Origin of the sequence: Bradyrhizobium sp. G127 (assembly GCF_021502575.1) — a bacterium.
Taxonomy (GTDB): domain Bacteria; phylum Pseudomonadota; class Alphaproteobacteria; order Rhizobiales; family Xanthobacteraceae; genus Afipia.
This window is the reverse complement of the sequence record NZ_JAKFGN010000003.1, coordinates 604,579-650,360: the sequence shown is the minus strand read 5'-3', so window position 1 is coordinate 650,360 and position 45,782 is coordinate 604,579. Positions and strand designations below refer to the sequence as shown.

At 63.3% G+C, this 45,782-nt stretch carries 40 protein-coding genes (1 of these 40 running past the window's edge); 17 read left to right on the top strand and 23 right to left on the bottom strand.

Features of this window, described 5'->3' with window-relative positions:
• Positions 1–221 precede the first annotated feature (221 nt).
• Entirely contained in the window at positions 222–1,556 is a 1,335-nt protein-coding gene (locus tag LVY71_RS22635) for a dihydroorotase (protein WP_235102174.1), read from the bottom strand.
• A 161-nt stretch (positions 1,557–1,717) separates the two neighbouring features.
• Between LVY71_RS22635 and ygfZ the strand changes: the two genes are divergently transcribed.
• From ygfZ to LVY71_RS22605, 6 genes are all read left to right on the top strand, one after another.
• Positions 1,718–2,614 (top strand): CAF17-like 4Fe-4S cluster assembly/insertion protein YgfZ, encoded by an 897-nt coding sequence (ygfZ, locus tag LVY71_RS22630; RefSeq protein ID WP_235102173.1) that lies wholly within the window; start codon positions 1,718–1,720, stop codon positions 2,612–2,614.
• Complete coding sequence (locus LVY71_RS22625; RefSeq protein ID WP_235102172.1) at positions 2,611–3,234, top strand: DNA-3-methyladenine glycosylase I; 624 nt, start codon at positions 2,611–2,613, stop codon at positions 3,232–3,234. The genes ygfZ and LVY71_RS22625 overlap by 4 nt, the downstream gene beginning before the upstream one ends.
• Positions 3,231–3,845, top strand: coding sequence for a YfbR-like 5'-deoxynucleotidase (locus LVY71_RS22620; RefSeq protein ID WP_235102171.1), 615 nt, complete (start codon positions 3,231–3,233; stop codon positions 3,843–3,845). Before LVY71_RS22625 ends, LVY71_RS22620 begins: the two co-directional genes overlap by 4 nt.
• 59 nt (positions 3,846–3,904) lie before the next feature.
• Positions 3,905–4,411 (top strand): tyrosine phosphatase family protein, encoded by a 507-nt coding sequence (locus tag LVY71_RS22615; protein ID WP_235102170.1) that lies wholly within the window; start codon positions 3,905–3,907, stop codon positions 4,409–4,411.
• Positions 4,412–4,430: 19 nt separating this feature from the next.
• Positions 4,431–5,420 (top strand): NUDIX hydrolase, encoded by a 990-nt coding sequence (locus LVY71_RS22610; RefSeq protein ID WP_235102169.1) that lies wholly within the window; start codon positions 4,431–4,433, stop codon positions 5,418–5,420.
• Between the two features lie 94 nt (positions 5,421–5,514).
• A complete protein-coding gene (locus tag LVY71_RS22605; RefSeq protein ID WP_235102168.1) occupies positions 5,515–8,187 on the top strand; it encodes a DUF2339 domain-containing protein in 2,673 nt (890 codons plus the stop codon).
• Positions 8,188–8,205: 18 nt separating this feature from the next.
• On the opposite strand, the gene LVY71_RS22600 is transcribed toward LVY71_RS22605, so the two are convergent.
• Entirely contained in the window at positions 8,206–8,748 is a 543-nt protein-coding gene (locus tag LVY71_RS22600) for a hypothetical protein (protein ID WP_235102167.1), read from the bottom strand.
• A 140-nt stretch (positions 8,749–8,888) separates the two neighbouring features.
• Positions 8,889–9,875 (bottom strand): acrylyl-CoA reductase (NADPH), encoded by a 987-nt coding sequence (gene acuI / locus LVY71_RS22595; RefSeq protein ID WP_235102166.1) that lies wholly within the window; start codon positions 9,873–9,875, stop codon positions 8,889–8,891.
• Between the two features lie 443 nt (positions 9,876–10,318).
• On the opposite strand from acuI, the gene nadA reads away from it, so the two are divergent.
• From nadA to nadC, 3 genes are all read left to right on the top strand, one after another.
• Positions 10,319–11,425, top strand: a complete 1,107-nt coding sequence (gene nadA / locus LVY71_RS22590) for a quinolinate synthase NadA (RefSeq protein WP_235102165.1) — start codon at positions 10,319–10,321, stop codon at positions 11,423–11,425.
• Between the two features lie 135 nt (positions 11,426–11,560).
• On the top strand, positions 11,561–13,168 hold the full coding sequence (locus tag LVY71_RS22585) for an L-aspartate oxidase (RefSeq protein WP_235102164.1): 1,608 nt from the start codon (positions 11,561–11,563) through the stop codon (positions 13,166–13,168).
• A 2-nt stretch (positions 13,169–13,170) separates the two neighbouring features.
• A complete protein-coding gene (nadC, locus tag LVY71_RS22580; RefSeq protein ID WP_235102163.1) occupies positions 13,171–14,064 on the top strand; it encodes a carboxylating nicotinate-nucleotide diphosphorylase in 894 nt (297 codons plus the stop codon).
• 175 nt (positions 14,065–14,239) lie between these two features.
• On the opposite strand, the gene LVY71_RS22575 is transcribed toward nadC, so the two are convergent.
• The 3 genes from LVY71_RS22575 to LVY71_RS22565 form a co-directional block, all read right to left on the bottom strand.
• On the bottom strand, positions 14,240–15,694 hold the full coding sequence (locus LVY71_RS22575; protein WP_235102162.1) for a cell wall hydrolase: 1,455 nt from the start codon (positions 15,692–15,694) through the stop codon (positions 14,240–14,242).
• A gap of 395 nt (positions 15,695–16,089) precedes the next feature.
• Positions 16,090–18,942, bottom strand: coding sequence for a pyruvate, phosphate dikinase (gene ppdK, locus LVY71_RS22570; protein ID WP_235102161.1), 2,853 nt, complete (start codon positions 18,940–18,942; stop codon positions 16,090–16,092).
• A 179-nt stretch (positions 18,943–19,121) separates the two neighbouring features.
• Complete coding sequence (locus LVY71_RS22565; protein WP_235102160.1) at positions 19,122–19,262, bottom strand: DUF3096 domain-containing protein; 141 nt, start codon at positions 19,260–19,262, stop codon at positions 19,122–19,124.
• Positions 19,263–19,576: 314 nt separating this feature from the next.
• On the opposite strand from LVY71_RS22565, the gene LVY71_RS22560 reads away from it, so the two are divergent.
• Entirely contained in the window at positions 19,577–19,939 is a 363-nt protein-coding gene (locus tag LVY71_RS22560; RefSeq protein WP_235102159.1) for a DUF1236 domain-containing protein, read from the top strand.
• Between the two features lie 108 nt (positions 19,940–20,047).
• Here the strand turns inward: LVY71_RS22560 and LVY71_RS22555 are convergent, their stop codons facing one another.
• The 8 genes from LVY71_RS22555 to LVY71_RS22520 form a co-directional block, all read right to left on the bottom strand.
• Entirely contained in the window at positions 20,048–21,151 is a 1,104-nt protein-coding gene (locus tag LVY71_RS22555; RefSeq protein WP_235102158.1) for a hypothetical protein, read from the bottom strand.
• Positions 21,152–21,487: 336 nt separating this feature from the next.
• Complete coding sequence (glyS, locus tag LVY71_RS22550) at positions 21,488–23,824, bottom strand: glycine--tRNA ligase subunit beta (RefSeq protein ID WP_235102157.1); 2,337 nt, start codon at positions 23,822–23,824, stop codon at positions 21,488–21,490.
• Positions 23,824–24,237 (bottom strand): endonuclease domain-containing protein, encoded by a 414-nt coding sequence (locus LVY71_RS22545; protein ID WP_235102156.1) that lies wholly within the window; start codon positions 24,235–24,237, stop codon positions 23,824–23,826. Before LVY71_RS22545 ends, glyS begins: the two co-directional genes overlap by 1 nt.
• A 92-nt stretch (positions 24,238–24,329) precedes the next feature.
• Positions 24,330–25,277: a glycine--tRNA ligase subunit alpha gene (locus tag LVY71_RS22540; protein ID WP_235102155.1), complete on the bottom strand. Its 948-nt coding sequence runs from the start codon at positions 25,275–25,277 to the stop codon at positions 24,330–24,332.
• Positions 25,278–25,655: 378 nt separating this feature from the next.
• On the bottom strand, positions 25,656–25,838 hold the full coding sequence (locus tag LVY71_RS22535) for a hypothetical protein (protein ID WP_235102154.1): 183 nt from the start codon (positions 25,836–25,838) through the stop codon (positions 25,656–25,658).
• A gap of 14 nt (positions 25,839–25,852) precedes the next feature.
• Positions 25,853–26,740, bottom strand: coding sequence for a S49 family peptidase (locus LVY71_RS22530; protein ID WP_235102153.1), 888 nt, complete (start codon positions 26,738–26,740; stop codon positions 25,853–25,855).
• Positions 26,741–27,110: 370 nt separating this feature from the next.
• Positions 27,111–27,878 carry a tRNA1(Val) (adenine(37)-N6)-methyltransferase gene (locus tag LVY71_RS22525; RefSeq protein ID WP_235102152.1) on the bottom strand — a complete coding sequence of 256 codons (768 nt, stop codon included), beginning with the start codon at positions 27,876–27,878 and terminating at the stop codon, positions 27,111–27,113.
• 7 nt (positions 27,879–27,885) lie between these two features.
• Positions 27,886–28,113, bottom strand: a complete 228-nt coding sequence (locus LVY71_RS22520) for a putative signal transducing protein (protein WP_235102151.1) — start codon at positions 28,111–28,113, stop codon at positions 27,886–27,888.
• Positions 28,114–28,222: 109 nt separating this feature from the next.
• Here LVY71_RS22520 and LVY71_RS22515 point away from each other — a divergent pair, with 109 nt between their 5' ends.
• Together LVY71_RS22515 and LVY71_RS22510 are read left to right on the top strand one after the other, a co-directional pair.
• Positions 28,223–29,233, top strand: a complete 1,011-nt coding sequence (locus LVY71_RS22515; RefSeq protein WP_235102150.1) for a polyprenyl synthetase family protein — start codon at positions 28,223–28,225, stop codon at positions 29,231–29,233.
• A 16-nt stretch (positions 29,234–29,249) separates the two neighbouring features.
• The gene (locus tag LVY71_RS22510) at positions 29,250–29,774 is read left to right on the top strand and encodes a DUF6790 family protein (protein ID WP_349629921.1); all 525 of its coding nucleotides are present in this window, start codon (positions 29,250–29,252) and stop codon (positions 29,772–29,774) included.
• A 17-nt stretch (positions 29,775–29,791) separates the two neighbouring features.
• On the opposite strand, the gene LVY71_RS22505 is transcribed toward LVY71_RS22510, so the two are convergent.
• The 3 genes from LVY71_RS22505 to LVY71_RS22495 all read right to left on the bottom strand — a co-directional run bounded on the left by LVY71_RS22505 (position 29,792) and on the right by LVY71_RS22495 (position 34,448).
• Entirely contained in the window at positions 29,792–30,676 is an 885-nt protein-coding gene (locus LVY71_RS22505; protein ID WP_235102149.1) for a 4-(cytidine 5'-diphospho)-2-C-methyl-D-erythritol kinase, read from the bottom strand.
• Positions 30,677–30,827: 151 nt separating this feature from the next.
• Positions 30,828–32,615: a tetratricopeptide repeat protein gene (locus LVY71_RS22500; RefSeq protein ID WP_235102148.1), complete on the bottom strand. Its 1,788-nt coding sequence runs from the start codon at positions 32,613–32,615 to the stop codon at positions 30,828–30,830.
• A 171-nt stretch (positions 32,616–32,786) separates the two neighbouring features.
• Positions 32,787–34,448 (bottom strand): electron transfer flavoprotein-ubiquinone oxidoreductase, encoded by a 1,662-nt coding sequence (locus tag LVY71_RS22495; protein WP_235102147.1) that lies wholly within the window; start codon positions 34,446–34,448, stop codon positions 32,787–32,789.
• 131 nt (positions 34,449–34,579) lie between these two features.
• On the opposite strand from LVY71_RS22495, the gene LVY71_RS22490 reads away from it, so the two are divergent.
• Positions 34,580–35,377, top strand: coding sequence for a uracil-DNA glycosylase (locus LVY71_RS22490; protein WP_235102209.1), 798 nt, complete (start codon positions 34,580–34,582; stop codon positions 35,375–35,377).
• On the opposite strand, the gene LVY71_RS22485 is transcribed toward LVY71_RS22490, so the two are convergent.
• The 4 genes from LVY71_RS22485 to LVY71_RS22470 all read right to left on the bottom strand — a co-directional run bounded on the left by LVY71_RS22485 (position 35,374) and on the right by LVY71_RS22470 (position 40,396).
• Positions 35,374–36,702, bottom strand: a complete 1,329-nt coding sequence (locus tag LVY71_RS22485) for an NCS2 family permease (protein ID WP_235102146.1) — start codon at positions 36,700–36,702, stop codon at positions 35,374–35,376. The genes LVY71_RS22490 and LVY71_RS22485 overlap by 4 nt on opposite strands.
• A gap of 12 nt (positions 36,703–36,714) precedes the next feature.
• On the bottom strand, positions 36,715–38,241 hold the full coding sequence (locus LVY71_RS22480; protein WP_235102145.1) for a glycosyltransferase family 39 protein: 1,527 nt from the start codon (positions 38,239–38,241) through the stop codon (positions 36,715–36,717).
• Positions 38,242–38,312: 71 nt separating this feature from the next.
• A complete protein-coding gene (gene rnhB, locus LVY71_RS22475) occupies positions 38,313–39,068 on the bottom strand; it encodes a ribonuclease HII (RefSeq protein WP_235102144.1) in 756 nt (251 codons plus the stop codon).
• Between the two features lie 167 nt (positions 39,069–39,235).
• The gene (locus tag LVY71_RS22470; RefSeq protein WP_235102143.1) at positions 39,236–40,396 is read right to left on the bottom strand and encodes a PA0069 family radical SAM protein; all 1,161 of its coding nucleotides are present in this window, start codon (positions 40,394–40,396) and stop codon (positions 39,236–39,238) included.
• A 188-nt stretch (positions 40,397–40,584) separates the two neighbouring features.
• On the opposite strand from LVY71_RS22470, the gene LVY71_RS22465 reads away from it, so the two are divergent.
• Both LVY71_RS22465 and LVY71_RS22460 read left to right on the top strand, forming a co-directional pair.
• Positions 40,585–41,157, top strand: coding sequence for a glycosyltransferase family protein (locus LVY71_RS22465; protein ID WP_235102142.1), 573 nt, complete (start codon positions 40,585–40,587; stop codon positions 41,155–41,157).
• A gap of 66 nt (positions 41,158–41,223) precedes the next feature.
• Positions 41,224–42,159, top strand: a complete 936-nt coding sequence (locus LVY71_RS22460; RefSeq protein ID WP_235102141.1) for a bifunctional helix-turn-helix transcriptional regulator/GNAT family N-acetyltransferase — start codon at positions 41,224–41,226, stop codon at positions 42,157–42,159.
• A 189-nt stretch (positions 42,160–42,348) separates the two neighbouring features.
• Here LVY71_RS22460 and moaB read toward each other — a convergent pair whose 3' ends face one another.
• Both moaB and ypfJ read right to left on the bottom strand, forming a co-directional pair.
• Positions 42,349–42,903: a molybdenum cofactor biosynthesis protein B gene (gene moaB, locus LVY71_RS22455; protein ID WP_235102140.1), complete on the bottom strand. Its 555-nt coding sequence runs from the start codon at positions 42,901–42,903 to the stop codon at positions 42,349–42,351.
• A 136-nt stretch (positions 42,904–43,039) separates the two neighbouring features.
• The gene (ypfJ, locus tag LVY71_RS22450; RefSeq protein WP_235102139.1) at positions 43,040–43,981 is read right to left on the bottom strand and encodes a KPN_02809 family neutral zinc metallopeptidase; all 942 of its coding nucleotides are present in this window, start codon (positions 43,979–43,981) and stop codon (positions 43,040–43,042) included.
• A gap of 400 nt (positions 43,982–44,381) precedes the next feature.
• Between ypfJ and LVY71_RS22445 the strand changes: the two genes are divergently transcribed.
• Together LVY71_RS22445 and LVY71_RS22440 are read left to right on the top strand one after the other, a co-directional pair.
• Positions 44,382–45,515 (top strand): site-specific DNA-methyltransferase, encoded by a 1,134-nt coding sequence (locus LVY71_RS22445; RefSeq protein ID WP_235102138.1) that lies wholly within the window; start codon positions 44,382–44,384, stop codon positions 45,513–45,515.
• 80 nt (positions 45,516–45,595) lie between these two features.
• Positions 45,596–45,782, top strand: partial view of a flavin-dependent oxidoreductase gene (locus LVY71_RS22440; RefSeq protein WP_235102137.1) — the beginning only. The gene runs 1,100 nt beyond the window's last position; 187 of the gene's 1,287 nt are visible here — the first part of the coding sequence; its start codon is at positions 45,596–45,598; its stop codon lies off the right edge, out of view.

The window sequence follows — 45,782 nt, the reverse complement described above, 5'->3', positions numbered from 1 at the left end:
CGCGGGGATTTGTATCCCCATCACAAAATGTTTCGGTGCTCGCTCGATATTATTGCCGTCATTCCGGGGCGCGCGTCTTCGCGCGAACCCGGAATCCATAACGACGGGAAGAGTGGATTCCGGGCCCGCGCCCAAGAGGGCGCGTCCCGGAATGACGCGTATCGCGGGTGTCCCGGCTCTGCGGAGCGGCGAGAAAACACCGCACCGCGTCCGGGACACACTTACGCCTTCAGCGTCTCCAGAAACCGCACCGCCTCGCCGGTCGATGGCGTGGCGAGTTCGCCCTGCCACATCACCCGCCGCCCGCGCACGAAGGTGCCGACCGGCCAGCCCTTCACCTTCATGCCGTCATAGGGCGTCCAGCCCGCGCGCGAGGCCACCCACTTGTTGGTGATGGTTTCCTCGCGCTTCATGTCAACGATAGTGAAGTCGGCATCGTAGCCCGCGGCGATGCGGCCCTTGCAGGCGATGTTGAACAGCCGCGCCGGGCCTGCGCTGGTGAGATCGACAAACCGCGCCAGCGACAGTTTCCCCGCATTCACATGATCCAGCATCACCGGCACCAGCGTCTGCACGCCGGTCATGCCCGAGGGCGATGCCGGATAGGTCTTGTCCTTTTCTTCCAGCGTATGCGGCGCGTGGTCGGAGCCGAGCACGTCGATGATGCCCTGCTCGATGCCGCGCCAGATGCCTGCGCGGTGACGGGCGTCGCGCACCGGCGGATTCATCTGCGCCAGCGTGCCGAGGCGCTCGTAAGCTTCTGGTGCGGCGAGCGTCAGGTGATGCGGCGTCGCCTCGCAGGAGGCGACGTCCTTGTGGTCGCGCAGGTACTCGATCTCTTCCTTGGTCGAGATGTGCAGCACATGGATGCGCTTGCCGGTCTCGCGCGCGATGTTCACCAGCCGCTGCGTCGCCATCAGCGCCGCGACCTCGTCGCGCCACACCGGATGCGAACGCGGATCGCCCTCGATGCGCAGGTGCTTGCGGTCGTTGAGGCGATATTCGTCCTCGGCGTGAAACGCCGCGCGGCGGCGGATCACCTTGAAGATGCGGCGCAGGCTTTCGTCGTCCTCCACCAGCAGCGTGCCGGTGGATGAGCCGATGAACACTTTCACGCCTGCGCAGCCCGGCGCGCGTTCGAGATCGGGCAGATGGTTGACGTTCTCGCGCGTGCCGCCGATGAAGAAGGCGTAGTCGCAATGCATCCGGTGATGCCCGGCCGTCACTTTGGCGGTGAAGGCTTCTTCCGTGACCGTCAGCGGATTGGTGTTCGGCATTTCGAACACGGCGGTGACGCCGCCCATCACGGCGCTGCGCGATCCGGTTTCCAGATCTTCCTTGTGGGTGAGACCCGGCTCGCGGAAATGCACCTGCGTATCCATCACACCGGGGAGGATGTGCAGGCCCTTGCAGTCGATGACTTCACCCGCGCCGGCCCCGTTCAGCGAGCCGATCTCGGCAATGCGGCCATCGGTGATACCAATGTCCCTCACGCCTTCGCCGTCCTGATTGACGACGGTGCCGGATTTTAGAATCACGTCAAATGTCTGGGCCAAGTCTCGAAACTCGTCTGCTAGGAAGTGATTTCTGCATGGCCAATGCGACGACCGGATGGCCGCGCGGCCTTGTTGTCCGCACCTTAGCGCCTTACGTTGCCATGTAATATCTGACAGGCGAATTTCCCCAAAGAACTTCGAGAAAGTCCCGAGAAAACACCATGAAAGCAGCGTTTTTGCCGGATCGCGGCGTGGTCAAGGTCAGCGGCGAGGATGCCCGTAAATTCCTGGACGGCCTCGTCACCACGAATATCGGGCTGGTCGGGCCCGGGCTGGGCCGGTTCGGCGCATTGCTGACGCCGCAGGGCAAGATCATCGCGGATTTTCTGGTCACCGAAGCGCCCGACGCCCACGGCGGCGGCTTCGTATTTGATGTGCCGCTGGCGCTTGCGCAGGCCTTCGCCGACCGTCTCGGCATCTACAAACTGCGGGCGAAGATCACCATCGAAAACCTGTCCGCGCAGCTTGGCGTGCTGGCGGTGTGGAACGGTGTTCCGGCGATCAAACCCGACCTCGCGTTCGAAGACCCGCGCGATCCGCAACTCGGCTGGCGGCTGTTCGTGCCCGACGATCTCGCAGGCGAAACGGCGGCGGCAATCGGCGCGGACCTTGGCGACAGCGCCGACTACGAGGCCCATCGCATCGCTTGCGGCGCGCCCCGCGGCGGCGTCGATTTCATTTACGGCGACGCTTTCCCGCACGAAACCAACATGGACCGCCTGCACGGCGTCGATTTCGACAAGGGCTGTTACGTCGGGCAGGAAGTTGTGTCGCGGATGCAGCATCGCGGCACCGCGCGGACGCGGACCGTGCGCGTGCGTCTGGACGCGTCGGTTCCCGAAGTCGGCCTGCCTGTCAACGCGGGCGACAAGCCGGTCGGCACCATGGGCTCGTCCGCCAACGGTCTTGGCCTCGCGTTGCTGCGGATCGATCGGGTGGCCGATGCGCTCGACGCCGGCTTGCCCTTGACGGCAGGCGGGCTGCCGCTCAGCCTTGTTGCACCCGACGACGTCAAGGCGGCGCCTGGGAAAGCATCGATTTCGGAAGCGTCGGCATGAGAAGCGCGCGCCTGCATGCCGACGGCCTGCATCGCTGTCCGTGGCCGGGAGAGGATCCGCTCTACATCGCCTACCACGACACCGAATGGGGCGTTCCGGAATACGACGACCGCGCGCTGTTCGAGAAGCTGATCCTCGACGGCTTTCAGGCCGGGCTGTCGTGGATCACGATCCTGCGCAAGCGCGACAACTTCCGCAAGGCCTTCGACGATTTCGAGCCTGCGAAGATCGCGCGCTACAGCGACAAGAAGGTCGCGGCGCTGATGAACGACGCCGGCATCGTGCGCAACCGCGCCAAGATCGAAGGCACGATCAACAGCGCGAAGTCCTACCTGAAGATCATGGAGGAGGGTCCGGGATTCTCCACGTTCCTGTGGGACTTCCTCGACGGCAAGCCGAAGGTGAACAATTTCAAGACCACGGCGTCGGTCCCTGCGTCGACGCCGGTCTCGATCAAGATGTCGAAGGCGTTGCTCGGCCACGGCTTCAAGTTCGTCGGCCCGACCATCGTCTACGCCTTCATGCAGGCCACCGGCATGGTCAACGACCACCTCGTAACGTGCCACTGCCACGACACCTGCGGCAAGATAAAAAAGCCGCCGCGCAAAATATCGAAATGACCGCGAAGAAATTCTCCCCGTCCAAAGCAGGACGCGCATGGCAGCGCATGCTGTCGGGCCGCCGTCTCGACCTGCTCGATCCCTCGCCGCTCGACATCGAGATCGAGGACATCGCCCATGGTCTCGCGCGCGTCGCGCGCTGGAACGGCCAGACCCACGGCGCGCATATTTTCTCCGTCGCGCAGCACACGCTGCTGGTGGAAGCCGTGCTGCGCAAGCAGGTGCCGCGGGTCGATCACCGCGTGCGGCTGGCGGCGATGCTGCATGACGCGCCGGAATACGTCATCGGCGACATGATCTCGCCGTTCAAGGCGGTGATCGGAGGTTCGTATAAAGCTGTCGAAAAGCGGCTGCTCTCCGCGATCCATATTCGTTTTGGTTTGCCGGCGGTGTTGCCCGCCGAGATCGAAGGGCAGATCAAGGCCGCCGACATGGGCGCGGCCTATCTCGAGGCGACGCATCTGGCCGGCTTCGGCGAGGCGGAGGCGAAACGCCTGTTCGGCCGCGACCCCAAGCTGCCCGCCGTCACCGAGAAGGACTACGTGACGCCGTGGTCCGCCGGGCGGGCCGAGAAGCAGTTTCTCGCCCGATTCAAGGCCCTTCTGGGTTAGTCCGCACGTTGGCGATCCGCCGGAGGCCAGCCTATACTGGCTGGCAAAAAGGGAACGCCATGATTCACGTCTGCTCGCTTGCCGCCCTGCCCGCGACCGTCGAGGCGACCGGCGCCCGCCATATCCTGACCGTGATGGCCAATGTCGCTCAGGTGGTGCGTCCGCCCTCGGTGCTGGAGACCAATCACCTGCGCATCCAGATGGACGACATCAACGAGCCGGCCGACGGATTCGTCGCGCCGTCCCCCGCCCATGTCGAACAGGCGCTGGCCTTCATCCGCAAATGGGATCGCGCCGCGCCGATGGTGATCCATTGCTACGCCGGGATCAGCCGCTCCACCGCGAGCGCCTTCATGGCGGCCTGCGCGCTCAATCCGCACCGCGACGAATTCTCCATCGCGCGGCAGATCCGCGCCGCCTCGCCGACCGCCTATCCCAACCGGCTGATCGTCACGCTGGCGGACAAGGTGCTGGGCCGCAACGGGCGGATGGTCCGCGCGCTCGACGACATGGGCCCTGGCAACATGACCATCGAGGGCCGGCCGTTCCGCGTGGAGATCGAATGAGAAAGCGCCCTCTGCGCCCATGAGTGAAAAGCTCCTCACGCCGATCGAGATCGGGCTGACGGCGGCCATCGTGTCCATCGAGGACAACGAGCCCCTGATCCTGACCGCATCCGGCAGCGACGGCGACGAACTGGCGGGGCTGCCGTTCGGTCCGTTCGATGCCGTCGCGCATCGCACGCTGGAAATCGGGCTGCGCTCGTGGGTCGAAGAACAGACCGGCCTGCGGCTCGGCTATGTCGAACAGCTCTACACGTTCGGCGATCGCGGCCGCCACGCCCGGCGCGGCGACACTGACGCCCATGTTGCCTCGGTCGGCTATCTCGCGCTGACGCGCGCCGCCGACAACACCTCGAAGCCGCAGGTCGCGGGCGCCACCTTCGAGCCCTGGTATCGCTATTTCCCGTGGGAAGACTGGCGCGACGGGCCGCCCGCGATCATCGACAGGACCATCCTCCCGGCCCTGACGGACTGGGCCGCGCAATCCGAAAAGCCGGACACCGCCCGCGCGCTGGCGCGCGGCGACCGGGTGCGGCTCTACTTCGGGACTCAGGGTGCGCAGTGGGACGAGGAGCGCGTGCTCGACCGCTACGAGCTGCTCTACGAAGCGGGCCTGATCGAGGAATCCCGCCGCGACGGCAGACCCGCTGCGCTGGCGCGCAAATCGCTGCCCGCGCTCGGCACGCCGATGCGCTTCGACCACCGCAGAATTCTCGCCACCGCCATCGCCCGGCTGCGCGCCAAACTGAAATATCGCCCGGTGGTGTTTGAACTTCTGCCGCCCGAGTTCACACTAACAGACTTGCAGCGGACCGTTGAGGCGATCTCGGGGCGTCATTTGCACAAGCAGAATTTCCGCCGTCTGGTTGAGAACGGCGCGCTGGTCGAACCGACCGGCGAAATGTCCACACAAACCGGCGGACGGCCCGCCGCGCTGTTTCGTTTCCGCCGCGAAGTGTTGCAGGAGCGGCCCGCGCCGGGATTGCGCGTGCGCGGCCGCCGCCAGAATTGAACAAGGCCGCCCCAACGGCGCGGCGGCCTGAAATGATTTCCGCGTGATCTGATCGCTTGCGTTCATGCGCCAGCGGATCGCGCAAGGAGGAACGATGGAATTTATTGCGGTCGTCATTGCCATTGTCGCGTTTATTTTTGCACGTAAAGCCATCAATCGCTCGCAGGAACTCAACGCGCGGCTGGCATTGCTTGAAGCCTCGCTTGCAACGGGCGCGCGCCCCTCGCTCCCGCCATCGGATGCGTCCGTCGCGCCGCCGATTGTGCCCGAGACGACTGCCGACTCTGAGCGGCCCGCGCCGGTGCCACCGCCGCTGCCGGTAAGCGGACGCTATGAAGAGAAAGCGGCGGACGCCGCGCCGGAAACTCCTGTCGCACAACCGCCGCAGACCGCCCCCGGCCTCGAAGAACGCCTCGGCACCCGCTGGGTGGTGTGGATCGGCGGACTGACGCTCGCGCTCGGCGGCGTGTTTCTCGTTAAATACTCCATCGAAGCCGGCCTGCTCGGCCCCGGCGTGCGCGTGCTGCTCGGTGCACTGTTTGCGCTCGCCCTGCTCGTCACCGGCGAAGTTGCGCGGCGCAAGGAAAGCCTGTCCGCCATCGCGCCGCTGCCGATCGCCAACATCCCGGCGATCCTCACCGCTGCCGGAACCGCTGTTGCCTTCGCGACGGTGTATGCCGCCTACGCGCTTTACGGATTCCTGTCGCCGCCGGTCGCGTTCGTCCTGCTCGGCGCTGTTGCGCTGGGCACGCTTGCCGCGGCGCTGCTGCACGGTCCGGCGCTTGCGGGCCTCGGCGTGGTCGGCGCATTCGTGACCCCCGTGCTGGTGTCCTCGGACAAGCCCGACTACTGGGCGCTCTATATCTATATCGCCATCGTCACCGCAGCCGCTTTCGGCCTCGCACGCATCCGGCTGTGGCGCTGGCTCGCCGTCACCACCATCGTGTTCGGCGCGTTCTGGATGCTGTTCGATATTGCCCGCCCCCATACGCTCGGCCCTCAGGCATTCGATATCATTGCGAGCTTCGCGCTGTCGGCGTTGCTGGTGGTCGCCGGATTCATGTTCGGTCCGCCGGCTGAACAGGGCCGAGTCGAACCGGTGTCTTCGATTTCGCTGGGCGTGTTCCTGTTCGGCGCAGCCGTGCTCGTTCTCATCAACAACCATGCCGACCCCGCCATGATCGTGTTCACACTGCTGGTGGCGGCCACTTTCGCCATCGCCTGGCGCGCGGACAGCGCGACCGGCACCGTCGGCGCCGCAGCCGTGCTGGTGTTCGCGGTCTTCGCGGAATGGGCCATTCGCGCCAATCCGGACCTTGCGGTGGCGCCCGGCGGTCCAATGCCCGGCATCGGTCCGCGCGCCGACGACGGCTCGATCAGCATGCATCTCACAACCGCGGCAGGTTTCGCCGCGGCGTTCGGCGCGGCCGGCTTCCTCGCGCAGGGACGCTCCGTCAGCGCAATCATTCCGGTGATCTGGGCGGCGGCCGGCGTGTTCACGCCACTCGCATTGCTGGTCGCGCTCTATGCGCGCATCGCGCATCTCGACCGCTCGATCCCGTTTGCCATCATTGCGATTGCACTGGCCGGAGCGTTCGCGGCAGCCACCGAGATTCTGACCAAACGCGAGGCGCGGCCCGGCCAGATGATCGCCACCGCGCTGTTTGCCACCGGCACGCTGGCGGCGCTGGCGCTGGCCTTCACTTTCGCACTGGAAAAGGGCTGGCTCACCATCGCGCTGGCGCTGATGTCGCTCGGCACCGCGTGGATTTCCATGAAGCGGCCGATCCCGTTCCTGCGCGCGCTGGCCGCGGTCCTCGCCGGCATCGTGGTGCTGCGCGTCGGCTATGAGCCGCGCATCGCCGGCAATGACGTCGGCACCACGCCGATCTTCAACTGGCTGCTGCTCGGCTACGGCATTCCGGCGGCGTCGTTCTGGCTCGGCAGCATCTTCCTGCGCCGTCGCGGGGACGATGCCCCGCTGCGCAGCGTGGAGGCCGCGGCGATCCTGTTCACGGTGCTGCTCGCCTTCACCGAGATCCGCCACTACATCAACAGCGGCGATATCTACAGCAGATCATCGAGCCTGATCGAGATCGGTCTGCAGGTCTGCGTCGCGCTGGCGATGGCGATCGGACTGGAACGGCTGCGGGTGCGGACGGGCAGCGTCATCCACAACATCGGCGCGCTGCTGCTAACGTGGTTCGCCGGGCTGGCAATTGTCCTTGGATTGTTCGGGATTGCCAATCCGCTGATGCGGAGCATCGAGATCGCGGGACCATTCTTCAACCCGCTGATCCTCGGCTACGCGATCCCGGCCATTCTCGCGCTGCTCCTGTCATATGCCGTGGCCGGCCGTCGCGTTGCGGCCTATGCCAACACCATCGCGGCCGCGGCTCTCGTGCTGGCGCTGGCCTGGATCACGCTGGAAATCCGCCGCCTCTACCACGGGCCGTTCCTGAACAGCTTCCGCACCTTCGACGCCGAGCAGTACACCTACTCGGTGGCATGGCTGGTGTTCGGCGTGGTTCTGCTCGGCATCGGCCTGCTGCTGCCGTCGCAGCGCGCGCGCCTTGCGTCGGCGGTGATGATCGCGGTCACCATTCTCAAGGTGTTCCTGATCGACATGTCGAACCTGACCGGAGCCTACCGGGCGTTCTCGTTCATCGGTCTGGGACTGGTGCTGGTCGCCATCGGATGGCTGTATCAGCGCATCCTGTTCCGGCAAACGAAAACGCCGCCGGCTATCAACAGCCCGGCGGCGTGATCGGAGTACGAGGAAAGACTACTCGCTGGCGGAACGGCGCAGCTCAAGCGACGCCGGTTCGCTGTGGGACGCGGGGCGTACCTCAGCACGCGCGGACGCATCGGCCGACTGGGTCACGCCGGGCGCGCGAAGCGACCGCGGACGCGAGATCGCGCGCGCCAGGAACACGCGCGCGTTGCCGTGACGGCGGAAGTCGCAATAGGCGAAGCCGAGGCCGGATACCGACCCACGGAAGCTGGCATTGTCGGTCTTGTTCAGGTTGAAGCAAGGTTCGAACGGAATGCCCTTGATCGAGGCGCAAATCTGCTGGCCGCGGACCTGAAGCGTGTTGGACGGCAGCCGCATGTTGCGAGCCTGGGGTGCGCCGCTGAACTGCACCGCACCGGCCGCCGCGCCGTCATCGGTGATCTTGCCGACGCCCTTGGTGCCGTCGAAGCAATTGAAGGCGAACATCTTGTTGGCGACGAACTTGCGCGCCTCATCGGCGTTCATGGTTTCGGCCAACACAGGAGCCGCAACCGAGCTTGCAAGGATGGCTCCAAAAACGAGACGCATGAGCATGCGAGCTACTCCAACTGACTAGACTTGCGGGTCCGGACAACCGGCCAAGCCAAAGCCCGGCGGTTTATCCCTTAACCCGGTGATTACCATACCAACCATGGCAACATTGGAGCACCATGGTTTGCAAAGTCTGAACGTCCTCAGGAAATTCTCACCACCGTCCGGCCGCGGAGCTGTCCGGCAAGAATTTTCGGAGCAACATCGAGCACGTCGGCGAGGCCGATTTCTGTAGTCATTTCAGCAAGTTTCGCGTGGTCGAGATCCTTCGCCAGCCGTTGCCAGGCGGCCTTTCGCGGCCCGATCGGGCACATCACGGAATCGATGCCCAAAAGGCACACTCCGCGCAAAATGAAAGGCGCGACCGACGACGGCAGGTCCATGCCGGCGGCAAGACCGCAGGCGGCGATGGCGCCGCCGTACTTCGTCATCGACAGCAGATTCGCCAACGTGGTTGACCCGACGCTGTCGATACCGCCCGCCCAGCGCTCCTTGCCCAGCATTTTGGCCGGACCGGACAATTCGTTGCGGTCGATGATTTCGGCCACACCAAGGCCGCGCAGATAATCGTGTTCGGCAGCGCGGCCGGTCGAAGCGATCACGTGGAAACCAAGTTTCGAAAGCAGCGCCACGGCCACCGAGCCGACGCCGCCGGCCGCGCCGGTGACGACCACCGGGCCGTCTTTCGGTGTCAGGCCATGCTTCTCCAGCGCTAGCACCGACAGCATCGCGGTGAAGCCCGCCGTGCCGATCGCCATCGCCTCACGCGCGGTCATGCCGTCGGGCAGGCCCACCAGCCAGTCGCCCTTGACCCGCGCCTTCTCGGCATAGGCGCCGAGATGGGTTTCGCCGAGACCCCAGCCGGTGGAGATCACCTTGTCACCGGCTTTCCAGCCGGAATGCGACGACTCCAGAACGGTGCCCGCGAAATCCACGCCGGCGATCATCGGAAAGCGGCGCACCACCGGCGACTTGCCGGTGATTGCGAGGCCGTCCTTGTAGTTCACGGTGGACCATTCGACTGCGACCGTGACGTCGCCGTCCATCAGTTCGGCTTCGTCGAACTGCGTCAGCGCCGCCGTGGTGCCCTTCTCGGCCTTGTCGATCCTGATTGCCTTGAACGTTGCCAAACCCGATCTCCGTCTTGCTGTGCGGTTGAATCCGGACCTCTGATTGGCGGCTCCGGCCTCGTTTGCCAAGGGGAGATTGCCTGCGGCCGTCGCTGCATTGGCCGATGCATTTCCACCATGCGGAAATGTTCGGCGGATCCTCTGGCGGAGACGAGAACGACCTGCTATATTTGTTTTGCTCGTTATGAGAATAAGTAGGTGAGGACGCAGCCAACAACAGGCAGCCATCCTTGCAGGAAACCGAGTTTGGAACGCCGGCCACGGAGCGAATTCCGCAAAAGTGGGCACCGGTTTTGCGCAGAATTCGCTCCCGATTTTTAATCGGAGCCTTTTCTTCACGCGAACCGGAAGGCCCACTTCGCTTGAAAATGCTCATGGGCCGGATTTCTCAGAACCTATATATGCTCAAATTGAGTATATATAATCAGCCAAGGGAGGCTGCGATGCCGATCCTCGATATTTACGGTCCCGACGATTTCGGACGCCCAATCCACCACCCGACCGGCAGCCCCGCGCGCGCAGCCCGTGCCGAGCGCAGCCGCGCCTTGCCGATGCCGTCGCTGGAATGGACGCCGGAGGTCGAGCGCGCCACCGCGCATCTCTACGCCAGGGTGCAGAACGTCATTCCCGAAATCGAGTGGCCGTTCATGGCGCCCTACGTGAAGGCGATCAACGATCTCAAGGCACAGCGCGATGCGGTGATCCTGGCGCACAACTATCAGACGCCGGAGATTTTCCATTGCGTCGCCGACATTGGTGGCGACTCGCTGCAGCTTGCGCGCGAAGCCACCAAGGTGAAGCAACAGGTCATCATCCAGTGTGGCGTGCACTTCATGGCCGAGACTTCGAAGATCCTGAATCCCGACAAGACCGTACTGATCCCGGATTCGCGCGCAGGCTGTTCGCTGGCCTCCTCGATCACCGGCGCGGACGTGCGCCTGCTGCGCGAAAAGTTTCCGGGTGTGCCCGTGGTCGCCTATGTCAACACGTCGGCCGACGTGAAGTCCGAGGTCGACATCTGCTGCACCTCGTCGAACGCTGTGCAGGTGGTGGAGAGTCTCAACGCCGACACCGTGATCTTCCTGCCTGATCAATATCTGGCAAAATATGTCGCTTCGAAAACCAGCGTGAAGATCATCGCATGGAAAGGCGCGTGCGAGGTGCACGAGCGATTCACCGGCGACGAGTTGCGCACCTATCGCGAAGCCGACCCGTCAGTGCAGATCATCGCGCATCCGGAATGTCCGCCTGACGTGCTCGCGGAAGCCGACTTCACCGGCTCGACCGCGCATATGATCGACTGGGTGCGCAAGCACCAGCCGAAGCGCATCGTCATGGTCACCGAATGCTCGATGGCCGACAACGTGCAGGCCGAACTGCCGAACGTCGAGTTCGTCAAGCCGTGCAATCTGTGTCCGCACATGAAGCGCATCACGCTGCCGAAGATTCTCGACAGCCTCGTTTACATGCGCGAGGAGGTCACAATCGATCCCGCGATCATCGGCAATGCGCGGCGTTCGGTGGAGCGGATGATCAATCTGAAGAATTAAAAGGGCCGTCGCCCTTCGAGGCTCGCTACGCTCGCACCTCAGGGTGACGGTAAAAGAATATCAGGCGTCATCCTGATGTGCGAGGCACCTTCGCCGAGCCTCAAAGCATGACAGACACACACCAAGGCGCCGACCATGAGTACATTCAACCTTGCCTCTCCGCCAATTGACGCCACAACCGACGTCGTCATCGTCGGCGGCGGACTGGCGGGTTTGTTCTGCGCGCTGAAACTTAGCCCCCGCCCCGTCACCGTGATTTCCGCAGCGCCCCTCGGCGAAGGCGCATCCAGCGCATGGGCGCAGGGAGGCATCGCAGCCGCGGTCGCCGAGGGCGACAGCGCCGAGGCCCACGCAGCCGATACGATCGCGGTCGGCGGCGGGATTGTCGATAAAGACATCGCGCTCGGGCTTGCCCGTGAAGCCCCCGCGCGCATTCACGACCTGCTTCAATATGGCGTGCCGTTCGACCGCGACCTCGAAGGCAAACTGGCCGTCGGCCGCGAGGCCGCGCATTCGGCACGGCGCATCGTCCATGTGCAGGGCGACATGGCCGGCAAGGCCATTATCGCTGCCCTGATCGCGGCGGTACGCAACACGCCATCGATCCGCGTCATCGAAGGCTATACTGCCGAGGCGTTGCTGACCGATGGCGATACCGTGTTCGGTTTGCAGCTCCGCAAGTCGGACGATGTGACGGCGGCTCCCATTGTGATTCCGTCGCGCGCCATCGTGCTGGCGACCGGCGGCATCGGGCATCTTTATGCCGTGACCACGAACCCGGCGGAAGCCAGCGGACAAGGCCTCGCCATCGCCGCGCGCGCCGGCGCGATCATCGCCGATCCCGAATTCGTGCAGTTTCATCCGACCGCGCTCAATGTCGGCCGCGATCCCGCGCCACTTGCAACCGAAGCGCTGCGCGGCGAAGGAGCGACGCTCATCAACGGCAACGGCGAGCGCTTCATGCTGACGCTCGATCCATTGGCCGAACTCGCGCCGCGCGATATCGTCGCGCGCGGCGTGTTCGCGGAAATCGCCGCCAGGCGCGGCGCGTATCTCGATGCGACAAAGGCGCTTGGCGCAAAATTCGCGGCGAAATTTCCGACCGTCTACGCAAGCTGCATTGCCGCAGGCATCGATCCGGCGACGCAGCCGATTCCGATCGCGCCCGCCGCGCATTACCACATGGGCGGTATCGCCGTGGACCATCACGGCCGCACCTCGCTGAAAGGTCTGTGGGCCGGCGGCGAAGTGTCCAGCACCGGCGCGCATGGCGCCAATCGCCTCGCCTCCAATTCACTGCTTGAAGCCGTGGTCTATGCCGCGCGCATCGCGGAAGACATCGGCGGCAACACGTTCGCCACCCCGGTCCGTCTGTCGACGAACCCAGGTTTGCGCAACAGCGCCATGCCGCCGCGAGCCGAATCCAGCCTGCGCGCAATGATGAGTTCCCATGTCGGCGTGGTCCGCAACGGCAATCAATTGATGGATGCGGTGCAGGCGTTCGCCGCCATCGAGCGGAACAGCAACAACATCGCGCTGCGCAACATGGCGACCACGGCACTGATCGTGGCAGCGTCCGCATGGTCGCGGCGCGAGAGCCGCGGCGCGCATTTTCGTTCCGACTACCCGGCGGAAGACCTGGCGCAGCGCAACCGCACCATGACCACGCTCAATGAGGCGCGCGGTATCGCCGCATCGGTGACGGACACTCCGCCTCTCAAACGTACTTCGGCAGGAGCCTGACCATGAGCATCAGCGACGTTCTCAATCCCGCGGCTCTCATGCATCCGGACGCGTTTCTGTCGCCTCTGGCCATCGAGGATGCGGTGACGCGCGCGCTGGCCGAGGATCTCGGCCGCGCCGGCGACGTCACATCGGCTGCGACCATTGCTCCGGCAGTTCATGCTCGCGCGATTCTTGTCGCGCGGCAGGCCGGACTGATCGCGGGATTGCCGCTGGCGGTGGCGGTATTCCAGCGGCTGTCCCCCGATATCAACATTCAGGCCCATGCGCGCGACGGCAATGCCGTGGCCAGGGGCGTGCATGTGCTGGCCATCTCCGGCCCTGCCCGAGCCGTGCTGGCGGGTGAACGGACCGCTCTGAACTTTGTCGGGCGCATGTCCGGCATCGCGACCCTGACATCGGACTACATTCGCCACGCAGGCGTGACCAGAATGCGGATCTGCGACACGCGCAAAACCACGCCCGGACTGCGCGCGCTGGAGAAATACGCGGTGCGCTGCGGCGGCGGCTTCAACCATCGCTTCGGCCTCGACGACGCAATCCTGATCAAGGACAACCACATTGCGGTTGCCGGCGGCGTGAAGCCGGTGCTGGAGCGCGCGCGGGCCCATGTCGGTCATCTGGTGAAAATCGAGATCGAAGTCGATACGCTCGATCAGTTGCGCGAAGTGCTGGCGACAGGTCTTGCCGATGTGGTGATGCTCGACAACATGGATATTCCGACGCTGCGCGAGGCGGTCAGAATCGCAGACGGCCGCGTGGTACTGGAAGTGTCCGGCGGCGTCACGCTGTCATCGATTGCGGAGATCGCGACGACCGGCGTCGATTATGTGTCGAGCGGCGCGCTGACGCATTCCGCGCCGAACTTCGACGTGGCGCTGGATATCGATGCGTGATCGGCGACACCCGGAATGTCACGCGGGGACTTGACCTGCGCATCCATCTTAAAACAATGCATTTCGAGTGGTGGATTGCCGGGTCGTGGTCGAGCGGAAGCGACGCCGTTCTTCGAACGGCTATGCCGGCAATGACGCAACGCGCGATTTGAAGCCGCTCGCTTCAATCGAGTGACTACTTCCCGCCCGACATTTCCGCCGAGCTCTTGGCGGCTTCAGCGAGTTCCGCCGAGATCGCCGCGGTCTGTGCCGCCGTACCCCAGGTCGGCGCGTCCTTGCCGTCGCCCCACGCCCGCGGACGATAGAAGGTGTGTACGCCGTATTTGTACATCTTCTTCATCTCGTTGACCCATGACGGACGTACCCAGTAGGCGTGATAGTGAGTCGATTTGCCCACTTCCGGCAGCCAGAGGCGGCCGTCGAGCGACGCCTTCGCGATCTTCTTGGCGCGCTCCCACATATCCGGCTCCTTCACCACATCGCGGATGCCGTCGCAGGCGAAGGTGAACTGACAGGACAGGTGGCGGTGCTTGTTCTGATAGACGACACCGCAAACGGTGGTCGGATAGTAGCCGGAGAAGGCGCGGTTAAGGACAACCTGCGCCACGGCGATCTGCCCGCGCACCGCTTCGCCCCGCGCCTCGAAATAGATCGCATCGGTCAGACATCGTTCGGTCTTGGCGCGCGACTTCTCGTCGAGGCCGAGACGCTCGGCGGGCGTGCGCGGCCGCTGGTTCCCGCCGGTGACCTCGCCCTTGTTTGCGACGCTTTCGCCGCCAACAGAAGGCTCCGCGGGAGCGGTCGACAATGCCGCAGGCGTCTTCATGTCAGGATCGATCCCGGGCAGGATGACAATCGGCTCTTCGCCCGGCTGCCAGCGCTCCAGCGCTCCGCTCGATACGCCGAGCGACGCATTGCCGAAGAACAGTGTGGAGGTCTGGAACGAGAAGCCGTCGCGATTGGGCTCGGCTGCGCTGGTGTCGTTGCCCGGCGCCGCAGGCGTGGCGTTGAGCGGATGGCCGGCGGGAAGGTTCTGAAGTGACGCCGTCGCATCGTATTGCGGCAGGCGCGGCGCATTCAGCGCGGCTTCGAGTTCGGCATCAAGCGGCGCGGCCGCGCCGGCAGCAGGAGCGACATCCGCCGTCTTCGCACCGCGCACCGAAACGTTTGAATTCGGCTGGTCCTGCGTTGTCTGGGGTGGCGCAACCGGCGGCGCAGCCATCTCCGGCGCGCGTATCGGCAGACGGTCGCCCTTCGAGGACCGCACCGCCTTGGGGAAGTCCGATTTTTGCAACGGCCGCAACACCTGCCCCAGCGGATTGCCGCTGATCGAACCGGTCACGTCGAGGCCCTGAATACCCTGGCCGTCGAGGCTTGCCAGACGATAGGATGCGGATTCCGGCGTGCGCGTGCCCATCGGGCGCGGCAGATTGAACGACGCCACCTGCAACATGCGGCGCGAGGATGCGAAGATGTATTCCTGCCAGCGTTCCGCGACGCCGGGCTGGCGTGCCAGCAACGATGCGAGATCCTGATAGCCGATTTCGGTCGGGCTCACTGTCAGAAGACAGAGAACAAAGCCGAAGGGCGCGAACCGCGCGCCCTTCGACCCGTTACGCAACACAGACATCGATACGCTCACGCAACTATACGCTTGTACACACGCGATCGAACCGCACATTCAGTACAATCCGATCGATTTCGTTGGTATCGAATTAAAGTTGCCGGGGGGTTAATCGCCGCGGTGCGCGCGCCACACGCAAGTACGCACTTGAAATCCCGCGATCACATCGCAAGCGTTGGTAAACGGGGCGTGGCGCAAGGTGGTAAAGATCGCGTCAACGAAAATAATGAATGCGCGAATTGACGCGGTTCCCGTATGCGGACCGACCGTCCATCGTCATTGCGAACCCGGTGAAGCGATCCCGTCTTCTGACAACTGCGACGACGCGGCCGGAAGCTCGAAACGCAAATGCCCGGGACAAGCCCGGGCACAAGACAGATTCAGTAGCGTTTGACTGCGGCTCACGCCTGGCTGGCGATGGCCTTGCCGAGCGCGGCCTGGGCCGCAGCGAGGCGCGCGATCGGCACGCGATAGGGCGAGCACGACACGTAGTCGAGGCCGACGTCGTGACAGAACGCGACCGATGCCGGATCGCCGCCATGCTCGCCGCAGATGCCCATCTTGATATTGGCGCGCGTCTTGCGGCCGCGCTGCACGCCGATCTTCACCAGTTCACCGACGCCGTCGCGATCGACCGAGATGAACGGATCGATTTCGAGGATGCCGCGCGCCACATAGGTGCCGAGGAAGCTTGCGGCGTCGTCGCGGCTGATGCCATAGGTGGTCTGGGTCAGATCGTTGGTGCCGAACGAGAAGAATTCGGCGGTCTTGGCGATCTCGCCCGCCATCAGGCAGGCGCGCGGCAACTCGATCATGGTGCCGGTCTGATAGACCAGCTTGACGCCGGTTTCCTTCGTCACAGCATTCGCGGTGGCGTCGATGCGCGCCTTGACCAGATCGAACTCCGCCTTGGTGGCGATCAGCGGCACCATCACTTCAAGCCCGACCGGCTTGCCGGTGCGCTTGCCCGCTTCGACGGCGGCCTCGAAAATGGCGCGCGCCTGCATCTCGGCGATTTCCGGATAGGCGATCGCGAGACGGCAGCCCCGGAAGCCGAGCATCGGGTTGAACTCGGACAGTTCCCGCGCGCGATCCGCGATCCTGCGAGGATCGGTGTTCATGGCGCGCGCGACCTCCTCGATCTCGCTCTGCGAATGCGGCAGGAACTCGTGCAGCGGGGGATCGAGCAAGCGGATGGTGACCGGCAGGCCCTTCATGATCTCGAACAGATCGACAAAGTCGGCGCGCTGCATCGGGAGCAGTTTTGCAAGCGCCGCGCGGCGCGCGCCCTCGTCCTCGGCGAGGATCATCTCGCGCACCGTGCGGATGCGGGTCTCCTCGAAGAACATGTGCTCGGTGCGGCAAAGCCCAATGCCCTCGGTGCCGAACTTCAGCGCGGTGCGCGCGTCCGCCGGGGTGTCGGCGTTGGTGCGAACCTTCAGCTTGCGGACCTGATCGGCCCAGCCCATCAGCGTGGTGAAATCGCCGGATAGTTCAGGCTCGATCATCGGCATGCGCCCGGCCAGCACCTGGCCCAGCGAACCATCGATGGTGATGACGTCGCCCGCCTTGAAGCTGCGGTTGCCGATGCTCATCATACCGCGTCCGTAATCGACGCGGATGGTGCCGACGCCGGAGACACAGGGCTTGCCCATGCCGCGCGCGACCACCGCCGCGTGGGACGTCATGCCGCCGCGCGTGGTGAGGATGCCCTCTGCGGCGTGCATGCCGTGAATGTCCTCCGGCGACGTCTCAATGCGAACCAGAATGACCTTGCGGCCATCGGCCTGAAGTTTGGCCGCCTCGTCGGATGAGAACACGATTTCGCCGGCCGCGGCGCCGGGCGATGCCGGAAGACCCGTCGCGATGACATCGCGCTTGGCCACCGGATCGATGGTCGGATGCAGCAACTGATCCAGCGAGGCCGGATCGATGCGGGTGATCGCATCCTTCTTGGTAATAAGTCCTTCATTGGCAAGGTCGACGGCGATGCGCAGCGCGGCTTTCGCCGTGCGCTTGCCGTTGCGGGTCTGCAGCATCCACAGCTTGCCCTGCTCGACCGTGAATTCCATGTCCTGCATGTCGCGGTAGTGCTTCTCGAGCTGCGTATAGATGCGCGTCAGTTCCTTGAACGCATCCGGCATCGCGACTTCCATTGAGGCCTTGTCAGAGCCGGATTCCTTGCGCGCATATTCGGTGATGTCCTGCGGCGTGCGGATGCCCGCCACCACGTCCTCGCCCTGCGCGTTGATGAGGAATTCGCCATACAGCCGCTTTTCGCCGGTGGACGGATTGCGCGTGAAGGCAACGCCGGTCGCCGAGGTGTCGCCCATGTTGCCGAACACCATGGACTGGATATTGACGGCGGTGCCCCATGATTCGGGAATGTCATGCAGGCGGCGATAGGTCACCGCACGCGCGTTCATCCACGACGAGAACACCGCGCCGACCGCGCCCCACAGCTGCGCGTGGGGGTCCTGCGGGAAATCATGCCCGGTTTCGCGGGCCACCGCATCCTTGTAGCGGCCGACCAGATCGACCCAGTCGTCGGCGGTCAGTTCGGTGTCGAGAGAATAGCCCTTGCTGTCCTTGTAGGTGTCGAGAATGTCCTCGAAGTGATGGTGCTCGAAGCCGAGCACGACATCGGAATACATGGTGATGAAGCGGCGATAGCTGTCATAGGCGAAACGGCGGTCGCCGGAGAGCTGTGACAGCGCCTCAACGGTCTTGTCGTTAAGGCCGAGGTTGAGCACGGTGTCCATCATGCCCGGCATCGAGGCGCGGCCGCCGGAGCGCACAGACACCAGCAGCGGGTTCTTCGCGTCGCCGAATGTCTTGCCCGCGATCTTGCCGACAGTGTCGAGCGCCTTTTCGACCTGCGCTTTCAGATCTTTCGGATAGGTCTTGTCGTTGGCGTAGAAGTACGTGCACACCGAGGTCGGGATCGTGAAGCCGGGAGGCACCGGCAGGCCGAGGTTGGCCATCTCGGCGAGGTTCGCGCCCTTGCCGCCGAGCAGATCGCGCATGCCCGCCTTGCCTTCGGCGCGTCCGTCACCAAACGTGTAGACCCATTTGCCGGCCTTCACTGCAGGCGCAGATATCTTCGCCGGCAGCTTCACAGTCTTCGCCGCCGTTTTGGCGGCTGGCTTCGCCACAGCTTTCGCTGCGACCGGCTTCGTCTTCGAAGCCTTGCTGGATTTTGCGGATTTCGGAGCGGACTTGGCGGCGGATTTCTTCGATGAGGCTTTGGCCATGGCTTCCAGACACTGCAAGAGTGAAAAACGGCAGCAGCGTTACATCACGGTTGCGCTGCGGCAGGCAAGCGGCGTTCGGCTGAGAACCGGGTTTTCAGTCACGAACCGTTACGGATTGTTACATATAATCGCGAATTCGCCGGTCAGGCAGCAAATATGTAACAATTGGAAATCTTCTGTTACTTAATGATCCCCAGCCCGATGATGCCGATCAGGATCAGATAGATCGCCACGATGAAATTCAGCAGCCGCGGCATGATCAGAATGAGCACGCCGGCGATCAATGCGACGATCGGCTGGAGGTGGGCGCTGAGAACCATGTGATGTCTCCGAAACTGGTGGGATGAAAGCAGGAACGCACAGCGAAAATGCCACTCGAGGACAAAACTATCCTCAGTCGGGAGCCGCAACAGCCAATGATTTGCATGGCCTGCTGGTTCCATGACGGCACATCTTGTGCCGCGGATGAATCCGGCGATGCCTTCACGAAAATGCCCCGGTGAAATCACATTCCGTGCAGGAACGATGCCGGACGGTCAGGATTGACAGGGCTGGTTGATCGGCCGTCGCCGATTTCCGGCATGATCGCGCACGAGAACACTCGCCGGCGGTCGGCCCTTATAAGGAGAAAGCCATGCGTAATCCCCTTCTCGCCGCGGCGCTGCTGGCCACCGCCTCGGCAATGCCGTTCGCGGCTCACGCCCAGCAGCGCATTATTGTCGAGGAAGGCGTGACGACCGGCCTGGTGGGACCGGGCGTCGGCATCATCGCAGAGGATGAGCGCCCGCGCTTCCGGCAATACATCGTGCAGGAGCGCGTGCCGTCATATGCCGTGGAAACGCCGGTGAGAGTCGGCACCGTGCTGCCGGAAGCGGGCGTCACCTATTACGACGTGCCGCAGCAGTTCGGCGCGACCAGCTATCGCTACACGGTGGTAAACGATCAGCCGCTGCTGGTGGAGCCACGCACCCGCCGCGTGATGCAGGTGATCGACTAACGCCGTCTGACGGTTTCGTTTGCGCCGGACGGTCATCCCCCGCCGCTTTCAGCGCAAACGAAACAGCCCCGCCCGGACAACCGGGCGGGGCTTTTATTGAGATCGTGCTCACGATCCTTGTAGGATCGACAGGATATTGCTGGTGGTCTTGTAACTCTGCACCGCGTTGTCGCGGAACGCCGTTGTCCATCCCGAGGCCTGACGCTCCTCGTCGCTCATTCCGGAATAGCTCTGCAGAATGCCGAGACTGAGTTGCGAGGGATCGCCGCTCTGCTGGCTCTGTTTCAGCGCGGCGAGAATGCTGGCGCGGTTGCGCGAATCCAGTTCCTTTTTCGCCGCGTAGATTTCCTGATTGGAGAACTTCTGATCCTGGTTGAGCGCAATCGCGGACAGCGAGCGGTTGTCGATGGATGAGAGATACACCAGTTGTCCGAACTTGCGCGCCGGATCGTAGACCATTTCCGTGCCTTTCGCGGCTGCATCCGCCGCCTGCGCGTCCAGCGTGGCGCGGGCGCCGGTGGCGACGTCGGCGAAACTTTCCGTCGATGTAGTCGGCCCGGTGCCGGCCGGATATTGCGCAAAATAAGCCGCGACCGGATCGCCGGAAATGCTTGGAGCGGCGTCGGGCGTCTGCTTCGCGGCGTCGTAACCTTTCAGCACCGCCGCGCGCTGCGCGGCCCATGTCGCGGTGGCCTTTTCCTCGCTGCTGGCGCCGTCGAGATAATCCAGCGCCGCCTTGTAGACCACGGTGTAGTTTTTGGTCATCGACGTCGCGGCAGCCGCCGGCGCAAGCGCAACATTGAAGCGATTGGTCAACTCGCTGGAAGCAACCTTCTGCTCGTCGGGCGTGAACTTGCCGCCGTTGTTGGTGGCGACCGCGAACAGCGAGCGGCGGTCGAGCGATGACAGATCGACGGTGGTTTTGCCGTCGCTGCCGAGCGGGCCGGTGACCTTGGCCGCCGCATAGAGCTTGTCGAGCGCGGCGCGCGCATCGTTGGTGACCGTGGTGAAATCCGGCGTGCTCGCTGCGGCGGCCAGTTGCGCCTTGGCGGCATCGGACAGCGTCAGGTTCGTCGCCGCGTTGGGATCGTAGGGATTGCTGCCAGATTCCGCTGCATTCAGCGCCTCGGCCAGCGACGGCTGCGTGGCCGCGGCGCGTGCATAGGCGGAGCCATATTGGGCGTAGGGATTGTAACCGCTGATCGACGTCATGTTCGGCCTGGCATTCGCTAACGGCTGTTAACGGAAGTTACCGGAACCTTACAGATGATGGTTAACGAGAGGTAAACAGGGGGCTGCCGTCATCGTGAAGTGCCGGAGCCACCGGGTCTGCGCAGGCGTGACCGATGATAAACTCCGCGAAGGCCGCGAAGGGCAACAGCTCCGGCCTGCAACATCCACCGGGTGGTCCCGGCGAAGGCAGGGACCCATACTCCCTGTCGAAGTGTCGTGAAGAGGTAGCCCGACCATTCCGCTAAAACGAAGGGCCGGTGGTTATGGGTCCCCGCCTGCGCGGGGACGACGCAGTAAGTGTGGGCGCTTCCGCGCCTAATCCTGAATCTTGGAAAAATCCGCCACCGCGCGCGTGGCTTCGCGGATTTCGTTGAGCAGCTTCAGGCGATTTTCGCGGACGGCCTTGTCGTCGTCGTTGACCTTCACCTTGTCGAAGAAGGCATCGACGGCCGGGCGCAGTTTGGCCATCGCGCTCATGGCGGCGGCGAAGTCTTCCTTGGCCACGGCAGTACCGGCCTCGGTCTTCACCTGCGCGATGGCACTGGCGAGCGCCTTCTCCTCGTCAAGCTTGTAGAGCGAGGCGTCCGGCGCGCCATCAAAGGTCTTGCTGTCTTTCTTTTCCTCGATGCGCAGAATGTTCGCCGCGCGCTTGGTGCCAGCAAGCAGGTTCTTGCCGTCGTCGCTATCGAGGAATTTGCCCAACGCCTCGACGCGACGGACGACCATCAACAGATCGTCCTGCCCTTCAAGCGCGAACACGGCGTCGACGAGGTCGTGGCGTGCACCTTGCTCGCGAAGTTGGACTTTAAGACGATCGGCGAAGAAGGATAAAAGGTCACCCTTTAACCAGCCAAAACTCTTGAGATCAAACAGCTTACGAACCTTACTTTCGCCGCCATGCCCCAGAATGCCGAAAGTTTCCGGTGGCATATTTGAACCGTTGTCAGCAGCCACGAAAAATTCAGTGCTTTCATCCCATTCGCTCAGATTCTTCTTGTCCGGTTCGCGCATCGCTTGGCGTTCCAAGGCATAGAACCCAAAAATTGCTGGCTTGGTATTCGTGTAAAGTACCAACCGCTTCTCACCCGCAGTAAGGAGCAGATTATAATATGCGCGGTGCAGAATTTGACGAAGCGCTACGCGCAGTCCGCTTTCCAAAACAAGCCGAATGACGCCCAGCGCCGCCCTTCGCAGCGCATACGGGTCCTTGCTTCCCGTCGGCTTCTCATCGATGGCCCAGAAGCCCGCCAGCGTGTCGATCTTGTCGGCGAGCGCGACGGCGATGCTGACCGGATCAGTCGGCACGCGATCCGCCGGGCCTTGCGGCTTGTAGTGATCCTCCGATGCCGCAGCGACGGAGGCATCTGCGCCCTGCGCCAGCGCGTAGTATTTGCCCATCAAACCTTGCAGCTCGGGGAATTCGCCGACCACTTCTGTCAGCAAGTCGGCCTTGGCGAGTTTCGCGGCAGCTTCCACCTTCACAGGGTCAGCCTTCACCAGCGGCGCGAGTTCGACCGCGAGCCGCGTGATGCGCGCGATGCGCTCGGCCTGGGTGCCGAGCTTTTCGTGAAACACGATCTGGTCGAATTTCTTCAGCAGATCGTCCGCCGACTTGCCCTTCCAGTTCTTGAGATCACTCTCGTAAAAGAACTTCGCGTCCGCCAGGCGCGCGCGAATGACGCGCTCGTTGCCGGCAACGATGGCCTTGCCGCCGTCGCTCGCTTCGATGTTCGCGGTCAGGATGAACTTGTTGGCGAGCTTGCCGGTCTTCGGGTCGCGCACCACGAAGCATTTCTGGTTGTTGCGGATGGTGGCGCGGATCACCTCGCCGGGAATCGACAAAAACTCCTCGTCGAACGATCCCATCAGCACCACCGGCCACTCGACCAGGCCCGCGACTTCATCGAGCAGCACCTGATCCTCGACCAGTTCATAGCCTTGCGCGAAGGCAAGGTTCTTCGCCTCGGTCAGGATGACGTCCTTGCGGCGGTCGGGATCAAGCACAACTTTAGCTTCTTGCAGCTTCGACACGTAGTCATCGAAGCGGCGCACGCTGAATTCGGCGGGCGCCATGAAGCGATGGCCGCGCGTGGTCTGCCCGGCTTCGATCCCGGCGACCTCGAACTTCACGACTTCCGGTTCTTCGGTCTCGATGCCGAAGGTGGCGATGATCGAATGCAGCGGCCGCACCCAGGTCAGCGCGCCGTTCTTTGCAGAGCGTTCGCCCCAGCGCATCTGCTTCGGCCACGGGAAGGTGCGGATGATGAGCGGAATGATTTCAGCGATCACATCGATGGCGGGGCGGCCCGGCTTCTCGATCAGCGCAATGTAGAAATCGCCCTTCGGGTCGCGCTGGATCTTCGCTTCATCGAGCGATTTCAGTCCGGCGGCCTTGAGGAAGCCCTGCACGGCCGCATCGGGCGCGCCCATCTTCGGCCCCTTGCGCTCCTGCTTGAGGTCGGGCTGGCGCACGGGGATGCCGTGCACGGTGAGCGCGAGGCGGCGCGGCGTGACGAATGCCTTCGCGCCTTCATAGACAAGGCCCTCGGCAACCAGCTTGTCGGTCACCATGCGGCGCAGGTCGTCCGCCGCCTTCGCCTGCATCCGCGCGGGAATTTCTTCGGAAAATAGTTCGAGGAGAAGATCGGGCATTATTCACCCTCCCCCTGAGGCCGACCTGCATTTGAGACGCGCAACTCCCCTCCCCCTTGCGGGGAGGGGTCGGGGGTGGGGGTCACTGCATTCTGAATAACGGCAAGTACGCCGTCGATGTTGTCCAGCACCTCATGATTCCAGAAACGCAAGACTCGGTATCCTCTGTTTTCAATCTGCTGCGTCCGATTCGTATCCGCAGTATTTTCTGAATGCTGCCCGCCATCGAGTTCGATAACGAGTCTCGCGCGGCGACTGACAAAGTCCACAATGAATGGGCCGATCAGCGCCTGACGTCGGAAATGCGAACCGCTTAGCGCGACATCATGCCGAAGCCGTCGCCACAACGTGCGCTCGGCGTCGGTCGGCTGTGCACGCATCCGGCGCGCGAAGGACTGCTGACGATTATTCATTGCCGGCGATTGAAGCACACAGGCCAAGACCTGTGGACCCCCACCCCCGACCCCTCCCCGCAAGGGGGAGGGGAGCATGAGCGCCGCTCCGCTCACCCTGCCCGTCCCGCTTCGGTATGAACCCACGCTTCGCCACACGCTTTCGCAAGCTCGCGCACGCGCAGGATGTAGCTCTGCCGCTCGGTGACCGAGATCACGCCGCGCGCGTCGAGCAGGTTGAACACGTGGCTGGCCTTGATGCACTGGTCGTAGGCCGGCAGCGCCATCAGATGCACTTCGCGCTTGCCGGGCTCTTTTTTGTTTTCCTGCCAGCCCGCCTCAAGATATTTCTGGCAGGCCTGCTCGGCCATCTTGAACTGCGCGAACAACATTTCAGTGTCCGAGTGCTCGAAATTGTGCCGGGAGTATTCCTGCTCGGCCTGCAGGAACACGTCGCCGTAGGTCACCTTCTCCGCGCCGTCGCGGCCGTTGAAGTTGAGATCGTAGACACGATCGACGCCCTGCACATACATCGCAAGCCGCTCGAGGCCGTAGGTGAGTTCGCCCGCCACCGGCGCGCATTCGACGCCCGCAACCTGCTGGAAGTAGGTGAACTGCGAGACTTCCATGCCGTCGCACCAGCACTCCCAGCCGAGGCCCCATGCGCCGAGCGTCGGGCTTTCCCAGTCGTCCTCGACGAAACGCACGTCATGCAAATGCAGATCGACGCCGATGGCTTCGAGCGACTTCAGATACAAATCCTGAATGTCCGGCGGCGACGGCTTCAGGATCACCTGGAACTGATAGTAGTGCTGCAAGCGGTTCGGGTTCTCGCCGTAGCGGCCGTCTTTCGGGCGGCGCGACGGCTGCACATAGGCCGCGTTCCAGCGCTTCGGGCCGAGCGCGCGCAGCGTGGTCGCCGGATGGAACGTGCCCGCGCCCACTTCCATGTCGTAGGGTTGCAGGACGACGCAGCCATAGTCGGCCCAGTAGCGCTGCAAGGTCAGGATCAGGCCCTGAAACGAGCGCTCGGGACGCATGTGCGGAGGCAGAGAATCCATCGGAAATCTTTAACGGTTTGGAAGGGGGCGATTTGCGCGCGGACCGTATCGGCGCAGGCTAACGGAATCAAGGCGATGGCCATGTCTGGCCTGCAATTCCTGCCGGATTCGGCTGAATTTTAGCAGTCCCCGGAACGCCGATTTAACCGCCGCACCACGTGAGCGCCCCGCGCCCGGAGTTTATTAGCAACTGGCCGATAGCAAAGCCGGATTGCAACCAACGGCCGGATTAACCGGCGGTGCAGTTCGACAGGGGCGACAATGCTGGTGTTTCAGGTTCTGGTCGCGGCGCTCATCATGGCCGCGCTTTGCATCATGACGATCAACGACGTGCGCGGTCACGGCTGAGCGCGCGGATCTCCCCATCATTCAAGCGATTTATCCCGGCCGGTAGGTCCCGGTCGCGGGATCACGTCGCAGCTTCGGAAGGCTGTCCTGCTCGACAGGCCCGGCCTTGCGTGCGTCGTCGAGTTCGCGATTGATGCGCTTGCCTTCGCGAATCGCGAAACGCACCAGCGCGGCGCCTCCCAGAATTCCCGCAGCAATCAAAACAAGCGGCATCGCGATCTCCCGTTCTACAATCCGTAGCGCGCCCAGATTGCGCGCTCTTCCAGCGTTGAAATCAAGTCTTCCGAAAATCCGGCGAAACCCGGCAGCGCAGTGCCCGCGCCCTGCTTGCGGCCCGCAAGGCCCGCGAGCAGTCCGGTCGGCGGCGCGATGACCGGCGTCTGCACCTTGTCGCCATAGCGCGCGCGCAGCACCGTGCGCAGATCGCCGATGGCGTCGGCAAGACCCAGTTTAACCGCGCGTTCGCCCGCCCAGTATTCGCCGGTAAACAGATAGTCGCCCTCGCCCTTAAGCCGCGCGCCGCGGCTGTCCTTCACAAGCTGAATGAAGGTGTCGTGGATCTCGCGCTGAATCGCCTTCAGCCGCGCGACGTCATCGGGATTTTCAGGCAGAAACGGATCGAGCGTCGCCTTGTTCTCGCCCGACGTGTAGAGCCTGCGCTCGATGCCGACCTTCTTGATCAGGTCGACAAATCCAAACGTGCCGCCGACCACGCCGATCGAGCCGACAATGGACGATGGATCGCAGAAAATCTCGTCGCCCGCGCATGCGATCATGTAGCCGCCGGACGCGGCAACATCCTCGACGAACACCAGCACGCGCAGTTTCTTCTCGGCGGCGAGCTGGCGGACGCGCTGATAGATCTGCCGTGACTGCACCGGTGAGCCGCCAGGCGAGTTGATCACCAGCGCGACCGCCTTCGCACCCTTGGTCGCGAAGGCCCGCTCCAGCGTCTTGGACACGCCGGCCAGCGACATGCCGGGCCGCAGCGGCGTCACCGCGCCGATCACGCCGGAGAGGCGCACCACCGGCACGACCGCTCCACCGCGCCATCGCGCCGGAAGCCAACTCATCAAGCTCTCGCCAAAGTGACCTGTGCCGTCATTCTCGGCCATGGAACGTCCTTTATGTTCACGGTTTATTATTCGGAAACTGGCATCTGGAGTGAGAGCCATTCGACAAGCATCAAACACGTCCTTTGTGCCCGAATTCCGTCTAAATATCTGATTGGATGCGTTTTATTCCAATCCTCGGGTTTTAGTCGAATGGCGTAACGAGAAACTGGAACGCACTTTGCATTGCAGCAATCGTAAAGGTTGCAATAGCGCAGCCTCAAAGGTGTAGAAATGAAGATCTACCTCCTGATCCTGCTGATTGGCGCTCTCCTGACCACGATCCATTTTACGCAGGCGCCGAAGACTGGTCCAAAGCCGGTATCTCAGTAAGCAGTCCGCTTATTTTTTAGGCATCCGGCGGTCGCTCACGTTATAGCAGCGTGACTTTCCCGCCGAGGATCGCCTGAGCCTCCGCGCTGGCCTCTTCACTCTCGTCCTGAAGGGCAAGGCCGGGATGCAACACCAGCGGCGCCCGCCCGCCTTTGACGGCGCGAACCAGTACACGGATCGCGGGCGCCTCACGGTGAGGATGCACCGGCAAAATCCGGATGCTGCCGAAGCCGCGGTCCAGCACAGCCAGCACTTGGGCCAATCCATCCGCCCGCCAGATCAGCGTCAGCACGCCGCCGGATTTCAGCACGCGCCGCGCTGCATGTGTCCACGTGTCCAGCGTATCGGCCCCAGCGACATGCGCCCTTTGCCGCGCGGGGTCCGGCGAGGACCGGTGCCGGCCGGCATCATTGAACGGAGGGTTCATCAGCACGACATCGGCGCTGTCGGGGCTCAGGTCCGAGGCCGCGAAAACATCGGCACTCGCCGTGACATCCAGTGAAACAACCTGCGCCTTAAGCCCATTGGCATCGGCATTGGCGCGCGCCAGCGCGGCAAGCGCCGGATCGATTTCGACAAGGACCAGATCGATGCCCGCAACGCGGCGCGCGACGCTTAACCCCGCGGCGCCGATGCCTGCGCCGAATTCCACGATACGCTGACCCGCTTTGACCGGCGTCGCTGCGGCCAGCAGGATCGCGTCGTGCCCCGCGCGGTGACCGCGCCTCGGCTGGCGCAGCCGCAACTGTCCGCCGAGAAACATGTCCTCGGTGATATCGGAAAGATCGCTCTGGGCGGGATCAGTCATTGTCCCGTCAATCATCGTCCCGCAGTTCATGCGCCAGGCCAGCATCGGTCAGCAGCCGGCGCGCCGCCAGGTTGTCGTCCTCGTGGACCAGAATTCGGCGGGGAAGCACGCCCAGCGATCCGTCCATGATGCTCATGTTACTGTCGAGCACCAGATGATGGATATTGGCGCCGTCCAGCAGCGCGCCGACCGCAGACACCAGCACTGCATCGTTGGTCCGCACCAGTTCACGCAAAGCTGCAACCTCCGCCACAATGTCGAACGGCCGGGGCGGCCCGTTCGTCGCACTTGCCGCAAAGCACGGCAGTTTCTATTGTGCCCTCAAATCCATCCGGAGACCGGACGTGGCGGTTATTGTACCCTTTGAGAGCCATTCGACGCCATCGATAGATCGGCTGGTCGAGCTTGTCGCGTCCGATATGGAACGCGTCAACGCCACCATTTTGTCGCGGACCGGCTCGGAAGTCACGATGATCCCGGAAGTCGCCAACCACCTGATCTCGTCGGGCGGCAAGCGGCTGCGCCCGATGCTGACGCTGGCGATGGCCAACCTCACCGGCTACGCCGGCGAGGGCCATATCAAGCTCGCGGCGGCGGTTGAATTCATGCACACCGCGACGCTGCTGCATGACGATGTGGTGGACGAAAGCGAATTGCGGCGCGGCAAGCTCTCGGCGCGGATGCTGTGGGGCAACGAGGCCAGCGTGCTCGTCGGCGACTTCCTGCTGGGGCAGGCGTTCCGCATGATGGTCGAGGTCGGCTCGCTGCGCGCGCTTGATATCCTCTCCTCCGCCGCCGCCACCATCGCAGAAGGCGAAGTGATGCAGCTTGCGGCAGCCAAGAACACCGCGACCACCGAAGACGAATATCTCGCGGTGATCCGCGGCAAGACCGCTGAGCTTTTCGCGGCGGCCTGCGAAGTCGGCCCGGTGATCGCCCACCGGCCGAAGGCGGAGCAGACCGCCTCCCGTTCGTTCGGCATGAATCTCGGCATCGCCTTCCAGCTCATCGACGACGTTCTCGACTATGGCGGCAAGGCCGCCAAGCTCGGCAAGAACGTCGGCGACGATTTCCGCGAAGGCAAGATCACGCTGCCCGTGGTGCTGGCGTTTCGCCGCGGCAATGACGCCGAACGCGCCTTCTGGATCCGCACGCTGGAAAAGGGCGAGATCGGCGACGGCGATCTCGATCATGCGATCGGCCTGATGACCAAGCACCGCACGCTGGAAGACACCATGAGCCGCGCCCAGCATTACGGCGCGATGGCGGTCGATGCGCTGGCGCTGTTTCCATCGTCGCCGATGAAGACCGCACTCGAACAGATCGTCGCGTTCTGTCTGGCGCGGTCCCATTAGAGCCAAGGTAGCGAACGTGATCAGAACCGTTATCACCTTCGCCCTTTCCAACTTCACCCTGACATTTCTGGTCATCGGCCTGATCTTCTCAGCCGTAGCGCTGATGCGGTTGCGCGAACCACACACGCCGGCGTGGGTCGTCGAGAAGCTGCTGGCATGGCATGTCTTCTTCTGCGTCGGCATCGACAATCTCTACAACTTCGTGATGCATGTTTTCTTCGGCGAAATGGCCGCGCGATTCATCGGCTGGGCCGACAGTCCCTTCCAGCTTGAGGTGGGCATGGCGAGCCTCGGCTTCGCCGTTGTCGGACTGCTGGCCGCCTTTCGCAGTTTCGATCTGCGGCTTGCGGCGATCCTTGGTCCGGGCATCTTCACGCTCGGCGCCGCAGCCGGCCACATCCATCAAATGATCACGGCGCACAATTTCGCGCCCGGCAACGCGGGCGTCATTTTCTGGACCGATATCCTGATCCCGGTTTTCGGTTTTGTGCTGCTGTGGCTGCAGCATCGCTACGGCAGGCCGAATACGCCCGCGCGATAGCTGGCGGAGGCGGGAGTCTAGCTCAGCACGCCGGCGTGAACCCACCAGCCCGGATGAGCCTGCGTAATCGTCTTTGCGGCCTGCCCGGCATCGCCGATGGTCTCGAAGATCGCAAAGCATGTCGCGCCCGAGCCCGACATCCGCGCGAGCCGCACACCATCGGTCGCGCGCAGCGCCGACAGCACATCGCCGACAACCGGCTCGACCTTCAGCGCGGGCTTCTCGAGATCGTTGGTGCCGCGTCCGATGGCTTCGATCCATTCGTCAAACGACGCGCCATCCGCAGGCCATCCCGCCGACAGGATCACGTCACCGACGCCCGCAAGGAGTTCGCCCTTGCCGAGACCGAGCGCTGCGAACACATCCTTGGTGGCGACCCCGACACGCGGATTGATCATCACGCAGGGCATCGACGGGACATCCAGCATCGACAGGTTCTCCCCGACGCCGGTCATCGTGCACGCCTTCGAGGCGAGACAGACGGGAATGTCCGCTCCTGTTTCGCGCGCCACATCGGCGATGCGAGCATCGTCGCTGGCGAGACCATTGGCCCGCGCCAGCAGACGCAGCGCTGCCGCAGCATCCGCCGAGCCACCGCCAATGCCGGCTGCGACCGGCAGATGCTTGTCCAGCGTGAAATGTCCGAGCGTGAGGCCCGGAATGCGTTCACCGAGCTGCCGTGCCGCGCGCATCACGAGATTGTCGGACATCTCGCCGCAGTCCTGCGCACCGGGGCCGCCGGTCGAGAGGCTGAGGCCGGGACCAGGTGTCAGCGTCAGGGTGTCGGCACAGTCGGCAAACACCACGAGGCTTTCGATGTCATGATAGCCGTCGGCACGGCGGCCGAGCACGCGCAGGGTGAGATTGACCTTCGCGCGGGCGGTTTCGGTCAGCAGTGTCATTACGTTCGCCGCTCCGGCCACAGGGTGTCATGCGCGGACTTGATCCGCGCATCCATCAGGAAGCTGGAAGCTTATTCAGGAAGATGGATTGCCGGGTCAAGCCCGGTAATGACGATTCTGCCGGCAGAGAAGCGTGGCGACCGGCGCGGCATCAGCCGCCCTTGCCGTCTTCCTTCTTCTTCTCGGCCGCCGCAGCATTGGACGTATCCTCAGGCAGGCCGTCGCGCAGCTTGGCCTCGATCTTCGGCAGTTCGTCCGGCTCGGGCTTGAGATCGCGCGCATGCGCCCACTGGAATTTCGCTTCCAGCGTCCGGCCGACGCGCCAGTAGGCGTCGCCAAGATGATCGTTGATCGTGGGATCTTCCGGCTTGAGATCGATCGCACGCTCGAGATGCTTCACGGCGTTGTCGTAATCGGCGATGCGATAATAGGCCCAGCCCAGCGAATCCACGATGTAGCCGTCGTCCGGCCGCTGCTCGACGGCGCGGCGGATCATCTTCATGCCGTCGTCGAGATTGATGCCCTGATCGATCCACGAGTAGCCCAGATAGTTGAGCACATGCGGCTGCTCGGGCTGCAGATCGAGCGCCTTCTTCAGGTCGGCCTCGGCCCTGGCCCACTGCTTCGAGCGCTCGTTGCAAATGCCGCGGAAATAATAGAACACCCAGTTCGGCTTGTCGGTGCTGCTCTGGGCGTCGATGCCCTGGGTGTAGGTCGCGGCGCAATCCGCGAACTTCTTGCGCGAACGCTCGATGTTGCCGAGCGCCATGATGGCTTCGATATCCTTCGGGTCTTCGGCAACGACGCCCTTGAGGATCTTGATGCCGTCGTCGCCGCGATCAACCGCGTCGAGATCGGTCGCAAGCTGGATCTGAGCATTGCGCTTCAGCGGCGAGTTCGCCGGGACACGCTCGTAAATCTTGATGGCCATCGCCGGCTTCTTCACCGATTCATAAAGATCAGCGAGCGAGAGCAACGCGAGGGAATGGTTGGGATTGAGGTAGAGCGCGAGCTGAAGATAGACCAGCGCGAGATCCTCGCCGCCGCGGCGTGTCAGCGATGCACCGATGCCGTAGAGCGCTTCGGCGGCGCCCTGCTGCGGATTCTCCGCCAACGGCGACAGCTTCTTGCCGGCCTTGGTCTCGCGGATACCTTCCAGCACCAGCGGATGGCGCGCGAGCTTCTTGTCGAATCCCTCATACACAGCCAGAGCCGCCGCAGAATCCTTGTTGCGCGACAACCAGCGCGCATAGGCGTCCGACACCCGCAGCGCTGAATCATCGAGCTTATAGGCGCGCTCGAACCGGACGCCGGCATCCTTCTGCTTGTTGGCAAGTTCGAGGATCATGCCGGCATGGAGATCCTTGAAGATCGGATACCATTCCGGCCCCGCCAGCTTGTCGATACCGGAGATCGCCGCCTGCGTGTTGCCGGCGCCATAATTTGCCCATCCGGACAACAGCGTTGCCACCAGATCGGTGATCGGCCCGCGGATCGACTGATTGATGTTCTGCTGGGCGACAGCGTACTGCTTCTGCTTCAGCGAGCGCACGCCCGCGACCAGCCGCGCCACGCGATTGTTCTTGTCGATGGTCAGGATGCGGTCGGCGAGCTTGACCGCCTCGTCGATGTCACCGTCGGCGAGCGACGCGATGAAGGCGCGATCAAGCAGTTCATTGTTCTTGGGATCGGAGCGCAGCGCCGCGCGATAGAACGCCGCAGCCGCAGTGGCATCGCGATCCACGCTGGCGTGGCGGGCCGCGAGATAGCTGCCGGAAACGGTGAGGCCGATCAGATCGCGCCCGCTCGGGAATGGCGCCTGCTTGGCTTCTTCATTCGCACTGGCGCGGGTCTGTGCTGCTAGCGGACCGACGCATGCCAGCACGGAGGCGAATGCGAGTGTGGCAACGGCCACGCGATTGAAACGAACTGAAAGCATCACGCTCGCCGGCTCCGTCTGATTGGGGTAGGTGCGCGACCGGTCAGGCGGCCAGCAACATATGGACAATGGCTCTTTTAGCCCGCATCCGCAAGGATTCGGGCTGCCTCCCGGAGGAGCATAGCCAGTGTGGCGCAATCGTGGCGATCCGCCGTTCTCGCGTAAACGTGCTTACATCGACTGATAATTCGGCCCGCCGCCGCCCTCGGGAGGAACCCAGGTGATGTTACCGTTGGGGTCCTTCACGTCGCAGGTTTTGCAGTGAACGCAGTTCTGGGCGTTGATCTGGAAACGCGGACCCGACGATTCCTCGACCCACTCGTAAACGCCGGCCGGGCAATAACGATTCGACGGACCGGCATAGACATCGTGCTCCGAGGTCTTCTGCAGGTTCATATCCGCGACCTTGAGGTGGATCGGCTGATCTTCCTCGTGGTTGGTGTTGGACAGGAAGACCGACGACAGCCGGTCGAAGGTCAATTTGCCGTCCGGCTTCGGCCCCGGAATCGGCTGATGGACCTTCGCAGGATCGAGCGTCTTGCGGTCGGGCTTGGCATGCGACAGCGTTCCGAACAGCGAGAAACCGAATAGCGTGTTGGTCCACATGTCGAGACCGCCGAGGCCGACGCCGATGACGGTGCCGAACTTCGACCACAGCGGCTTGACGTTGCGGACCCGGTGCAGATCCTTGCCGACGGCAGAATCGCGCCAAGTGTTTTCGTATTCAACGATCTCGTCATTGGCACGGCCCGCAGCCAGAGCCGCCGCGACATGCTCGGCCGCCTGCATGCCGGTGCCCATCGCGTTATGCACGCCCTTGATGCGCGGCACGTTGACGAAGCCCGCCGCGCAACCGATCAGCGCGCCGCCCTTGAAGGTCAGCCGCGGCACCGACTGGTAGCCGCCTTCGGTGATGGCGCGTGCGCCGTAAGCGATGCGCTTGGCGCCCTCGAACGTCTCGCGAATTTTCGGATGGGTCTTGAAGCGCTGGAATTCCTCGAACGGCGACAGATAGGGATCGTCGTAGTTCAGATGCACCACGAAGCCGACGGCGACCAGGTTCTCGTTATAGTGATAGAGGAACGATCCGCCGCCGGTGTTCAGGTTCAGCGGCCAGCCGAAGGAATGCTGGATCAGCCCCTTCTTGTGTTTCGCCGGATCGATCTGCCAGACCTCCTTGAGGCCGATGCCGAACTTCGACGGCTCGCTGTCCTTGTCGAGCGCGAACTTCGCGATCAATTGCTTGGTGAGCGAGCCGCGCGCGCCTTCGGCGAACAGGGTGTACTTGCCGAGCAGCTCCATGCCGCGGGTATAAGACGGCTTGTGCGAACCGTCACGCGCCACGCCCATGTCGCCGGTGGCGATACCGCGCACCTCACCGTTCTCGCCATAGAGAACTTCGACCGCGGCGAAGCCCGGATAGATTTCGACGCCAAGCGCCTCGGCCTTCGGACCAAGCCAGCGGCAGACGTCGCCAAGCGAACCGATGAAGCAGTGATGGTTGTCCATCAGCGGCGGCATCACGAAGTTCGGCAGCCGGATTGCCGCGCTCGAGGTCATCCAGAAGAACTGGTCGTCCTTCACCTGGGTCTTGAGCGGGCAGTCGGCGTCTTCGCGCCAGTCCGGAATGAGCTTGTCGAGCGATACCGGATCGATCACCGCGCCGGACAGAATATGCGCGCCGACTTCAGAGCCCTTCTCGACCACGACGATGGTCAGGTCTGGATTGATCTGCTTCAGCCGGATCGCGGCACTGAGGCCCGATGGCCCTGCTCCGACGATCACGACGTCGAATTCCATGGAATCGCGCGGCGGAAGCGGTTCAGTGCTCATGACATCTTCTCAAAATTGCTGGTTCAGAACGTTTCTAAGCATCGTTCTTCCCGATTTTTGGCGCAAGAACAACCCCGTTTCGCTGCACCGCGATCCGTCCTAGATTGGCAGCCGTGACAACGCCCGAACCCATGCCCAGCGCCCGCGACCTTCTGGCCTTTTATCTCGAGGCCGGAGTGGATTGCGCCTTGTCGGAAACCCCCGTCAACCGGCTGTCGGAAGACGTTGCGGCCGAGGAAAAACCAGCAGCCAAGCCAGCGTTGTTTCGCACTGCGAACCCGGCTCCCGCCCCTGTGCTTGCCGATCCGGTGCCCGCACCCGATGCGGCGATCCAGTCTGCGCGCGAACTCGCGCCGAAAGCAGCATCGCTGGCGGAGTTACGCGCATTGCTGGAACGCTTCGACGGCTGCGCGCTGAAATCGACCGCGACGCGGCTGGTGTTCGCGGACGGTAACCCCGAGGCGAAGATCATGTTCGTGGGCGAGGCGCCCGGACGCGATGAGGATCTCGAAGGGCTGCCGTTCGTCGGTCGCTCCGGCAAGCTGCTCGATTTGATGATGGCATCGATCGGCCTCGACCGCAGCAGGGTATATATTGCCAACATCATCCCGTGGCGGCCCCCCGGCAACCGCGATCCTTCGCCACAGGAAACGCAAATCTGCCTGCCCTTCATCCGCAGGCAGATCGAACTGGTCAATCCCGACGTGCTGGTGTGTCTCGGCAAGCCGTCGTCGCAGGCGGTGCTCGATCTCAAGGACGGCATCATGAAGACGCGCGGCCGGTGGTTCGACTACGACACCGGCACGCGGAAGATCAAGGCGATGGCCACGTTCCATCCGGCCTATCTGTTGCGGCAGCCGATCTACAAGCGGTTGACTTGGCAGGACCTGCGCTCAATTCAGAAAGAACTGGCGAAGAGCGAGAATTAACCAACCGCGAACTTCGCCGCGAACACTACAGCCAGCAGCATCACCGCGGGCTTTGCGTCCGAAAACCTGCCCGCCAGAATTTTTATCACCGCATAGGTGATGAAGCCGAGGCCGATGCCGGTTGCGATCGAATAGGTCAGCGGCATCGCAATCGCGGTGACAACCGCGGGGGCATATTCCGTCACGTCGTCCCACGCCATGTCGGCGAGACCCCGCGCCATCACGCAAGCGACATAGAGCAGCGCCGCGGCCGACGCATAGGCCGGCACCATGCCCGCGAGCGGCGCGAAGAACAGCGCCAGCAGAAAGAACAGCGCAACGAACACCGCCGTCAATCCAGTACGTCCCCCCGCGGCAACGCCGGATGCACTTTCGATATAGCTGGTGGTGGTCGAGGTGCCGATCAGCGCGCCGAACATCGCGGCAAAGCTGTCGGCCATCAGCGCCTGCTTCATACGCGGCAGGTTGCCGTCCTTGTCGGTGAGCCCGGCGCGGTGGGTCACGCCGATCAGCGTTCCGGCATTGTCGAACACGTCGATGAAAAGAAAACTGAACACCACGATGATGAAGGTTAGCTCGGTTGCGCGGGAAAAATCGAGCTGGAACAGGGTCGGCGCGAGCGAGGGCGGCAGCGACACCACACCATTGAAGGTAGTCAGTCCCAGCGGCAGCCCGAGCAGCGATACCGCGAGAATTCCGATAAGCGTGCCGCCCCTGACGTTGCGCGCGTTCATCGCCACGATCAGCGCGAAACCGAGCAGGCACAGCACCGGCGCCGGATGCGCAACGCCGAGCGGACCTGCGGTCACCAGCGTCGCCGGGCTGGCCACCACGATCTTGGCCTGTTCCAGCGCGATGATCGCGAGGAACAGACCGACGCCTGCGGAGATCGCGAATTTCAGGTTTCGCGGAATGGCGTCGATGACATATTCCCGCAGCCGGAAGATCGACAGCGCAAAGAAGATCACGCCGGAGCAGAACACCGCCGCGAGCGCCTGCTGCCACGTGTATTTGTAGCCGAGCACCACGGTGAAGGCGAAGAACGCGTTCAGACCCATGCCCGGCGCGAGCGCAATCGGATAGTTCGCCAGAAACGCCATCGCCAAGGTCGAGACGGCAGCCGCAAGGCATGTCGCGACGAACACCGCGCCCCTGTCCATGCCGGCGTTGGCGAGAATCGTTGGATTGACGAACACGATGTAGACCATCGTGAGAAATGTGGTGACGCCCGCGATGAATTCGGTGCGGACGGTGGTGCCGTTCTGTGTGAGGCCAAAGCGGCGGTCGAGAAATGTCCTCGAAGATATGTCCGGCCGCTCGTTCATCGCATTCCCCAGTTATCGCAGCCCTTGCGTCGCACGCTGCGGACGGACAATGGCCCAGCCGATCCGCAGCAGGCTCTGACGGCCGCGAACCGTATATTCGAATGCCCGCGGCACTTCCGGCACGAGGCCGGGAAATCGTTGCGCGATATCAGCCGGCGGCGTGCCCGCCGTGTCCGCCGCGCGCCAGACCACCACACCGCCGTTTTCGCTGAACAGCGCGGGCGTGATCCACGGTGTCCGCTGTGGCGTCGCATCGAGCATCACATGCGGACGCGACGGCGCGGCGAAACCGATCAGGGTCGTGAATTGCGGATCGCCCGCCACCGCCGCAAGCGGACGGCCGGTGCGCCGCTCGAAATTCTCGCCGAAGAAGAGCCCGATCTCCCGCGCAGGCAGCGAGGTCCTGACCTCGCCGCCGCCGATCCACGGCTGAACGAACGTCAGACCAAGCACAACGGCGACCGGCGCCGCCATGATGAGAAGCCAGACCGACCGCAGGAACTGTTGCCGGCGCAGCGCGATCAAGTCGCCCGATGCGACGATGACCGCCAGACCCGCCAGCAGCAGCGCGATGCCGTCGCCGCCGATGACCTGCTCCTTGCCGAACAGCGCCGCGATCAGGCTGAGCGCGAACGGAGGGACCAGCGCAAAAACGTAGACGAACAGCCGCGCGAAGGGATCGACCGGCGGACGATAGATGATCGGCGCGTCATCCGGCGTTCGATCAAGGTAACGCGAATTGAAGATCAGCAGCAGTGCAACGCCTGACAGCGCGAACAGCAGGCCTGTCAGCAGCCCACCCCATCCGAACAGCCTGTTCTGAAAATCCGTCACCGCAGGCAACGAGGGCAGCGCCACCGCGTCCGCGCGCACCAGCCAGATGACATATGGCAGCACCAGCACGATCAGGACGATGGCTGCATATAAAGGGTCAGCCGATGCCAACGCGCGCCGGCCCTTTCGCGTCGCCAGCACGAAACCGCCCAGCAACATCAGCAACGGGATTGCCGCCGCGGTGGTCAACAGCAGCAAAGCGGTCTCGACCGGCAGCAGGAACCAGGCGCTGCGCCGTCCCTGCCCGATGATCTGCCACGTATGCAGCAGCACCAGCGCCCAAAGCGGCCGCGCCAGAATCAGCGGGCCGAATTCAGCGCCGGGAAAGGAGAAGGCCGTGATGGTCGACGTCAGCAATATGACGAGGACCGCCTGTTGCGCGCCGACAATGGCGCTGCTCAACTTGAACAGCGCCCAAAACGTTACGATGAAGCAAAGCTGCGACAGCAGATAGACGCCGAAGATGTGATTGCCGGACAGCCGGAGCGCGACGTCAGCCAGCCAGAATGCGGCCGGAGGGCCGAGATCGGTCCCTACCTGGTACTCCCTGCCGAACGCGAGCACCGTCGCAACATCGCCCGGCGGACTTCCGTATAGCAGCCACGGCAGAAACAGCCACAACCCTGCCTGCGCCAGCACCACGAGCCAGAAAATCAGGCGGGGCCGGGCACGGACCAGTTCGACGATCAGGGAAGTGAAACGCATGAAACGCATGAACCGGCCTTGGAGGGACGTTCAGTGATAAAGCGCGCCGCGCAGCGAGGCAACCGAACCGCTTACGCGGTCAGGACAACATCCTCAGATATCGTCGCTGTTTCGATCGCTGCGGGGACTATGGCGTCCTCGAATCCGTGCTTGCGGCGCGCGGCGGCGACCGGCGCGAAAAAACGGCGATGATGAATGGTCGGCCCGAGCCGGTCGAGCGCGTCGAGATGAGCCGGGACACCGTAGCCCATGTGCTGATCGAAGCCATAGCCGGGATGGTCCTGCGCCAGCCGGCACATCAGCCGATCGCGCGAAACTTTTGCAACGATCGACGCCGCGGCAATCGACACCACGAGGCCGTCGCCGCCGATCACCGCCTCGCAGTCGCAGGGCGTATCCAGCCGGTCGCGGCCATCGACGAAGACATGCTTCGGCGGTTCGGGCAGCGAATGCACCGCCCGGGCCAGCGCCCACAGCGATGCGCGCAGGATATTGTCGCGCTCGATCCGCGAGGGCGGCGCGAGAGCGACCGAGACCAGCGCGGTTGCGCAAATTTCCTCGAACAATTCCTCCCGGCGCTCGCGCGTCAGACGCTTGGAATCGTCGAGGCCTTTGGGAATCCGCTTCGGGTCGAGGATCACGGCCGCCGCGACCACAGGCCCCGCCAGCGGACCGCGCCCAGCCTCGTCACACCCCGCGACCGGCCAGACGCCGCGCTTCAGCAATGCACGTTCCCGGCGAAAGGTGGGTGACGCCACCGTGATCACGCCCTTGCGCGGCGCGCTTTTCGCTGTCTTTGGAACCGGTGTGGATTTGTCCCGAATCATGCCGGGATGCTGCGGCTGCGGGCGCGGCCCCGCAAGCCGGAAATGTCATCAATGCCCGTTATTCAGAGACGCGGGGCATCACATCTTGTGCGGAATGCTGCCCTGCTACCTCTCCCCGCCTGCGGAGAGAGGTGAGGAGCACTCTTCACCACCAATCGCGTCAGCTCTTAAAACAGATCCAACTGTTCGTTGCCGCGCTTGGGCCGCGCGAAGTGAGCGGTGGTCAATTTGGAACGACGCTTGTTGAGACCGAGTTTCTCGCAGGCGATCTCGAAACGCCGGCCGATCATCCAGGCCATCGGCCCGGTGCCCTTCATGCGCGTGCCCCATTGCGAGTCGTAATCGCGGCCGTCGCGCATGTCTCGGATCAGCGTGAAGACGTGCCGGTACCGGTCCGGATAATTCGCCATCAACCATTCGCGGAACAGATCGCGGACTTCGAGCGGCAGCCGCAACAATACGTAGCTCGCTTCCTTGACGCCGGCATGCGCGGCCGCGTCAAGAATACGCTCGATCTCTGAATCGTTCAGCGCAGGAATCACCGGCGCCACCATGACAGTGGTCGGAATGCCCGCTTCCGATAGTTGCCGCAACGCCTCAAGCCGCTTCTGCGGAGTCGAGGCGCGGGGTTCCATGGTTCGCGCGAGTTTCGGATCGAGCGACGTCACCGAAATCGCCACCTTGGCGAGATTGCGCTTTGCCATCCGCGCGAGAATGTCGATGTCGCGCGTCACCAGCGCCGACTTGGTGACGATGCCGACGGGATGTGCGGTGCGCTCCAGAACCTCGAGAATACCGCGCATGATTTTGCGCTCGCGCTCGATCGGTTGATAAGGATCGGTGTTGGTGCCGATCGCGATCATGCGCGGCTCGTAGCCCGGCGCGGCCAGTTCCTTCTCCAGCAATTCCGGAGCGTCGGGCTTGGCATACAGCCTGGATTCGAAATCCAGTCCGGGTGACAGTCCGAGATAGGCGTGGGTCGGCCGCGCGAAACAATAGACGCAGCCGTGCTCGCAGCCCCGATAGGGATTGATAGAGCGGTCGAACCCGATGTCCGGCGAATCGTTGCGGGTGATAACCTTTCGCGCGGTGTCGACGCTGACAGTGGTCTTGAACGGCGGCAGTTCTTCAAGGCTTTGCCACCCGTCATCGAAGGTGACGCGAGCTTCCGCCTCAAACCGCCCGCTGGCGTTGGATTGTGCGCCTCGGCCCCTGCGCCGCTCGCGGTCGATAGCGACTTCAATTTCGGGAAAAGGAGAAGGAACACCCGCCGGTTCGGAGGGCGCCGTCACCGGCGGGTGTTTGAGGGCATGGGATGCGCGGCTCATACTCCCAACATAACAGCGAATGAGAACAAAACAAGAACTTCAATCTGCTGTCCTCAAGGATTTTCTGATCAGTGCCTGCATATTGCGAATGCCGCAAAAAGCTGCACCTGACGGGCTGTTCTGAGTGTGACAAGATGATAACGAATGCCGCATCAAGCATTTGACGGATAGCGTTCCAGCACCGACCCATGATCAGCGTTGTCATTCCCACCGAAGGCGTCGAGCAACCTGTCGTTGCCACCCTCGCTGCCCTCGTTCCCGGGGCGGCTGCGGGAATCGTCCAGAAGGTGGTCCTGGTCGACCGGCCCGGTTCCGAAACGATCGAGCGGGTGGCCGACATCGCGGGCTGCGATTTCCTGAAATTCGACGGCTCGCGGGCGGCGGCGCTTGCGGCAGGCGCGGAACAAAGCCGGTCGCCATGGCTGATGTTCCTGCTCCCCGGGGCGGTGCTGGAAGCCGGCTGGATCGACGAAGCCGCCCAGTTCATGCAGCGGGTGTCGCTGAGCGGACGTCAGCGCGCTGGCATCTTCCGCTATGCGCGTTCGCCTTATGAAGAAGCGACGGTCCGGGACGGCGTGCGGCTGCTGACCCGCTTCATCTCCGGCCCTTCCGCCGATCAAGGCCTGCTGATTTCCCGCGATCACTATGAGCGGGTCGGCGGCTACGCCCCCGCCGCGCGCCGCGCCGAGGCCAAGCTGATCTCAAAACTCGGCCGCACGGGCCGCGCCGTGCTGCGGACCAAGATTTTCGTGGCCGCCTGATAATAGTTGACTCCGTCAACAATATCTCGAAAATGCCCGTCGGTGCAAGACGAGGCATTGTCCGTGATGGACGCGCATACCAAAGCAGAACAGGAAGCAAAAATCGCCGCCATCCGGCGATTCAACCGTTTCTACACGCGAAAGATCGGCGTGCTTGAGCAGCACCTGCTCGAAAGCCCCTTCACGCTGACGGAAGCCCGAGTGCTGTTCGAACTCGCGCATCGCGACGGCGTTCTTGCCAAGGACATCGGAGCCGAACTCGGCCTCGACCCCGGCTACCTGAGCCGCATTATCCAATCCTTCACGAAAAAGGGGCTGGTGACCCGCAAGCCGGAGCCGTCCGACCGCAGGCAGGTCAAGCTGGCACTTACCGCCAAAGGCAAACAGGCCTTCGATCGCCTTGACCGCACCTCCCATCAGGAGGTCGGGAAGATGATTGACAAATTGCCCGGCGACGGGGGAGAGCGCCTCCTGCAGGCGATGACTGTTATCGAATGTTTGCTCGATGACGAAGCGCCTCGGCCGGATCTGAAACTGCGCACGCACAGGCCGGGCGACATGGGTTGGGTGGTGCAACAGCACGGCAGGCTCTACTCAGAAGAATTTGGCTGGGACATTTCATTCGAAGGCATGGTCGCCGAGATCGCCGCGCAATTCCTGAAACAATTCGACCCGGCGAGCGAACGCTGCTGGATCGCCGAGATCGACGGCAGACAGGTCGGCTCGGTGTTTCTGGTCAGGCAATCGGACGAAGTGGCGAAGCTGCGGCTGCTCATCGTCGATCCGGCGGGACGCGGTCTTGGCCTCGGCAAGCGGCTGGTCGATGAATGCATCGCGTTCGCGCGGAGTTGCGGCTATCGCAGGATCACGCTGTGGACGCAGAGCATGCTGCTGGCCGCCCGCGGAATCTATGAAAGCGCGGGTTTCGTGCGCACCGCCATCGAACCGCATCGCAGCTTCGGACAGGACCTGATCGGCGAAACGTGGGAGCTCGACTTGTGATGCCCCGGCGGCGCGAACCCGAACATTGCGTTACGCCGGATATCATCAGGTTTCACAGGATCAACGCGCGGCGGCTTCGTCTCGAAGCACGCGGCGAAATGTGCCGCATGCTGCATGAGGGTCTTGCGAAAATCATCCGGAAGTTATTTCGAAGACGCTGACATTCCACGCCTCGATATGATCGCCCGGTCAGCTTTTTGCCTTGCCGCGCTTCAGGTGCTCGTCCAGCCGCGGCATGATCTCGACAAAGTTGCAGGGCTTGGTGCGGTAGTCGAGCTGATGCGCAAGGATACCGTCCCAGCCATCCTTGCACGCACCGGGCGACCCCGGCAGACAGAAGACGTAAGTCGCGCCGGCGACGCCAGCCGTCGCGCGGCTCTGGATGGTCGACGTGCCGATCTTGGCGTAGCTCATCATGTGAAACGCAATCGAGAAACCGTCCATTCGTTTCTCGAACAGCGGCTCGATGGCTTCCGGCGTCACGTCGCGTCCCGTGAAGCCGGTGCCGCCAGTGGTAATGACGACATCGACGCCGGGATCGGCGATCCATGCTTTAACCTTGGCGCGGATCGCCTCGACGTCATCGGTCACGATGTCACGCGCGGCAAGGCGATGACCCGCAGCCGTGAGGCGATCCGCCAGCGTCATGCCCGACTTGTCGTCGGCCAGTGCGCGCGAATCGGACACCGTCAACACCGCGATGTTGAGCGGAACGAATTTCCTTGTCTCGTCGACGGCAACCATGGAGTTCGATCCTTAGCCGTCACCCTGAGGTGCGGGGCGATTCTTGCGCCGAGCCTCGAAGGGCGACGACGTTTTGCATCGTCATCCTTCGAGGCTCGCCAAGCGGCTCGCGCCTCAGGATAACGGATCCGGCTTATCAGAGACTAACACCCGGCGCGAACGTGTTGCAGGCCTGTACGGAGCCCTGCTGATAGCCGGTCATGAACCATCGCTTGCGCTGCGCGGCAGAGCCGTGAGTGAAGGAATCCGGCACGACGCGGCCCTGCGTCTGCCGCTGCAATGTGTCATCGCCAATTGCCGACGCTGTCTGCAACGCCGCATCGATGTCCCCTGCTTCGAGGAATCCGGGACGCTTCTTCTCCTCACGATTGACCCAGACGCCGGAGAGGCAATCGGCCTGCAATTCAACGCGCACCTGGATGGCGTTCGCTTGCGCCTTGCTCCCGGCCTGTTCCTGCATCTGGCGCGCCTTATCCAGGATCCCCAGCAGGTTCTGGATGTGGTGGCCGGCTTCGTGCGCGATGATGTAGGCGGCCGTGAACTTGCATGCGTTGCCGGAGCAACCCCGGAACCGGGTCTCAACCTCGCGGAAGAATCCGGTGTCGAGGAAAATCTGCCTGTCGGGCGGACAATAGAACGGACCCATCGCCGACTGCGCCATGCCGCAGCGTCCGCCATTGGTGGCATTTTTGAACAGCACGATGCGCGGCCCGCGATAGGTCTGGCCGCTTGCCGAAAAGATTTCGCTCCATCGGTCGTCGATCTCCCCAAGCACGCCTGCGATCATGCTGCCCATCTCGTCGGTGGGCGCGCCCTTGGAGGGAGCGGATCGGCGGTCGGTCTGATAGGTCGGGGCCTGCTGCTGGCCGCCGGTCAGAATCTCCGCGCCGCCGATCAGAATGCGGGGATCGATGCCGACCGCCCAGCCGATCAGGCCGAGCACGATCACGGTTCCAATGCCGAGGCCGCCACCGCCGCCCATCGGGAATCCGAATCCGCCGCCACCCCCGCCGAAGCCGCCGCCGTCATCGCGGCGATCATCGATATTGTCGCTGCGGCGGAAATCGTCATAACGCATCGGAAGTCTCCTCAACCGGGCGGGCGCGCCATGACCACAACGCGATGGAGCCGCAAAGTATCCTGTTAACGATTCATACAGCGCCCGGCAAAAATTGCCTAGTGCGGCGTAGCATTGTCTCATCCGGCATTTCGATGTGTTTCAACTCCGCGACATGAATGCCGGCTGAATTTCTCCGCGAAAAACGCGCAGCGCCAGCAAATCCAGCCATCAGACCGAGTTGATTGCAGCAACGCGTGCGCAGCAATTCGCAACGCGACACGAATCCGGAATCAATTTCGGATTAATGACAAACATGATTTCGATTAAGCCGATTTTTACCTTGGGCATTCATGGTGGTGACAGTCGGATTTGTTAGTCCCGCGTCGCCGACTGCGTCGCCTGAGTCAGGTTTTGAGTCATGGTTGTGTCGCGTCGCGGGGCGTCTGCAAGGGCGCCCCGCACTCAATTTGAAGTGCCATCCAGTTCGCAGATCGTCATTGGCGATTGCGTCGCCGAGATGTCGAAATTGCCGGCCGGTTCCGTCGATCTGGTATTCGCGGATCCGCCGTACAATCTGCAACTGAAGGGCGATTTGAAGCGCCCTGACGAATCTCATGTCGATGCCGTCAACAACGACTGGGACAAGTTCTCATCCTTCGCCGCTTACGACGATTTCACGCGCGCATGGCTCCTGGCCTGCCGCCGCATCATGAAGCCGTCGGCAACGCTGTGGGTGATCGGCTCCTATCACAACATTTTCCGCGTCGGCGCGATCATGCAGGACCTCGGCTTCTGGGTTCTCAATGATATTGTCTGGCGCAAGTCCAATCCGATGCCGAACTTCCGCGGCCGCCGCTTCACCAATGCGCACGAAACCATGATCTGGGCCGCGCGCGACGAGAACGCCAAGGGTTACACCTTCAATTACGAAGCGCTGAAAGCCGCCAACGAGGACGTGCAGGCGCGCTCCGACTGGCTGATCCCGCTCTGCACCGGCGACGAGCGCCTCAAGGGCGGCGACGGCAAGAAGGTTCATCCGACGCAGAAGCCGGAAGGCCTGCTCGCGCGCGTGCTGCTGTCGTCCTCGAAGCCTGGCGACCTCGTGATCGATCCGTTCAACGGCACCGGCACCACCGGCGCTGTCGCCAAACGCCTCGGCCGCCGCTACATCGGCTTCGAGCGTGACAAGACCTACGCCCAAGCCGCCGAAGCACGCATCGCGGCCATCGAGCCGCTGCCGGAAGCGACATTGGCTCCGTTCATGACCGCGCGCGGCGCACCGCGCGTCGCGTTTTCAGAACTGGTCGAGCGTGGCATGATCGTGCCCGGCACCAAGCTGGTCGATTCCAAGAAGAGGCACGCCGCACTGGTCCGCGCCGACGGCGCAATCATGCTCGGCGACAAGGTCGGCTCGATCCACCGCATGGGCGCCTTGGCGCAGGGCGCCGAAGCCTGCAACGGCTGGTCGTTCTGGCATGTGGAGACCAAGAAGGGTCTCCGCCTGATCGATGAACTTCGCGCCGAGATCCGCAGCGAGATGGCGGCGGGGTAAGCCGCCGTTTTTTGCCTTTCGCAATTGCCCACTTTCCCGGTCCTGTGTCATGACACCTCCCAAAGTCGGGAGCGTGCACCATGACCATTCTCATCGCAGGCGGCGGCATCGGCGGGCTGACGCTCGCGCTCAGTCTCCATCAGGTCGGTATTCCCTGCCGCATCTTCGAGAGCGTGCCGGAACTGAAACCGCTTGGCGTCGGCATCAACGTGCTGCCCCATGCGGTGCGCGAACTGACCGAGCTCGGCCTGCTCGGCAAACTGGACG

What these genes read in the sequence shown, in the direction of transcription:
- ygfZ (WP_235102173.1), top strand. Translation starts at nt 1,718, where the DNA reads ATGAAAGCAGCGTTTTTGCCGGATCGCGGCGTGGTCAAGGTCAGCGGC.
- LVY71_RS22625 (WP_235102172.1), top strand. Translation starts at nt 2,611, where the DNA reads ATGAGAAGCGCGCGCCTGCATGCCGACGGCCTGCATCGCTGTCCGTGG.
- LVY71_RS22620 (WP_235102171.1), top strand. Translation starts at nt 3,231, where the DNA reads ATGACCGCGAAGAAATTCTCCCCGTCCAAAGCAGGACGCGCATGGCAG.
- LVY71_RS22615 (WP_235102170.1), top strand. Translation starts at nt 3,905, where the DNA reads ATGATTCACGTCTGCTCGCTTGCCGCCCTGCCCGCGACCGTCGAGGCG.
- LVY71_RS22610 (WP_235102169.1), top strand. Translation starts at nt 4,431, where the DNA reads ATGAGTGAAAAGCTCCTCACGCCGATCGAGATCGGGCTGACGGCGGCC.
- LVY71_RS22605 (WP_235102168.1), top strand. Translation starts at nt 5,515, where the DNA reads ATGGAATTTATTGCGGTCGTCATTGCCATTGTCGCGTTTATTTTTGCA.
- LVY71_RS22600 (WP_235102167.1), bottom strand. Translation starts at nt 8,748, where the DNA reads ATGCTCATGCGTCTCGTTTTTGGAGCCATCCTTGCAAGCTCGGTTGCG.
- nadA (WP_235102165.1), top strand. Translation starts at nt 10,319, where the DNA reads ATGCCGATCCTCGATATTTACGGTCCCGACGATTTCGGACGCCCAATC.
- LVY71_RS22585 (WP_235102164.1), top strand. Translation starts at nt 11,561, where the DNA reads ATGAGTACATTCAACCTTGCCTCTCCGCCAATTGACGCCACAACCGAC.
- nadC (WP_235102163.1), top strand. Translation starts at nt 13,171, where the DNA reads ATGAGCATCAGCGACGTTCTCAATCCCGCGGCTCTCATGCATCCGGAC.
- LVY71_RS22575 (WP_235102162.1), bottom strand. Translation starts at nt 15,694, where the DNA reads ATGTCTGTGTTGCGTAACGGGTCGAAGGGCGCGCGGTTCGCGCCCTTC.
- ppdK (WP_235102161.1), bottom strand. Translation starts at nt 18,942, where the DNA reads ATGGCCAAAGCCTCATCGAAGAAATCCGCCGCCAAGTCCGCTCCGAAA.
- LVY71_RS22565 (WP_235102160.1), bottom strand. Translation starts at nt 19,262, where the DNA reads ATGGTTCTCAGCGCCCACCTCCAGCCGATCGTCGCATTGATCGCCGGC.
- LVY71_RS22560 (WP_235102159.1), top strand. Translation starts at nt 19,577, where the DNA reads ATGCGTAATCCCCTTCTCGCCGCGGCGCTGCTGGCCACCGCCTCGGCA.
- LVY71_RS22555 (WP_235102158.1), bottom strand. Translation starts at nt 21,151, where the DNA reads ATGACGTCGATCAGCGGTTACAATCCCTACGCCCAATATGGCTCCGCC.
- glyS (WP_235102157.1), bottom strand. Translation starts at nt 23,824, where the DNA reads ATGCCCGATCTTCTCCTCGAACTATTTTCCGAAGAAATTCCCGCGCGG.
- LVY71_RS22545 (WP_235102156.1), bottom strand. Translation starts at nt 24,237, where the DNA reads ATGAATAATCGTCAGCAGTCCTTCGCGCGCCGGATGCGTGCACAGCCG.
- LVY71_RS22540 (WP_235102155.1), bottom strand. Translation starts at nt 25,277, where the DNA reads ATGGATTCTCTGCCTCCGCACATGCGTCCCGAGCGCTCGTTTCAGGGC.
- LVY71_RS22535 (WP_235102154.1), bottom strand. Translation starts at nt 25,838, where the DNA reads ATGCCGCTTGTTTTGATTGCTGCGGGAATTCTGGGAGGCGCCGCGCTG.
- LVY71_RS22530 (WP_235102153.1), bottom strand. Translation starts at nt 26,740, where the DNA reads ATGGCCGAGAATGACGGCACAGGTCACTTTGGCGAGAGCTTGATGAGT.
- LVY71_RS22525 (WP_235102152.1), bottom strand. Translation starts at nt 27,878, where the DNA reads ATGACTGATCCCGCCCAGAGCGATCTTTCCGATATCACCGAGGACATG.
- LVY71_RS22505 (WP_235102149.1), bottom strand. Translation starts at nt 30,676, where the DNA reads ATGACACTGCTGACCGAAACCGCCCGCGCGAAGGTCAATCTCACCCTG.
- LVY71_RS22500 (WP_235102148.1), bottom strand. Translation starts at nt 32,615, where the DNA reads ATGCTTTCAGTTCGTTTCAATCGCGTGGCCGTTGCCACACTCGCATTC.
- LVY71_RS22495 (WP_235102147.1), bottom strand. Translation starts at nt 34,448, where the DNA reads ATGAGCACTGAACCGCTTCCGCCGCGCGATTCCATGGAATTCGACGTC.
- LVY71_RS22490 (WP_235102209.1), top strand. Translation starts at nt 34,580, where the DNA reads ATGCCCAGCGCCCGCGACCTTCTGGCCTTTTATCTCGAGGCCGGAGTG.
- LVY71_RS22485 (WP_235102146.1), bottom strand. Translation starts at nt 36,702, where the DNA reads ATGAACGAGCGGCCGGACATATCTTCGAGGACATTTCTCGACCGCCGC.
- LVY71_RS22480 (WP_235102145.1), bottom strand. Translation starts at nt 38,241, where the DNA reads ATGCGTTTCACTTCCCTGATCGTCGAACTGGTCCGTGCCCGGCCCCGC.
- rnhB (WP_235102144.1), bottom strand. Translation starts at nt 39,068, where the DNA reads ATGATTCGGGACAAATCCACACCGGTTCCAAAGACAGCGAAAAGCGCG.
- LVY71_RS22470 (WP_235102143.1), bottom strand. Translation starts at nt 40,396, where the DNA reads ATGAGCCGCGCATCCCATGCCCTCAAACACCCGCCGGTGACGGCGCCC.
- LVY71_RS22465 (WP_235102142.1), top strand. Translation starts at nt 40,585, where the DNA reads ATGATCAGCGTTGTCATTCCCACCGAAGGCGTCGAGCAACCTGTCGTT.
- LVY71_RS22460 (WP_235102141.1), top strand. Translation starts at nt 41,224, where the DNA reads ATGGACGCGCATACCAAAGCAGAACAGGAAGCAAAAATCGCCGCCATC.
- moaB (WP_235102140.1), bottom strand. Translation starts at nt 42,903, where the DNA reads ATGGTTGCCGTCGACGAGACAAGGAAATTCGTTCCGCTCAACATCGCG.
- ypfJ (WP_235102139.1), bottom strand. Translation starts at nt 43,981, where the DNA reads ATGCGTTATGACGATTTCCGCCGCAGCGACAATATCGATGATCGCCGC.
- LVY71_RS22445 (WP_235102138.1), top strand. Translation starts at nt 44,382, where the DNA reads ATGGTTGTGTCGCGTCGCGGGGCGTCTGCAAGGGCGCCCCGCACTCAA.